This is a genomic window from Bacteroidota bacterium, from assembly GCA_039714315.1.
GTDB lineage: Bacteria > Bacteroidota > Bacteroidia > Flavobacteriales > JADGDT01 > JADGDT01.
This window is the reverse complement of record JBDLJM010000008.1, coordinates 1-49,490: the sequence shown is the minus strand read 5'-3', so window position 1 is coordinate 49,490 and position 49,490 is coordinate 1. Positions and strand designations below refer to the sequence as shown.

Sequence of the window (49,490 nt, the reverse complement as noted above, 5' to 3'; positions counted from 1 at the left end):
GTTCTATTTCTAATAATACCTACTTAATATCTATCTAATCCCCATTTAATATCCACTTAATATCCATCTAATACCACTTAATATCTACCTAATACCCACCTAATATCTTCTTATAAATCTCTTTTGCCTCAACTATATTATCAACAAAACAATACTCATCTATTTTGTGTGCCATTGAAGCCTCTCCAGGGCCTAATATAATTGTAGGAACTCCTTTGTAATATTTTTGCAATACCGAACCGTCGGTCATATATGGAAGTGCTTTTCGTCGATCTGCATCATCGGCATTAATTCCACAAACTTTATAAACAAGCTTTTCGAAATCAGATTCTACTTCATTATAAACACTACTATTATTAACCATAACATTAAGTTCAATTTCATCTGTTAATAATTTTATGTTTTGGTCAGATGGAACTCGCATATTATCATCCCCCTGTGTGAGAAACTTTTTGCTCATGCTCGTTTCATCGCCTAGAGTTTTTTGTAATAATTCTAAAACAGCGTCATTTTCAAGTTTAGACGTTGATCGCACATCGATAGTAAAACTCGCTCTATCTGGAACTGAGTTCAGGTTCATTCCTCCTTCAACAACACCTACATTAATGCTTGGATATCCTAACAGTTTATCTTCCTCGGCATTAAATTCCAGATTTTCTATCTTCGAAATTGCTCTCGCTACTTTATAAATAGCATTATCGCCAAGATGTGGCATAGACGAATGTGCTGTTTTACCTTTCGCTATTGCTGTAATGTACAATGCCGATTTATGAGCTATTGCCGGAATATTAGATGTTGGTTCTGCTACAATTATAGCACAGGCATCTCCCAATAATTCGGCATATTCTGAAGCTACTAAATCGTTAGCTCCAACGCATCCGGGCTCTTCGTTTGCTGTAAGAACAAATTTTACTCCATAAGCATTATTATCTTCTTCAAAAGCCTCAATTGCAGCTCCAATAAATGCCGCTATTCCAGCTTTCATATCGGTTGAACCTCGTCCATAAAGTTTATCGCCTATAATAGTGGCTTCCAAAGGATTTACCGACCACTCTTCCTTCCCAATGGGAACAGTATCGAAATGTCCGGTAAATACTATAGGTGCTTTGCCGGGTTTCAACCCTTTTTCTGCAATAATATTAAGTCTAGTCTCGTCATTATTAAACGGGACATACTTTACATCAAAGCCATTATCCATTAGAATTTTGCCTACAAACTTAGCTGTTTCGGCTTCGTTTCCATTTACAGTGTTTATAGCAACAAGTTCTTGCGTTAATTTTACAACATCAACCATTATCTTATGATACTTTTACCATGGTTTTTCTCAATACAACCGAAATTACCGATGTAACAAACAAAACTGCCATTAGTACAATGTCAAGGCGTAAACCAAACATTTTCTCGGGAACTACATTCACTAGAGATAAAGTAAATAATACTAAAGCTATTGCCGAAAGAATAATGATTTCTACACCGGGCTTTTGTTTCGAAAATACACCTACCAAAACTATTGGCGTTATCATAGCTGTACCTGCAAAACTCATTCGAGCAAGTAAAACAAGCTCATCACCAATAGAAATTGATGTTACAAATACAATTACTCCAAAAAATATCATTGCTATTTTTGCCAATCTAAAGTTTGCCAGCTCAGTATCGTGTAAAAGTGATCTAAACTCCGATCCAAGAGCAAATACCTGAGCATTTGATGTAGATAATACTGCAGCAAATAATCCTACTACTGCAAGTGCAGCAAGGAAATTACTTTGATCGAACAATAAGGCATTCTGTACAAATTCCTGTGTTGACGAATCGGGGTAAACAACACTACCATACATTCCAATTAATGCTGTAGATGCGAAAACAAAAAACGCTACAATTCCAACTCCTGTTGCCATTTTATAAGTTTCGGTCATGTTTTTCATAATTGCTATTCGCGATGAAAACTGAGGCTGTGATACCGGCAGTAAAACGATAGCTAAAAACGATGTAAACAAAAACTGAGGAGTAAACAAACCCTTAGGGCCAGGGGCCGACAATAACTTAGGGTCTGTTTGCTTTACCTGAACAAACATTTCTTTTATATCACCAAAATGTTGAACAGAATTGTATCCAATAATTACCAAAACAGTCAATAACAACACTGCCTGAATAGCATCACTGTATACAATCGATTTTAATCCTCCAACCTGACTATAAACAAGCATCATGGAAATTATTATCAAAGCCCACCCCCATAGAGGAAGTGCATTCGGGAATATCGCTATAAAGAACATCGATATACCTCTAATCTGAATCGACACATAAGGAATCAGAAATAAAAATGCTGCTGCAAATACAACATATCCCGCCCATTTATTTCCGAAGATATCCGACATCATTCCGGCGGTACCTTTATATCCAATTTCTTTTACTTTCTTTCGTAAGTGATAGCCGAACCAAAATATCATAAAAAACATAATACCATCGGCTACGGGCAAAAATATCCATGCTCCTACTCCATGAACCCTGAAAAAATCGGGCACTCCAATAAATATAAATGCACTAAAAAGAGCGGCGGCATAAGTCAGTGTTCCCAACAAACCACCAACACTCGATCCTGCCAACATAAAATCGTCAACATCTTTACTGGTTTTTATAGCCTTAGTAGAAACAAGTACTAACACTCCAATAAATACTGCACTCAGTATCCAAAACCAACTAATCATTCCCATCGCTATATACTTTTGAGTGAATAAATGCTCCAATAAAATTTAAAGCTACCAGAAACAAATAAGCTATAATTCCGGTCCATAAAGTGTATGGCATTCCAAATAGCTCGGGCGAACTAACATTTGCAGGTATCACCAAGGGCGAAAACACTAAGGCCGTTACCAAAACAACAGTCAGCTGGATAACAATCCATATTTTTTTATTCATCATTACAATTTTATTCTAAAATTAAATTAGAACAACAATTATAACGATAAACAGGGGGAGAATCAATGAACTAAATGACACATAAGCTATATTATTTGACACTTCAAATAAAAAAAACTCAAGAGATATCTTGAGTTTTTTTATGATCAAATATTTTCTTAAATACTACTCTACCAACAATCGTTGACTGATATTTATATCATTTCCTTTTACTTTAAGAACATAAACCCCCTGAGGTAATTTACCCATTCCTGATACTTCGATTGACTTAGAAGCAACATTTACTATTCTTGAGTAAACTAATGATCCAGTTAAACTATAAATCTCTACAGAAAGTTCTTTTTCATCAGAAGATGACAATGAAACCGTGAAACTATTACCTTTTACAGGTTGAGGATATACTTTAACACCTTCAGGTTTTATATTGTTTTTAGGTAATCCGAGTGTATTTCTTTTTCCATTACTATAAATATCACCCTCATCATATCTTCTCCATACATCTCCAAAACTTTCTCTGTGATGCTTCCATGATTTATACAGACTATAGCTCCATTTGAATTCAGGATTTTCCGGTCGTAAAGGAAGACGTCCTTTTACATTATCAATCTTCAGCTCCGATTTAAGATCAGGATGATATTCGGTGTATTCCACACTATTATCATCCGCCATAGAAAAAGAACCTTTTGCTTCTGTTACCTCTGCAATCTGAAGCTCTACTGACATAAATCTGTCTACGTAATCAAACAATGCCTGGTGCCCCCATACTTCTTTCAGACCCATAGCGTGTACAGCTAATACTATACCCTGCATCGATGAATGTGTACAACATCTACGATAAGCTGTATTCCAATATTTGTGCGATACAAAAGGTTTGAATGTGTACGTAATTCCATACTCAGGTAAACCTATATCCTCCTGAGTATATGGCATCCCATAATACTCTCCCCCCAGTGGCAATCCTTTTGACACTGCATAAGGCTCCCAATCATAACTCCAGTCTCTATAATCGTAATTCCAACCGCTTGGCGATGTAGAACTAGGTCCTTCTGTTTTAGGTTCTGCCGAGTATTCAGTATCATACTGATTAACATACCTTGTTTGTCCATCTTCACTAAACACTATTGATGGGTGCTCAGTTGCGATATTCAACATTTTATTGGCAATAACAGCAGCCTCGCCTGTAGTATTATTCAAAAGTGTTTTACCTGCAAGTAATATTGGAAATTTACGTCCGGTAAGGTGTCCTCCATTTTCGCGGAATACTGTTTGAGAATCGTGTAAATCTGTAGCCGGATTATCAGGTCCGGTTACTACTCCGTAATAATCAATACCAAGCTGTACCATACGCATTAGCAACTTCGATTTATCGTTGTATGTTTCTCCATCGGCAGGAGTCCCTCCATTGTATGATGTAGTAAAATCGGTATTTAAAGCAATAGCTCCCGCTCCAATCATCGATGCTACGGCTGCACCGTATGAACCTTGCATATTATCAACAGGATGAGAAAACTCACCACTCCACTCAGGAATATAGTCTAACCACACTCTTTCAAAATAACCCTCAATACTTGTCAATGGCATTAATGAATCGGAACGAGACATATTTCCCAGTGAAGAATAATCTAAATCAGAAATATTGAAATAAGATTTTTTATCGGCACTAGAATAAGCAGGGCGAAAATCTCCAACATTTGGACGATTATCTTCGGAAACAATAGTTAATACTGCCGCAGCTTTAAGATTTGGACGAGCAGGTAAATCTAACGACTCAGTTGACATCAACGAATTGTTCGCTTCAATAACTAAAGGTTTCCCCGGATTAATTGGCTCATAAACACCATCTCCTCTATCGGCACGGGCTACATTTAGCTCCTCTTTATAATTATCTGAATTGCCAGGATAAACTCTTTGTCCTTTTTTCCACACGGTAAACTCACTTTCCCAACCGTGATTCAGCGCTCTGTCAGCAACAGGATTCAGCATCGATCCGTGTACTATTCTATATTCTCCCGGAGTAGGTTGATATGTATAAGGATCATCTCCAAAATCGTAACCAATTGCAGGAAGTTCTACACCACTTGCACTGGTTGTCATTTCGTATTTAAACGACTCAGGCGAAATATTAATAACTGTTACCGGTCCAACAACCCAGTTATCGCCATTTGCATAAGTACCTTGCTCAACATCGCCAAGCAAAGTCCAGGTAATTCCATTTTGCTCTATTTCTGTTACAGTACCTACGGGCGATACTTCTAATACAAAACTTTCAGTCGAAGACAATACGTCTGCACTATTATCAGTAGCAGTAACTATAATATTATAAGAATCTTCATCTGCCGGTACTGTTGTATTTGCTATAGATATTTGGGCAGTACCATCTCCATTATCTGATAATGTTACAAATCCCGAAGCACTTCCTGCATCTAAGCTAAACGCTATATGGTCTTCTTTATTAACATCAGATGCAGTTACCATAATTTTCTTTCCATAACCGGTAAATACTGTTGCATCGTCGATAGTCTCAATAACTGGTGCTGTAGGGTCGGGAGGTGTACCTACTGTTAAAGTCAATGTTGGTGTTCCCGTTGCATATATCTTTACATACTTATCGGCAGGTGCATAATCACCTAACTTTAACTCCAAAACAATATAATCGCCTTCTACAACATTACCACTTGCAATTTGTTGTGATATTGCAAGCGAAATATCTTCAGATATACTTACTCCATGTCCATCAATAAAATGAGTTTGAGCATTAGCTCCAGTACCCATATCTGCACTGCTAATTGTAGTTGTTTTATTTGGTAAAACATCAATATCCAAAGCTCTGAATGAAGTAGCCTGACTACCCGTAGTTATCTCTAATTGTAATCGCGCATCTAATATTGATTCTTCTGCCGAAATAGCAGGAAGCTGAAATGCTAATATCAGCGATGTTTCAACATTATTTAAACGTCCAAAAGTAGTATTTGCTGTTACTCCGGCATCATCATATGCCTTAAAATGAGAAGTATTAATAATGGTTTGTGCCATCATCTGCCCCGAAGCAAATAAAAACATTGTTAAAACAAAAATTGAATTAACAATTTTAGACTTGAAATTTATTACAGAGTTTTTCAGATTCATAGCACTATATTTTTTATTGATTTTACAAAATACAATCGTTTGTACGAATGTACAACCTAAGTAATTATAAAAGCAATAAATGAAATGGCATACTTATGACACTAAATGATACTTTTGGTTTAATAAGCTCAGTTCGAAGATAGGATTGAGGTTAATAATACCGTCTACAACTTAATTCTGAATAAAAACCAAGTCTTTCTTCTCTGCCAAATTGCGCAACTCTATCAGCCTTTTAGTAGTTCGGCGTAAATCGCTTATATATGATTGGTTTTCTCTGTTTAGAGAATCATTCATTTCGAAATCTATCAAGAAGGCATGTAACTTATATATCGACTCGCGTGCATCATCGCTTATATTGCTATCACCTTCGATATGACCAATTATATTTTCGATTGCCTGGTTAAATGCTTCCTTAACAAAATTAAAGGGTAGTTTTACACCAGCTTTCTTTGTTAGTACGGCATAAATAAACCTACTATAATTTAAACTAAACCTTTCGTGAGCTACCAAAAACTGAGTACCCATCGAGCTATTTAACTGCTTCGATTTAGGCTCTGATCGCATTACTGTGTACAGCTCTTTTATCTGTTTTCGTCCCTGATAAGAGTTAAGCATACTTAAGCGGATATCGTTCTTTGATACCGGTTTTCGATTAGCTTTATCAATAATCATATTAAGAGCATTCAAATCGTTTTTCAATACAGCAACCATCTTATTCTTAATCTCGAATTTACTCCAATTAGGTAGTAAGAAATAATTTGAAAGTAACACTACTGCTCCGGCAGAACTCGTGGTTATCAAACGCGACAAGAATACATCAGTAGCATCAAAATCGATTGCCATCAATAATACGGCACTCATAGTAATAAATATTACGGCGAAACTATACTCTGTTTTAATTACCGAAATAGAGATAAATACAGCAAGAATTACTATTGGTGCAATTACCTCCTGTGGAGCATATACTATTATTCCTAACGATAAAATCAATCCCAATACAGTTCCGGCAATTCTTTTTACTGCCAATGTTTGTGTACCTCCGTGATTTGGTTTCAGAATAAGCAAAATGGTCATAGGAACCCAAAAACCTTCGAACACATCGAAATATCCTATAAGAACTAAACTTAAAGTCAATAATAAACTCATGTGAAAAGCAAAGCGTACCGAAGGCTGACTAAAACTTAAACTTTTAACAATATTATTTCTAAAATTATCGAATCTAAAAAGAAAATCTAATTTATCTTCCGATTTATATTCAGACTCATGATTGAACAAAATCAATCGCTTAGCAAAATCGATAAGAGTTATTACCTGATATTTTATTTCAGACAATCTCACTCTCAATTTATCGACATCATTTTCCTCGCTCCACCCAATTATCTTATTTGTCATCTCTATAAATGCACGAAACTTATCTTCTAACTCAAGTAATGCGTGTTTATCTTCCTTAACTGCTTTCTCGAACAGTTTTATTAATTCGATAAACCCCAACCTCCACTCATCTGTTAATCCCGGATATTTAGAATCGACACTATGGCTTAGTTCATAGTCGCCCGATTTTATTAAACCATGCAAAGAGCTGTTTAATATCTGGATATTTACAGCTATTTTAAACAAGAACTTCCCTTTGGTTGTAGAAAAGACATCGCCATATTTCAAACCGTAAAGCAAATCCATAATTTCGGCAAAAAGCTTTTCGCGATCTACTTTAATCACATCCGATTTTTGAATATACTCTTCAGTTTCACACTCCAGTATTTGCCGGGTTATCCGAAGGTAACTACTTAATTTCCCCTCTATAATTTTATGTGTTTTTGTTGGCCAAAGCACAAGCAAACCAAAACCTGCCACAGCTATACCTATAATAATAGATAATATTCGATAAGGCAAGAATTCATATTCGATTGGAGCAGTTAAAGACAACAGATAAAAAAACTGTATCGAAACTAAAGTAACCGCATTGGGGCTATCAAAATAATTATAATAATTGAGTGAGAAAAAAAGTATGAAGTGAAATGGAATAGCTAAAAAGATATGTTGACTGAAAAATACTGAGACTATTACCAACAATATAATTTGAAAACCAACTATTGCCAGCGACTGGGCTATTCTACGTCTGAATCCGAATCGCTTATGCTCCATAAACATAAATACCGATACCGATGCAGCCATCAGAGCTTCTTCATGTGTGCCAAGGAAATACAGTGCAACAAAGTATGCCCCCATAATACTAATCACGCCCTGCAGTCCCAACAAATAATCTCCTTTGCGGAAATTTAAGATGTAATTTATTATGTTTTTAGATACGCTTTCCATTACTGTTCGTTTTTCACCTCTCGCTAAGGCTCTAAGAAACAAAGTTTATTATTGGCTACTTTAGGAGAAATAATTTATTATCATCAACTCTAGGATCAAAATTAAAATATTACCTCACAATAAGCTTCTTCGTAAACGTTTTATAATCATCAGTCGAAACTTTAACCAAATACATACCTGCATTCAAGTTTAATGTTGAAATTACGGACACATCGTTTTGCATATCGTTAGCATAAACAATTTGTCCGTTTAGATTTAATATCTGCACGCTGAAGTTACTATGAGCAAATTTAATTTCGAAACGACCATTACTAACAGGATTTGGATACATACTTAGCTCTACTGTTAATTCATCACCAATACCTAATACTCCATCAATTGCATGCTTAATAACATAACCGGAATTAAACTCATGTTTTTCATCAGAAGGATTATAATCATTATAAGAAAAAGTCATAGCGTATAGATCGTTCGGTGAATTTGAGTTTAAAGAAAGCCCTTTAATCCCGTAACGTTCAATGAACACACCACTTGTAGCACTTGGTTCTGTTCCATTATCTATAACAGCAAAATCCTCCAACATAACATAATCCTGAGTTTTACTGTAATCGACTATTTCATCTGTATTTATATCCAAAGTATAAACATGACCGCCTCTAGTAGTACTACTGGGTTCATAATCGTCTGATGCAAAATATATTTTACCATCACTGTTTTCCAGAAGGAAAGTATGTACTTTATGCTGACTCTCGTCGCCTATCCAGTTGTTAACAGATTCTGAAACAGATTTAATATCATTTATAAAACTCATTTTATCTGCAACCGGATCGTACTTATAAATTGCAACATTTCCGTGAATTCCATTTCCATCCGAAGTTTGATAATGGTTACTCGAAGCTATATAAATATTTCCAAGTGAAGAAGCCCCAATCCCCGACCAACAGGAGTGATTTCTAAAACCCGGTAACAAAGGAGCTCCATCCTCTTGTCCGTTATCGGTAAAGTAAATTTTTTCTGCACTATAGGTGTCTCCCTCAACATGTACTTTAAGAACTTTTAAAGTATTATCATTTTCAGGTATATAATCCGGCCATTCAGGGTTAGCATATCGCCAAACCGGAACATAGAAGTTGTGATCGTTATCCCAAACATTTACACCTCCAAAACACAGATTTTCGGATCCTAACAACTCACTCAAAGACAACACTTTATTTGTTATACCTGTTTCTATATCAACCTTGTAAACTCCTTTATTATCGTAACTTGCATTATTATTAACTATAAATATCGACTTCTCATCTTCGCTTAAAGTCATATTAAATATTCTCCATCCTGCAGGAAACCCCATAAAAGGATCTTCTACAAATACTTTTACAACAGAAACATAAGTATCACTTAATACATCCAATTTAAATATCTCGGGATTACGGCCGTCAGTTGTCATACAATAAACTGTATTTCCATCGGCTGTAGGAGCAATTGAACCGATTCCTTCATTTCTTTCTATACCCTGATCATTAAACCTGTAGGCAAAATTCTCTGCGATAACTACAGTTTCTCCTGAACTTTTTTCGTACTTCAACATATCAAGATAATCGGCTTCATCAATATCTACATAGTACAAATCTCCATTATTGGCTGTATACATTACATAGCTGGTACGAGATGATTCTCCAATCTTTTCCATGTATTCAGAATATTCCTGAGAGAATGAAACCATTGGGAGTAGTACTAAAATATAAAGTATTTTTTTAACCATATATAAGAATTTATTTGGTAAAACAAACCCCACTTAACAAAGCTTTATCTTTTTATCAAGTGGGGTCTATAATTCATTTTTAAATGATATTTATTTCACACTAACTTTTGCTGTTTTAACACCTTTGTTACTATATATCTTTAACAGTAACATCTGATTTCTTGCAAAAGAAAGATCTATATTATCCTGATTACTTACTACCTTTATAAGTTGCCCCTGCATAGAGTAAACTTCAATTTTATTAACATTATCCGAAGTATCTTCTCCTACATAAACTTGTCCTGTAGTTGGGTTAGGATATATTTCTATATTTCTCTCGATTACCTTATCGTTCTCCGACAAGTTTACTCCACTCGGCAATAATTTATATAAATGAGTATCATATGCTTCAAAAGTATCTTTAAACTTACCGTCAACTACTTCAATTGTTCTATCTTCATTTATAACTTCTACAGAAGTTACTCCTGAAGGAACAAAGAATTCTACTTTTTTCTTTTTATTACTCATTTCAACCGCAAATACGTAGTGATCGTCTTCAAACGACTTACATACATAATCAATAGTTCCATAAAAATCGGGATTATAAACAAGCTTAGCTTGAACAAACGACTCGTTAGGGCTATTAATCACAGAAGCCAAAGAAGTAATTTCGGCATTTATATCTTTAATTCCATTTGCTATTTCAGTATTATCCAATAAAGCATCCTCATTAGTTGTTCCTCCTACCCAACTATGTGAAAAATAAACTACTCCTCTTGCTCCATGAATAATAGACATCCATATTTCTGTACGAATTTCACTTGGTGTTGGTTCTCCATATTCATCCTTTATCTGTGAAGCTTCAATCGCTACAAAAATCGGTTTTCCTGGCTTTGACCAGCTTACCAGACTATCAACACCTTTTGGTACCCACTCCAATTTTCTATCCATATAATTTGCAGGATATATATCATAATGAACTATATCTCCTCCTTTACAGAATCCTATTGCAGGTGTACTTTCATCATTTATCCATGAACCACTTTCGGTTACATAACCATATGTTTCTTCAGCATACATTTCCCATTTTCCGGTATTTGCGCCTCTTCCTACCCAGTTTATATCAGAAACTCCACGTCCTATACCTAAATACACTGGTTTTCCATCATTAGTTATTTCCTTTATATGCTCGTACATTGCATAAGTTGAATCGGGAGAAACATAAATATCATATTTTCCTGTTTCAGGATTTTTCTTTGGATTATCAGGTTCATCAGTTGGGCTAAGCCAAGCTTTAATAAACTTTCTATCTTCTTCCGACAAAGTTAATGCATAATCATTTGTTTCTCCTGTACTATGTATATATCCAACAGGATCAACTATTAAAGGCATTCCTGCTGCTTTTAAATCAGCTTCTTTTTGAGCTGTTAAACCTTCCCACAAAGCAGTATAATTATTTATTCCAATTGCTTTATAATCTTCTACTTTACTAGTTTGTTGCATCCAAACACCTAGAGGAAAATAATCTTGTTCACCATCAAAAGCCATATCTGCACTTGTTGGTTGCATAGGAGCAACATCATAATTTTGTGCATTCACAAAATTGAACACTAACACAAAAACTGTTATTATTTTAATTCGCTTATTCATATTCTCTATAAAAATTTATTATGCAATATAACAAAGATCAAATCACAATAGCAATGCACTAAATGACAATCCTACACAATTAAATGATCCATTTACTACTGCAAATCAACATCGATAAATTCACTAATCAACCACAAATATCTCGATGTGGTATGAGTCCAAATTTCCTTATAATTATAACAAGCTGCTGCAGGCCAATTAGGGATATCTCTATTAGCAAAAGTTTGAATACCGCAGGCTAAAGCTCCTACTAAAGGACCAGATGATGCAAAATACATTGGAGGAAAATCATATCCTTCGCCATAAACAGTACTCTGCGCAAATGGGTTACGCCCCACTATCCACTGCAACTGTTTTACTGCTAATTCCTGCCCGGCTTTATCGCCTACTAGCTTCGATGCCACAGAAAGTCCTTTTGCCTGAGAAAGCTGAATTCCTGCACTTCCACGGTGCGAATACCAAACCGGAAAGGTTTTTAAATAATTCCCATCCCCGAGTATTAATCCATTTTCTACCTGTTTTACATACATTGGCTCTTTATCCTCGTACTTTTTATATTTTGCCAAAGTTGACTGGTTAAATCCGTAAACACTAGGTTTATGAACTTCATTTACATTGTATATCGATTGAGGAATCATCTCAAATGGATTAGACAATTTCGAAGTTTCTTTAATATACTCCACATAAAGTTTTAGGGAGTTATACCATTTTTTTGCATCATGATTTTCAGGAAAAGCTTTATATAAATTATTTAATGCAATAATCGGAGCCTGATCCATCCCTATTGGATTATATCGTAAAATTTGCTCGTGTTTTGGCGACTTATAAAAGAATCCTGATAAAGGAACACTCCAGTTTGTTTTCTCTTTTTGTTGACTTTCAACCAATACATCACCCCACTCTATTGCTTTTGCTTTATACTTACCGTTATTAGTAAGATTGAATAAGTTAATAGAGGCTATTGTTGCATTTCCACAAAGCTCTACATTTAGCTCTGTAATTCCTTCTGTAGCAAATTTCCAGTCTTCAATTGCAGCTTCTTTGCATCGCTGTGCTAAAACCGGATTACTTTCTTGAAAAAACAATGCTGAATTTGACAATACCATTGCACTTAAAAAATTATCGTAAGGAAGGTTTTTAGCTTCAAAAACAATATCGTCACTTGTACCCATAACTCCATCAGTATATTTCGACATTCCTCCGAAAGTATGACGATAACCATCTTCAAAACGGGTTTTCAACATCCAGTCTAATCCCCATTTTGCTTCATCTACAAAAGCATTATACATTTTAGGATTCAACTTTTCTACCTTTGATGCCAACTCCAACATTGCTACAACTGCATCGCCAGTATTGTAAATCATCTGAGTTAAATCGCCGGCATCGTGCCAACCTCCATTTACAACAATCTTATTTCCGTTATGTTCACAAACCACATCGGCGTGACAATTACCGTGAATACCATCTACAGTTTGACCACAGCGTTCGGCTTTCCAAAAATTAAGGTTATTCCAAATACTTTGTTCCCAAATATTTTTTCCAATTGCAAAAGATTTACTCTCTAAACCTCCAACCACAATCTTATATCTTCCTTCTTTTTTTAATTCCGAAAAATCTAATAGTTGAAACTTTCCAAAACGGGTGTTTTTTGCAGTTATTTTTTTGCTAAGAACCACTTTATGGCTTTTTACGTCAACAATCGAAAACTCCTTTGCTTTTACATTATTTACAAGTGCTGTTTTTTCGAATTCAGGTAGATATCCATTGTGGCTATAGGCAATTTTTCCGGGTGCAACCTTCCAGCTCTCATCTATATCAGCATCTACTTTTTGAAGTTCAAAATCATCTACATAAATAGAAACTTCATCTCCTACTCCTCTAAATGACTTCCCTTTTATAGTATATACAAATGCTATTGCTTTTACTTTATCGCGGGGCATAGAAGGTATTTCCCAATAAACTCTATTCCATTTTCCCGTTTCTAGTTTTACATAATTTTTACCGGCTTTACGAACTCTTTGCGGAACTTTTTCTTTTCCATCGTTTTTAAACTCTATAGACACATAAAAGAAATCAGCATTTTTATGTTCGGCATAAATCCAAACAGCAATACGATTGTACTTTTCTATATTAGCGCCATTCATAAATCGCTCCATATAGGCTATAGGATATTCCGAACCGTCTTTATACTCAGCAGGCGAAGTAAGTTTTATTGATGTTTTTCCACTTTTAAAATATCTACTTGATAATTCTGCCTTTCCCAAAGCTCCATAATCCCATCCTTCCAATGATTCACAATCATCGATAATTTTAGAATCTTTCACTTCTTTTTTATCCCAAATAGCCTCGAGCGACTTTGAATAATCGGCTTGTAAATACTTATTGTTTTGTTGTGCAAATGCAGTAGTTGTCATTACAAAAACAACAGCAAAAGCAACTACTTTTTGGAGTTTAAACACCTTAAGATTAGTGTACATAGCTTACATTAAATTTTTATTCCAAAGTACAATTTATCTTAATTAGGCTACAATACACAAATTGACAATTACGTATAACTATTTGTCAATTTGTGGTAGTAGGCTATGTCGTTAAGTATAATAGCCTTGATATCGTGCAATTTACATCGTGTGGTTAGTTCCAGTTTATATTTTTATTAATATTTGATATCAAACTATCAGCAATAATCTGCTGCTCTTCAATTCGTGGATGTCCCGGCGTATTTTTATACGGCACAAAAACAGTGCTGATTTTTTCGTCCTTCAAAGAGTTTACTGCCTTAGCAACAATTGTCGGCCATTTAGATCCTTCTTGAGTTATTGTCATATTCCCCAACAAACAAACAATTTCGGCATTAGGGTACTTGCCTCGTATTGTTGAAATAAAATCGGCATAAGCATTCGACAAAAATTCATCTGTTGGAGCTGTTTCACCAAAACGCTCTTTAAACTGGTTATTGTTTGGTTTTACAACTAAAAAAGCATCATTTTGAAGAAGGTTAACCACCACTACATCGGGAGTTGATTTTGTGAAATCCCATTTACTATTAGCATCATCCGGATTTAATCTATCGTACATTTCGGACATTCTCATAGGGTACCAACTTACTGTAACACCAATTCCTCCACGAGATATACATGTATAATCAGCATCGAAATGACGAGCCGTTACTGCTGCATAGCTATACCAATTATTTGTGTTTGTTCCTTTAGCATTATCTTTTCCTGAATAGTCTTCAACAGCCCAACCACTTGTAATAGAATTCCCGTAAAATTCGATGTTTTTTTGTTTTTTAGCTATCGCCAAAACTTCTGTGGCTTCATCGAAACTAAAACCATAAAAACTTGTTTTACCATAAGTCCATTCTGTACGGCGGAATAACTTAACAGAATGTTTTCCTTCACCTAAACTTTCGACAAGCTTATATTTCTTTTTCCCTTTTTCTAAATCGAGAGTGTAGATACTGTCGTTATCAATAATAACATTGTAGTAATTTTTACCACCGTCCTTAAGTGTTGCAGAAAGTTCTGTTCCTTCAAATACTATTTCAACTGATGTTCCGGACCAATACAATTCGGAAGTAGAATCGCTTTGAGCAATACGCCCCATAAATTGGAGTTTTGCATTATCGTGATTTACTTTTGTAACTAAATCAGTATCACATCCAATAAATGTTAAAAAAAATATCCCCAATACAGTAATATGGTTTTTCATAATAATTTTCAGTAAATAATCCCCGTAGCAAGCCCACAGTGTGTTAGTTTAATTTTAAAAATAGATTACCTTTCATTTTTTTCTGGATTATTTTCTAGAAAGTCGTAAGATACATACAATATGCTTTGTATATGCAGGCTCCTCTACATCTAAACTACTCATACTTTTTTAAGTTTTTTGTTGGAAAAATATAAACGTAAATTTTCGACTAATACTGTAGATATAATAATAACACCACCTATAATTGTGGTTGACTTTGGAAATTCATGCAGAAAAATCATTCCCAAAACAATTCCATATACAGGCTGTGTGCTACTTATTATACTAGCTGTTGATGTTGAAAAATATTTTAGACTGGAAACAAATAATGTATGTCCGATTGATGTAGTTAACAATGCTAGAACAATTGTTGCCGGAATAAATTCTACAATTTTTGAAGTATCTAAAACAAAGAAAAATGGCAATAACACAATTGCTATTACAAACATTTGATAGGTCATCAATACCGAACCATTGTATTTATTGACCTTAGTTTTCATCAAGATATTTCGCAAAGAGTAACTAAATGCCGAAAACACCCCAAAAGCAACTGCTTTTAAATTATCACTCTGAATATCGAACTCAGGTACTAGAAAATAAATACCAACCAAAACTATTAAACTAAGTACAATATGAGTCTTCAATATTCTGGTTTTCATAACAAGCCCTTCCAGAATAGAAGTAATAGCAGGATATGTAAATAACGACAACATACCTATAGCCACATTCGACAATTGTAATGCATAAAAGTAAGTTACCCAATGTAAACCAAGTAGTAATCCACCAAATACAACTCTTCCTCGGTCTTCTGATTTTATTTTCAGATTGTATTTTTTCAGTTTAATAAAAAACAAAAGAATAATACCTGCAAATAAAGCCCTTAACCCTATTGTTACAGGAGTTGGCATATCTATATAACGTCCAAGCATACCGGAGGTGCTCATAAACAACATTGCTAAATTAAGCTCTATTAAACCTCCTGATAAACTCTTTTCTTTCATTCTTTTCTATTTAAAAAAAATCACGACATCTCCCAAAGCGACACCGTGACTAAATGTGTGTACAAAATATAGTTGGAGTGCGACTTTGAGTTGCACCCCTACTATTTGCGTTATCCTAAAACCTCATCAACAGCTTCTTCGAAAACTTCGATTGGCTTAAGCTCAGATATATAATAAACCAAATCAACATAGTAACATCCTACAGATACAAAAAGATCTGTTTTATCAATTGTAAACCAGTTTAGGAAGTTTGACGATAGTAATAAGGCTCAAATTATCACAAGCAAACGTTTGAGTAGTGCATTCTGAAATTCATTTGGTATAATAAACATACAGTTAAAACTGTAAATAGTATTAGTATATTTTTTAATCTCTATCACAATGCATAACAAATAAAGGTGAGCATCTTTTTATTTTTCGTCTAACGAACGCTCAACACCAATTTCCAGCCCGCGAATTTCAGCTAAGCCTCTCATTCGTCCGTATAAAGAATAACCCGGATTTGTTTTCTGTTTTTTAATATCGTCGAACATAAGGTGTCCATGATCAGGACGAACAGGCATTTGCCAATCAGCTCTTCCTTCGGATTTTCTTCGTCGCTCTTCAATAAGCAACTCTTTCATTACACCGTACATATCAACATCACCTACCATGTGGTTATCTTCCATAAAATATCCGCTTTCATCACGCGATACGTTACGCAGGTGTATAAAGTGAATTTTGTCGGCTAACTCACGAGTCATTTCTACCAAGTCGTTTTCAACACCAACACCGTACGAACCTGTACATAAAGTAACTCCGTTTGAAGGCGAATCAACAGCAGCACAAAGTGCTTTTGCATCGTTGATATTACTTACAATACGTGGCAAACCTAACAATGGTTTTGGAGGATCATCAGGGTGAATAGCCATACGAACTCCTGCACTTTCAGCAACCGGAATTACTTCTCTCAAGAAATAATAAAGGTGCTCGCGAAGTTTATCAGCATCAATATGGGCATAAGCATCAAGTACAGTTTGGAAATCCTCTATACTGAACGACTCTTCCGATCCGGGTAAACCTCCTAGAATTGATTTAGTAAGTTCGAATTTAGCCGAATCGTCAAGTTTTTCGTAATAGTCTTTAGCAGCTTTCTTCTCTTCTTCTGAATACTCTGCCTCTACACCTTTACGCTTAAGAATATGCAATTCGAAAGCAGCAAAAGCCGTTGGGTTAAACATCAAAGCGAAAGAACCATCTTCGAATTGGTGCATTAAATCTGTACGCGACCAATCCAACACAGGCATGAAGTTATAACAAACCGTTTCTATACCACATTTACCAACGTTGATTAACGATTGCTTGTAGTTTTCGATGTGCTGCTTATAATCGCCACTTTGCTTTTTAATATCTTCCGATACAGGAATACTTTCAATTACCGACCAAGTTAAACCTGCCTCCGCAATAATTTCCTGACGTTTTTTTATTTCTTCAAACGTCCAAACTTCCCCGTTAGGAATATGCGATAAAGCAGAAACAATACCTGTTGCTCCTGTTTGCTTTACCTCTGCTAAAGTGATAGGGTCGTTCGGGCCGTACCATCTCCATGTTTGTTCTAATGCCATTTTTTTTCTTGTTTAGACATGCCGTCTATATTGTTGAGACGCACGGCTGTGCGTCTATATCTGTATCTGTTACACCCCGCTATATGCGCTAAATCCACCATCAACAGGAACTACAGTACCTGTAATAAACTTAGCTGCATCTGATACTAAAAATAATGCTGCTCCTACAGTTTCGCTCAAATCACCGAAACGTCCCATTGGGGTATTCGAAATAATTTGATTTCCTCTTTCGGTTAACGAACCATCTTCGTTTAGCATTAAAGCACGGTTTTGCTCTCCTACAAAAAATCCGGGTGCTATAGCGTTAACTCTGATATTTCCTTCGAATTTCTGAGCCATTTCAACCGACATCCATTTTGTAAAGTTTGTTATTGCAGCTTTTGAAGCAGAATATCCAACTACACGAGTAAGTACTCTATCGGCAGCCATCGATGAAATATTTATAATGTTACCTGTTCCTTGTTTAGCCATTTGTTCTCCAAATATCAAAGATGGAAGTACAGAACCATCAAGGTTTAGTGTAGTAACTTTTGAGAAAGCTTCCATATCTAAATCAAAAATAGTTTGATCAGGACCAATAGTTGCTCCAGGCATATTTCCTCCGGCGGCATTAATAAGTACATCAACCTTTCCGAACTCTTCGATAATTTCAGCTAAAACTGATTTTAACACCCCCTCTTCAAGTACGTTAACTGCTTTTCCTACTACAGTTCCAAATTCTGAAAGTTTAGCAACTACTTCGTCAGTAGCTTCTTTTCTAAGGTCAAGAAGTACAACTTTTGCACCTGATTTCACAAATCCTTCGGCCATATTACTAGCAATGGCACCACCACCACCTGTAATTACAGCTACTCTACCTTCGAGGTTGAATAATTTATCTAAATATGACATTTTTATATGCTTTTGGCTTTTGGCTTAGGTATATTACCTAAAGCTGTAAGCCGGTTAATCTAATTTTCCGTCATTCCGAGCGGAGCTTTAGCCTAATATAAGAATCTTTTGCTTGTAGCTCCGAACATGAGACAATTAATGAATCATCCGCCATCCGTAAAGACGATTCATAAATTGTCTCTGCAGAATAACAACAATGACCTACTTCTTAATTTTATAGATATGATGTTGGAATCCAGTTTTCTGAGTAAAGTTATCAACAAAAATACCACCTCCAATTTCAATAGTTCTATCTTCAAAAAGAACCTCAGCTTTCTTTCCTCTTATCGATTTATCAAGTTCGAAAACTGCCGATAATTGCTCTCCATTATTTTCGATTGCAAAAATATAGTAGTAACCATCATACTCCTTTACCATAGTATCAACCTGCATATCGTATGGCATATCTTGTACTTTAACCAAACCCTTTACAGTTGGAGAGTTTAATACCGGTGCCAATGACATAATCTGACCATTCATTACTTTTACAGCTTCGGTTACAGGAGTGTTTGTAAGTAATCCAATCTCATTTAATTTTGGATAAAAACCGTGAGAAAAATAAACAATACCTTTTGCTCCATGAATTAATGCCATCCAAACTGCTGCCTGTACATCGTCACCTGTTGGCATTAATCCTGTTTTACGAATACGAGTAGTACCAATAGCCATCCAGGTATCTTTACCGTGAGCCCAACGCCCCATGTTATCCATACCGTAGCCTATGTATCCGAAGTCACCGGCTGCACGTGGCTGTGGTGGTCCTGCAACAGGATATACATCCCATCCAAAAATATCTCCTGCTTTTGTGTAGTGAGGGTAAGAAGTTGTATCACCGCCACACTCACTACCTCTACCACGGTATGGGTGGTAAGCAATACCTACTCCTAATCCTAAATATACAGGACGAGTATCATCAATTGCTTTTATAGCATCATAAGTCATTTTTGTTTCATCCGGTCCCTGGCAAGGTCCATACCCGTGTCCTTCTTTTGCAGGCTGGGCATTATCCGGCTCATCAGGTAACATATGCCACCCGACAATTGTTGGATTATCTATATGTTTTTTAGTTACCTCATCTAATCCACAAATAGTTTTCATATCTGCTTCTTTTAATTTCGCAAGGTAATCCTCGGTCACAGGACCCCACTTAGCAACATAAAGATTAATCCCTATTTCTTTGTATTGCTTTGCATACTTAGCATCCTGTAGCCATACTGCTAATGGAAAATAATTTGGATCTTGAGACAATCCGTTTTTCCATTTTGCAGATTCTGATTTATGAGCATCTCTAATTTCTTTTTCTTCCTTAGCCGAAATTACATCGTAATTTCCATTAGCCTCAGCAGCAACCTTAACAATCTCTTGTTTTTTATCTGCTTGTTGAGAACATGAAGCTCCTCCTAAAATTGCAAACATTAAAGCAAACTTTAACGCTATTTCTTTGATAGATTTTATATTCATTTTGAATTACTTAATAGATATTTATTTACTACTTATTATTTTCTATTGTACTTAAGTTTTATGTTGCGAAATTTCCCAAAATCATCAAACGACCCAACTCCAACACTTCCATGAGTTAATGTTTTGTCAATTATATTCTGAATTGGATTTTTCATATCGTCTACATAAACCTTAATTGAACCTTTAGCTAGGTTACGTACAACTTTTACTTTATGCCAGTTGTAATCGAAGAAACGCTTTTTACTATCATCATTAAACTTTTCGGTAATAGGCAAACGATCTTTTCCATCAACTATTCCGATTATATTATGATACTTGTGATTATCGTTAGAAAGGTGAACATAGTAAAAATGCATCGGATCCTGAAAAGCAAAATAGATTATAGCATCACGTCCAACTATAGTAGAATCGGATAATACTTTTGCGTCGAGAGTAAGTTCAAAATCTGTTACATCAAGTCCTTTAATAGCAGCAAAAGAAGATGGTTTACGTACTTTCCCAAATTCTCCTTTTCGCAATAAACTCAATTCTCTTACTCCATTTTCTTCTGTAATCTTCCAGTTGGCATCATCGTTTGTCAACCATTTTGACAATGCATTCTGCTCTTCAAAATTCACCTCCAAAGAATTAGAATATACTTCTTCTTCAGTCTTGCTATTACACGACACTATTATCAGTGAAAATAATATTAAGGAAATTAGTTTTAAAATTAAATTCATACAACTATTAGTTGCTTGTTATTAAGGGTAATTACCTTTCGCTTTTTACTAATACAATAATACTCAGAATTAAAGTTCCTCAGAATACACTAAATGATAATAGTAATTAACAAATTGGCAAAAAAAAGGGAAGACCATTGGCCTCCCTTTAATGTATATATTAAGTTCTATAAAGTTATAGTCTCCATCTAAGACCTAAATCTACAGTCATACCGTAGTTTGAGATAGCTTTATCATAACCGGTAGCTCTAATAACCGTAACATCTTTCGCACTTGTAATGTTATTCACGTTTGTAAATATTTCAAATCCATGTCCCAGTTTTTGACGAGCAGTAAAATCCCAACGTAAATACTCCTTATTATAAGAAGACAGCTCCCTCCATTGATTAGAACCTTTAAATATTCTAGACTGATAAAGCATAGATACACGGGCAGAGAAGCCTTTATAGTCGTACCCTAAACCAATGTTAACAATATGTTCAGGTTGATCAACTAATGGCGCCTCATAATAATCAACAAAATATTCTTTTAAAGGTGTTAAAATTCCTGTAAAAGGATTTTCCTCATACTCACCGTTCTCCTTCAGTTCGGTAAACGGATATTGTGCTGACGAGCTAATGAAAGTATAGTTAATATTCATAACCAGTCCCTTTAAAGCTCCTGGTAAAAAGTAGAAGTTAGATTGCCAATCGAACTCTAAACCTGACAGATATGCTATTTTATCGCTATTAATAGTTGTTCTAATAATCTTACCTTCATACGAAGCCGGCAGACCATAAACTGAAGGATCGCTTAGTGTTTGATATCCCGGATCGAAAATCATGTTCTCGATTGCCTTTGTAAAACCACCTACTGTCAACAATCCTAAGTTATTTGAGTGGAAAGAGAAATAAACATCCCAGTTTTTAGAATACTCCGGTACTAATTGATTGTTGTTGAAACTAACATTAATATCATCCACATCCATTCGAGGAGCAATTTGGTAATAACTCGGACGAGATAAAGTATGTGTATATGCAACACGTACATCAAACCAATCGATAGGTTTTACACGTAGATGAATACTCGGTAAAAAATATGCATTATTTCGTACTACAGTAGTATCTCTAACATTATTATAAACTTTCTCTCTAAATGCTATATCTGTCTCACCATAAACACCTGTATATTCGGTAGTATTATTTTCGTAACGAACACCGGGAATAACTTTAATTTTACTACCCAAATTCACCTCTGCCATAACATAACCAGCCTTATACTCTTCAGTACCGTGATAATCCCACGATTGAGAAGTCTTTGCATAAGTAAAAGTACTCGCTCCTTCTTTCTCGTAATCATACATAGCAGAGTGCATATCAGCTAATAAATCCAAATCAACTACTGACCCCATAGTATAATCCCCGTTCATATAATTTTCATGATCAAAATCAGGGTTATCAGCTAAATAATAAAAAATTAATCCATCTAAATTATTTATATCAGCATCAGGATTCTCTGCCATATATCTAGCTCTTAACTCATCAAATTCAGAGTTATTTACATCCCAGATTGGTGCAGTTGCAACGGCTGAGGATATTGACGTATTAGCACCCCAACCATTCTTATCTTTTGAACGTTGTTTTGTACGATACTTACCTCCAAATTTAATTAATCCATTTATCTGATCATTAATTTTGAAATCATAAGTTAAATCTAATGTCCCGGCTAACTGACGCTCGTTTGTTGTAACATCCTTAGAAACTACATCAGTTAAATAAGCCGTCTTTGGATCAATTATTGCACTATCCAAAACTACTGCTGGAGCAACTTGGTCATATAAGAAATCTGGATTATCAAACACTCCATTTCCTTGAAAATAACGTCCTTCTAATTGAAAAGGAGTTATATTCTCTGAGTAAGAATGAGATAGCTTAGACTCAACTTTCAACTTATTGAATTGCTGTTCGTAAGCCAAAATATTACTATAGTTCATTAATTCAGAAGATTCCCTTTGACCGGAAATAATATTATATAAATTACTACCTTCTAAATCAGAAGATACATTATCAGTATAAGTATCTTTACTTGTATTACTATTACTGAAAAAGTTCATAAACTTAATAGAACCTTCATTTATTCTATAATCCAAAACCATAGTAGCTCCCTGACGTTTCTTTTCTCTGATAACATCAGAAAGAGAAGCTCCTTTTGTTCTAACCTTATTATATTCTCCTCCTGCAGCAGTAGTCCAAACATCGTAATCACCTTTCATTGTGTTGGCACTACGATTACGTTTTTCAATATTACCCTGAAAATACACTCCAAATTTATCATCAAAAAACCTGTTACTAATACTTGCATTTACCAAGTAATCATCATAAGTTCCTTTTAAGTCATTGTAGCCCATTTGTCCAACAACATCAGCGTTAAAACCTGAACGGGCTTCTCTTAATTTAAACTCGATCATACCACCTACAAATTCTCCGTCTTTATCGGCAGTTGCAGCTTTATAAACCTCAATACCATCAAGAGAATATGGCGATATCATAGAAATATCTGCACTACGATCATCTCCGGAAGCTGCCATAGATACACCTTCCATCGTTACTTTGTTATATTTAGGAGATAATCCACGTACAACAACTTTACTACCTTCACCTCCCGAACGATTTACTGAAACCCCGGGTAAACGACCAAGAGTTTCGGCTGCGTTTGCATCCGGTAATTCCTGAATTTTCTCGGCAGAAACAACATTCTTGATAGACTTTGAATTCAACTGACGATTTATGGCATTAACCTGACCTTTGGCCTGAGCAGTAATAACTACCTCATCCAGACCAACTGCGCCACCATACGAAAGTGAAACATCCTTTTTTAGCTTTTCACCAGCCGCAACAGAAATAGGAATTTTAGCATCTGCATAACCAATGTAAGACACCCATAATATATAATCACCCGGAGTAACACCAGTTATAGTATAGCTTCCATCTAAATCGGCAGCTACACCTATAGATGTTCCCTCTACAACTACGTTAGCACCAATTAGGGTCTCTCCGGTTGCTTTATCAGTAATCACACCACTTATGTACGCATCCTGAGCATGTAAATCAGTAAATAAGAATGATAACAAGAACAGGAGGAATGTAAATAAACTTCTGAGTTTTATTAATTTCATAATATATATTTTTAAATAAGATTATTACCGTCATTAAAACAACTAATAAACTTATTATTAAAGTTACTTTTGGATTATCATTCTATTAACCTGAGTACCGTTTTCTGTTTCCAGAACATATAAATACAAGCCTACAGAATATGAGCTTAAGTCGATATTTAATTCATGGTGCCCTTTACTTAACTCATCCTGAGCAACTACTTCCACTTCTTGTCCCAACAAATTATAAATAGATATTTTAACCTCTCGTTTTGTAGGAAGATTAAACGATATTGTAGTAAAATTATTAGCAGGGTTTGGATAATTAGAAAGGCTATACTGCTCAGCAGTTTTTACAAAATCACCTATACCTAATCCTTGCATACCTCCAATTCCATCAGGCAGTACGTATTCTTTACGCAAAGCTGAATCCCAATTAAGATTTCCTACCGGAAGTCCATCATGTCCAGCAGATAGTAAGTTAGGGTTTGTTATTTCATGATTTCCTTCAACCAATGGCCATTGAATTCTAAGAATATCATATTCGCCTACAAGATCTTCATCTATATTTCTTCGAGACGAACATGCTCCCCATCCCTTTGTTGGATCGTCCATAGTTTCACGATATTCTACACAGGCATAAGCAAGTTCATCAACAACCCAATCATTAACATCCTTACCTCCGGCCATCACTGACTTAAATCCCGGATCGGCATTATAATTATCACTATCATCAAAATAAGGATAAGCTGTACTATTGTCAAACATTGCCTGTACCTTTTCGTTCATCCAAACAGTTCCTGTAACTTCTGTAACACCACCTGTTGCATCGGTATAAGATTTACCATTATAGTCTTCTATAGCCTGAGGAGTAAAATAGGCATTGTTTGTCACTGAAATTTTCCTATCTTTTTCTCTCATTCGCTTTAACGAAAACAATTGGTTACCGGATACCTCTGTAAAATACATTGTACTCAGTGCCGATTCTCCATCATTAACATACCAGTTACCACTTCTCGATAATTCAGTATCCCCATAAGCAGCAATACCGTAAAATATATTACTTCTGATTTTAAGATTAATCATCTCGCGTAATTCCAATACCGGAACCAAAGATGTATAGAATGTATTATGCTCAACAACTGCATAATCAATCAACCCTGACCCTGTACCATGCAATAAGCTATATCCATGATTATTAAAGAAAGTATTATTTGTAACGACCAAAGTATCCATTGGAAATACTCCATAAGTACCTTGCTGACCTACAAAAGGATGATACTTTGCATTTCCGTTTCGCCAAACATTATCGCTTAAGTAAACTGTATTATCTTTTCCTGTCATCCTTATAGCACCGGACTGAAAACCATTAAATACACAAGCTTTTACTTCTAAGCGAGTATTATCACCTGCGAAAGATAAACCTGAATGATAGTATTTATCATATTCACCTTTATCATTAACTGCATTAAAAATTATATCCTGAAAAGCATAGCTATTTCCATGACCTACAAAAGAGAAAAATTTATTAAGAGCTATACCATTAGCATCATATCCTTTATATACTATTGGCGGACGCTCAGTACCAGGGCTGGCTATTATTTTTAATGAGTAATTTGCCGTAACAATAGCATCCATTAAATAAATACCACCCCGCTGTAATTGATAAATCCTATTGAGATCTTTTCGCTCACCGGTACTGGTAGTATCACCCGAAATAACTTTATCTAATGTAATGTTTGTACCATCGTATGGGGCAACTACTAAAACATGCTCATCCTGAGAATAAGCAGTTATACTACTCCAAAGAAAGGCCATCAATAGTAAAGATTTCACTTTCATAATTTATAACTTTAAAATTTTAATTAATCATATCATTGTTGCTTAGATTGTTATATGTTTGAGTTTATATCAATAAACTTCTACTATCTAAACTATTCATCCATTAAAACAACATTACAAATATTAACTTATAAAGCAATGTAAACAATACACTATTTGGCATAATTTAATCACTTTTTGACATTTCAAATTCACTTAACGATATCATCTAAATGCAAAAAAGGCTGTCTAATTAAAGACAGCCTTTTGCTATTTTATAAATAATTATTCTTATCGAACAATTAATTTTCTTTGAGCTCTAAACTCAGAGTTTGAAATTTTCACAATATAAACTCCTGTACTTAAATTTACATTTGATTTAAACTCTTTACCATTTTCGATAGAAGAACTAATCATTCTACCATTAATATCAATAACTTCTACTAATACATTTTTAGAAGCCTCAGGTAGTCTAACTGTAAACTCTCCGTTAACAACAGGGTTTGGATAAACATCGAAGTTTATTGTAGCAAGATCATCTAATCCAAGAGTAAATTCAGTTATCAAATAAGGTTTAAGGTTATCTGCAACCTCAACTCTTCCGTCTGCAATATGTCCACCATCTGTAGCTACTAAACCATCAGCTGTGTAATATTTAATAAATAACCATGCTGCAGGCTCAGCTACCATATTCGGTCCTGATACAACACTAAAGAAAACGTAATCACCAGGTTTTGCACCAGCAGCAATTTGCTGATTAATAAAGGCTGCAATACTAGCATCGTTACTAGAGTATGCTTCTTCCAATCCATTACCGTATACTTCGTCAGCTATAAACTCTTCAACTAACAAAGTCATATTTTCAACATCAGATTCAAGAACTTCAGGAGTAGAACGGAAACCGTCAACACCATAAAGAGAAGCATCAGGTATAGTAGTAGCATTTGCTACTTTTCTGAATGCAGTAATATTAAATGAAGCACTTTCAACAGAACCACTAGAAGGTATTTGGAAAGGAATTACATTTGCACCAACTAAATTTGTTTCAGCTGCATGACCAATAAATCCACTAAAAGATTCTTCAGGTGTACCATGTATATAACCATCACCTACGGTATAGAAAGCAGCAAAACTACCTGCTGGAGCATTAAGTGTCACAGCAACATCTTCTCTACTAGCTAATACAACTCCTGAATATTCGCGAATATCAAGTTCTACACTATGTATAACTGGATCGTTAACTCCATCAGAAACAGAAATATTAAACTGACCGGCATCAACAACAGCAGCATCAGCAGCTACATTGATATACCAAATCTCTTCTCCTAAATCAGTTAATTCACCAGAATCTTCAACAGTAACACCTGCAGGAGCTCCTTCAAGAGTAACAGTAATATCATCATCAATTTGCCATTCGAAAACAGCAACAGTATATTTTGCAGGAACTCCAACATATGACTCTACTGCGTGAGGAGCAACATGTATTTCAGGTAAATCTCCAATAACCGGAGCACCAGTTACAACAACAGTCATAATTTCTCTATCGAAAACACCTTGCTCATCAGTAACAATCAAATCGAAAGTATATGTACCAGGTTGTGCAGCAGATGCATCAATAGTATATAATCCAGTGTACAATGCATTACCATATACAGGATCACCAATTGCCCAAGGCTGTCCAGTACCATCAACAACAGATGTAATAACTAAACCTGTAGTTGCATCAACATTACTAGACCAAGCTAAAGCCTCAGCAACCTCATCAGTATCCCAAGCCCAAGCCTTTAATTCTTCAATTTTAGTTCCGGCTTTTACATAAATAGTATTTCCATCTACACCTACACCGTCAACTACAGACTGTGCAACTCCAGGGAAAACAGGTGTTTCTAAAATAGGAGCTGTATTACCTGCAACACCTCCAGTAACTGTAACCTCAACTGTTTGAGTAACTTTAGCACCTTTATCATCAATAAAAACAACATCGAACATATAAACACCCGCATCAACACCTGAAGCTTCTATTGTATATAATCCGGTATATAGTGTACTACCATAAACAGGATCATTAACTGCCCAAGGACCTCCTTCTGTAGCAACACTCTTTACAAGTCCTGCTATATCATTTTCTACAGAGAAAGTAAGATTTCCAAGCCATGCATAACCATTATTTTCATCATAATCCAACACCGCATCTTCATCCCAAGCCAAAGCAGTTAAACTTAATGATTCACCTACAGCAATTTCGAAATCTGTATATTCTGCTTTATCATTAGGCTTGTCAACGAATAAAGGGTCATTAAGTGTAGGAGCGTTATTACCGGCAACCTCATTAACATTAACTGTAATAGTTTCAGAATCCTTAGACCCTTTTTCATCTGTTGCAACTACATCAAATGTATATGTTCCAACAGCAAGACCTTTAGTATTTATAACATAAAATCCAGTGTACAAGGCGTTGTCATAAGCAGCAACCGCCCAAGGTCCACCATCTTTATTAACTCCTTCAACTATGCCACTTGCATCATTTTCAACAGTAAACACAACGTGATCAGGATACTGTCCATTTGTAACACCATTTTCTCCAACTATATAATCTGTATCAACTGCATATGCTTTCAACGTTACAGACTCTCCACCATCAATTTCGATAGTGTTATCATCCTCACCTTCAAATACTACATCCGGTATAGTAGGAATACCAACCGCAGGAGAGAACTGTATTAACTTAGAAGCAATATTTCCAATTCTGGCATCAGTGTACCACGCAGATGCACCATCCCAACCTTTAAAAAATATTCTATAATATGAATCTTCTTTAATTGTTACTTCTAAACCTTTTCTATTAGTAAAAACATCACCTACGTTAATAGTGTAGGGTGCAGAAATCTGAGTGCCAGTTAGCAAACCTGAAATACTCAAGCTAAACTCATCTTTAGAAACAGATCCATTACCATCGGCATCAACCAAGTTTCCATCAACATCAACCTCTTCCATATAAACAGTAGCTGCAACTGTTGGTTGGTCATAAGCAAATAACTGTCCTTCAATAGTAAATTCGATTCCTGATTCAATTATCGCACCATTAGCAGGAGCTGTAACTTCGTTTGCTACTGTTCCGTCTGCAACAACAATATTTACATCCTGCGTTGTAGTCTCTCCACCTGCTTCTAACTGAATAGTTACTGCATAAGTTCCCGCAGGACAAGTATTCAACACCTGAATAAATGCAGGATCTCCATCTACCCAAAACTGAGTATCAACCAAAATCTGGCCATCTGCAACACCTGTACCGGTTTTATCAATAACACTCCAAGTAAGAGCGTCACCATCCGCATCACTTCCCGGTGTCATAAACGTACGCCCATGTCCGGTATATAGGCTTATATCAGCGACAGTCTCTATCACTGGAGCATCTGCAAAAGCAGCCCCACCTGCCAGAAGCATTGCTGCAAAAGCAAACTTGCTAAGTGTTTTTTGTAAAAATCTTTTTTTCATAAGAAATTATTTTAAGTTTAGTTCAACTACATACAGTACGCCAATACACATATGTATCAAATATCAAAAGTCAATATTATGGTGATTTCTTTTTAGAGGCAATGCACTAAATGGCACTAGTCATTAACTATCTGGCAAAAAGAGGGAAACCACAATAATTTCGCAAAAAAAAGCCTGATAAAACTGTTGTTACGTTTTATCAGACTTTTTTTATTTATAACAAAATACAATTCACTGGCTCTTAATATTCCTCCAAATTTACTTCCGACTTCCATTCTTTTAACCCCAGATCAATCTTAACTTCATTACCCGGAAATATTTCATCATATAACATCAATGCCGCTCCCAAAGCTTCGGGGCTGTCAATTTCGGATGTAAAAACCCTTTTATCCATAAAATACCCCGACAAAAGTTTCATATAAATATCATTATACGAGAATCGTCCTGTAACATATATTTTATTTGAGTGATCACTCTCAGGAATCACCAATTCGATAGACTCAATATTAATACGTGTTAAATCGATCATTAACTGATGATATGCTTCTTTATAATTCTTAAAAAGAGATATATCAACATATGTATCTATGTAATTTTCGGGAATACCATCAACAAAAAACATTCTTTCTTCACTAACATTATCGGCCAGTTCTTCTAAAACGTCTTCATTTAGGTTAACTTTTTCAATTTCATCAACTGAAACATTAAACTGTTCTGCAATTTTCTCAACATGTACATCATGAATATGTGCTAAATAAAACCGTGATGATTTTACCTGATCATTATTATAGCTAAGGTAGCATGAACACTCATTTTCCACTTCTTTTGGTGTAAGCGGTTCACGGTTAAAAGGGTTCATTGCCACACACCATCTCTTAGTGTATAACATCAAAAACTCATCCGTATCAGTACTTAAATATGGGAGTAAGTCGGCCATAGCATCCATAATACCAACACCTACCTTAAATTCATGCCCCTTATAATTTACAGTGTGATTTTGTTTAGTTTCTACGGGCTCAGGTATATTTATATCAATATCATTTAGCCAATTATGATATTTGTTTTCTTCAAAATCCCACATTGCGGTATGACAACCTATCGTTGTAAACTCACTTACAATTTTACCTGTAAATAAATAGCTCAGATACTGTGGAAAATGCAATACATGTTTAGCTTGCTTATATGTATCGGGGCGCTCCTCCTTTAGCCATTTCAACTGCAAGCCTGAATTTTGAAACCCCAGTAGAGAAGAAGACGTTTTTCTGGCAAACTCAAATACTCCTCCGTGTTTGTCGTATAACTCTCTACCAAAGCTATAAGGTAATGACATCATATTATTATACAAATAACCAAGCTTTTTTCCTTCATCGTTTAGATATATCAAAGAAGCTCCGTAAGTAGAAAAGTTAACTCCTTTTATAGTATAAACATTTTTTGATATTGTTGAATCAATTACATTATAAACCCAATCTACAACACCTTCAACATCATCAATTAAGATTCCGTTTTCGTTTAACTTTTCTTTAATCTTTATTTCATCCTTATACACAACCTCAAGGCTATTATTAAAAAATAACACCTTTCGTTTAACCTTGCCTATATCAAAAACAACAATAATATCCATATACACTACAAAATTTACATCTACAACTATCTATATTTGTGAGGATAACATTCTTAAACCAGAATAATCAATTTAATTTTAACTGGTAAAATCGATTAATATTTATATTTTAGCATCGAATTTACTGTCGTATCCATATTACAAATATTGTATTAATATTAACTAATTTCAATGCACATATTGACAATAATAGGATACTTTATGATAATAAAGTAGGGGATTTTTGGATGTTGAACGAAAACTTATTCAATAAAACTACTAACAACATAGTCCATGAATAATTTTAAGAAATATCTTACCATCAGTGAAGAGGAAAAAAAATGGGGAATATACATCGACTCAATAGGAAAGTCGCATGTTAAACCTCACGAAATTTACCCTTCGAAAGACCATCCTACAGAATACTATTTTAGCTGGGAAGAAGGTCGTATTCTTGATGAATATCAGATTATATACATAACTAAGGGAAAAGGCATATTTGAAAATAAATTTGCTACTTTAGAAATAGATGAGGGTAGTTTTGTTATTGTTTATCCTGGACAATGGCACAGATACAAACCCTCGGAAGAAACCGGGTGGATGACTAATTACATCGGTTTTAAGGGTAATATTGCTGATCATTTTATTTCTCAACTTCTTGTAAACAAAAACAAACCTGTTGTTCATGTAGGAATTAATGAGCAGTTTTTGGAATGTTACGATAAAATTTTCGAGATAATTAAAAAAGAATCTCATAGTTACCAGTCTATTTCAACTGCTATTATTATAAAACTTATAGGCCATATTAATGCAAATATTAAAAATGATGACTTTAACAACAACAGGTTGTCAGAGGCTATAAATAAAATTCGATATTCGCTAAGAGAAAATATAGATAAAGACCTGAATATGCAGGATCTTGCTGATGAATACAATATTGGATATTCTTATTTTAGAAAAATGTTTAAAAAATATACGGGAATGTCTCCTAAGCAATACCACTTGCAGTTAAAAGTTATTAGAGCAAAAGAATTATTGCTTACTTCTGATAAAAGTGTAAAAGAAATATGTTTTGAACTAGGGTTTCAATCATCTTCATACTTTTCTAGAATGTTTAAACAAAAAATAGGCGTTACACCTGCGCACTTTAAAGAACATAAACATTTTGTTGAACCTCAATAATAATTAGAAAGAAATTAGAAGAAAAATGTCCGATCTTAAATTTTAATCGGACACTAATTGTACTTTATCTAAAAATTGAATGCATCAATCTGTTTTTATCGTTGATAGATTCCTCCATACTGATCATGCTCTCGGTTCTTGCAACTCCATCAATGTCGTCAATTTGAAAGATGATGTCTTTTGCATGAGATGTGTCTTTTGCTCTAACTTTACAGAAAATATTAAACTTACCTGTTGTTATATGCGCTACTGTTATATATGGAATTGCCTTAAGTTTCTCAATGACTGTTTGAGTTTCAGATGTTCTTGACAGATACAGACCTACATAGGCAATAAAAGAATATCCCATTTTTCCATAATCTATGCTCAGGGACGTTCCTTTTATAATACCGGCGTCTTCCATCTTTTTCACTCTAACATGTACTGTCCCCGCAGAAATTATTAATTTCTTTGCAATTTCTGTGTAAGGCATTCTTGTATTTTCGATCAATAACTCTAAAATTTGATTATCTATTTCGTCTAATTGATATGTTGAAGCCATAATTTATTTCTTTTTAAGTGTAAATAGTACACTTTGTTTAATGCAAATATATAAGATATTATCAAATTACCGATATTTTATTTGATTTGTTGCGTAATTTACATAAATTATTCCTTTTTCACGAAGAAAAACAATATATTCTCGGTTTTCATAATTTAATTCTATTAACACTTTAAATAAAAAAAGTGAATTAATGGCATTAGTTGATTTTTAATACAATTATAGTTTGGATTAGCTACCCCCCTATTTTTTAATGAACAATTCTTAAAAAAACATCTATTTTTTAACTGCCCCCCTATTTTTTAGTGCAAATATTTATATTTCACATAAATAATTGTTTATTTGTGTTTTTTTACTTGCATCCCCCCTATTTTTTAAGATATATTTGTCGAAACAGTTAAATTTTAACAACACCCCCCTAATTATTGGTGAGCTTAGTCAATAATTATGAAAAAAAATAATTTTATGAGTAAAACTAAAAAAATCATTCTACTGGTATTATCATTACTTACGATGAGCCTGTTTTTATTTCCAACAAATGTTGCCGAAAATGAATTACCGATTAATGCTGCTGATACTGTCTGGATGTTAACTGCCACCGGACTTGTATTTTTTATGACTCCGGGACTATCATTTTTTTATGGAGGAATGGTATCAAAAGAAAACATTATTTCAACTATGCTCCAGAGTTTTATTTCTCTTGGAGTTGTAAGTATAATTTGGGTAATAGTTGGATTTAGTCTTTCATTTGGAGAAGATATAGGAGGAATAATCGGAAACCCATTTACTTATTTCATGTTTAAAAATGTTGGGCTTTCTCCGAATTTAGATTTTGCACCTACTTTTCCGTTTTTACTATTTGCATTGTTTCAATTGAAATTTGCAATTATTACACCGGCTATTATTACCGGTAGTTTTGCAGAAAGGATCAAGTTTGACAGTTATTTAATATTCATTGTATTATTCTCAATATTCATATACACTCCACTGGCCCACATGACATGGCATCCCGAAGGAATTCTAAGAAAATTAGGAGTATTAGATTTTGCGGGTGGAACTGTTGTACATATGTCGGCTGGTTTTGCCGCACTGGCGGGAGCAATTATATTAGGTAAAAGAAGTTCTGTAAAAAGTAATAACGAAGAACACAAGCCTGTTAATATTCCTTTTGTATTACTGGGAACAGGAATGTTATGGTTTGGTTGGTTTGGTTTTAATGCCGGATCGGCACTAGGGGCAAACAAAGATGCAGCACTTGCATTTGGAACAACTGCCTTAGCCTCTGCTGCAGCAATGATTTCCTGGGTTTTATACGACAGAATAATGGGTAGAAAAACTTCTGCTTTAGGGGCTGCTATCGGTGCAGTTGTTGGATTGGTGGCTATTACTCCGGGAGCTGCTTTCGTTACACTTGGTCAAAGTATATTTATTGGTTTTGCCAGTTCGATGATTAGTAATATTGCATTGTATTATAAAAACAAAAAAGAGCTTGATGATACTCTTGATGTCTTCCCGTGTCATGGCATCGGAGGTATTTCGGGTATGATCTTTACTGCTGTGTTTGCCAAAGATATAGGCTTAATATATGGAGACTATCATTCATTCTTTATTCACATGGGAGCACTTGTAGGCGTTAGCATATTTACATTTGGCGGGGCTTATGTTTTATATAAAATAACAGACTTTATTTCTCCGTTAAGAGTTAATGAAGAGGAAGAAAAACTAGGCTTGGATATTAGTCAGCACGGCGAATCATACATAGCCAATAATGAATTTTATGATATTGAAGCAACTGAAGCACCTATTGTCAGAGGCAACTATTAGGATTAGGTATCGTAATTAAGAATAAAGAAAGGGTGTTTTTTTATAGCATCCTCTCTGCTTTTACGCTACCAACAGCTATCATCCATTGACCTAAAGTGTAAGTACTCATTATCCATAAACCGGACAAATCTACTTCAAATGCAAATTTATTTATTGCTATAATTGAGTCAGACAGCATAAACAGTATTGCTCCAACCATAATCATTTTTGTAGCAATACCCTCAACATTATTAGATAGCGATATTGAAAATAACACCATTAATGTTATCACTGAAGCATAAATAACAACTGCAACTAAGAGAAATGTTTCGGTATTGGAATCAATCATTTTATTTACCAGAAAAGCTACTAAAAACACATATGCCAGAAATATTATTGATGAATACAGTTTACCTTTTATCAATCCAAGTACAAAACTACTATTCATTTTTGCAAACGCTATAATATATAACACATGGGCAAGCAAAAAACTTGCCAGTCCGAAAATGAAATTGTCGAAAAGTGGCATTAAGAAAATATCTCCAAGGAGTGAAAAACCCAGTGCCATAAAAATTAACCTGGAATATATTGAAGATAACTTATTGCTATGAGTATATAAAATAATCATCAAAACCGGCATTAACATTGGTTTAAAAATATTTTCCAACTCATCATTACCTGTTAGTCGAACCGAAATTGTGATTATTGAAATAAGAAGAAACAGAGTAGAAAGAAGATTAAGTGTTTTTGGGGTTTTATTTGGCGCATTCATATATCTGCAGTTAGTTTAACATTTATTTATATATTTCGATATAGCAGAAAATATATATTAGCAAATTAAGAAAAACAATCAAAGCTTTATCAAATGCGTAAAATATTAATAAGTTTAGTTGCAGCATCAGTATTTATTGCATGTTCAATCGAAAAGAAACACGAACCTGCTGCTGTTGTTAGTGGTAAAATAGAAAATATCGGAGATAAAAGTGTATTACTTGTGTCAAAAACAAAAACAGACACTTTACAAACTGATTCCCTTGGAAACTTTCGTTTAGAACAAAAAGCGGGTTTACCTACTTTTTCAAAATTAGTTCTAGGAAGAAAAAGTATCTCTTTATATTTAAAAGACGGATTTGATTTAAATTTAATTACCAGCAAAGAAAATTTTATCAGGGATACAAAATTTGAAGGTATAGGATCGAAGGAAAATAACTTATTATCGGAAAAAGAAAGACTTGCTAAAGATTTAGCCTACTATCCGGACATATTTAAGTTAAATCCCGAAAAATTTATTGCGAAAAGCGATTCTGTAAAAGAAGTATATAAAAAGCTGTTAAAAGAATATTCTAAGGGACCTGAAGTTGATTCTTTATTTTTAACAAGCTTTAATGCAGACGTTAAATACGAGCAGTTTTATTTCTATACTATATATACTCCTTACCACAACTATTTCATGAAAGAAAAACTGGAATTGGGTGAAGGTATATCTAATGAGATAGATAAAGCCATTGTTGACACTGATGATTTTGTATACTCTTCGAAGTTTATAAAATTCATGTCGGAGGTGAAAAAAGAAAAATACAGAGAGTATCTAAATGATGAAGAAAAGAATGATATAAATATTGCTAAATATTTAGAATGGCTTGATGGCGACTTAAACTCTCCAAAACTAAAAAATGAGTTATTTTATGAAGCCACTAAATACAATATCACTTATGCAGGCGAGAAAGAAAGGGATACCTTATATAGTATCTATTCAAAAGTAAATACTGATATTGAATATCAAAAGAGTATAGATGATACATATGCTTCGTTCGAAAAGCTTAGAGCCGGAAAAACTGCAGTACAATGGTCTTACCCTGATATTGATGGTAAAACACATTCTTTATCAGATTATAAAGGGAAATTAGTATATATAGATGTTTGGGCTACCTGGTGTGGACCGTGTAAACAGGAAATTCCATCACTGGCAAAACTTTCAAAAGAATATGAAGGAAAAGATATTGTATTCGTGAGTGTATCGGTTGATGATAACAGATCTGCATGGAAAAAAATGCTGGAAAAAGAAAACTTTGAATGGATACAACTTCACGCTGAAAAAGCGTGGAAGTCAGAAATAATACAGCAAAATGAAATTAGAGGTATTCCGAGATTTATGATGGTAGACAAAGAGGGAAAAATAATCTCTGTGAATGCTCCGAGACCGTCATCGGAAGGGATTAATGCATATTTTGACGAATTGTTGAGTAAATAAATTAGCAAAAAAGAATCGTCATCCTGGCCAGGATGACGATTCTTTTTAATTCTATTAATAGTTAATCAGCTTCAGCAGCCAATACTTTTATTTCGAATTCATCAAAAACAATAACTTCCCCTGCTTTAATTTTAGCACGTTTTCTGGTTTCTACTTCTCCATTTCGGAAAGCTTCACCATCTTCAATTCTTATTTTCGCTTCGCCACCGGACCCCACCAGTTTCATCATCTTCAATAACTTAATGAGTTCAATGTACTCGCTACTCAGTGTAAACGTTAACTTTTCCATCTTATAATGAGTTTTTTTCTTTTATGCTCTTACTCTTTATCCACGAATTTATCAATACTGTTGAAATAATAACAAAGGTACCAATATAGAATTTGGGAGACATGGTTTCAGATTCTCCAAAAATAAAATAAGCCATTATTATCCCGTAAACAGGTTCCAGATTAACTGTTAATACAACTGTAAATGCCGAAAGTGTTCTCATAATCCTAACGGCAGCTATAAAGGTGTATGCAGTACAAACAGTAGCTAATATAATAAGATACACCAAATCCATTCCCGTTGGAATTGAAAAATCCACCATATCCTTACTCATAAATGGAATAACTAAACTCAATGTCAGCACCCCCCCTATCATCTGATAGAATGTAATTACAGTAGGATCCCACTTATGGGCTAACCTTGCGTTAAAAACAGAAAAAAGAGAAGCTAAAGCCGCAGAAAGTAAAGCTATTAGAACTCCAACTTTTAGATCGCCCTCTACATCTAGTATTAATAAAATTCCGCCAACTACAACAATACCCAACAACATCTCGTGTATAACAGGTCTTTTCCTGTATATTATTGGCTCAAGAATAGAAACAAAAAAAGCTCCTGTTGATAAGCCGGCTAAGGTAACCGATACATTTGCAATTTTAATAGCATAGTAGAAGGTAGTCCAATGGAATGCTATTATTACACCTATTCCCAATAATTGCAGTATTGCCTTTTTGGGCAGTCTAATATCAATTTTAGCAATTTTTATAAAAGCGAAAATAGATATTACAGTAAAAAATATCCTGTACCAAACTAAAGTAACAGCATCCAGAGAAATAAGCTTTCCTAAAATAGCTGTAAATCCCCATATAAACACTATTAAATGCAGGTGCAAATATTCATTTTTACTTTTTGGCATTATTGTATAAGACTAATGATAATAAACCGAAAATTATATTTGGTATCCAAACTGCCAGTAATGGAGGAAAATCATCTTTTATTGCAAAAGTATCTGCTATTCGCATAAAGAAAATATAGAGAACCATAAGCAACAGACCTACGGCAATGTTCATCCCCATTCCTCCCCTCTTTTTCCTATATGCTAGCGAAACAGCAATCAGAGTCAAAATGTAAGTTGATGCGGGCATAGAGGTTCTCCTGTGATTTTCAACCAGATAAGCACTTAAATTTTCAGACCCTCTAAACTCCTGTTCTTCAATAAAATCATTCAGCTGGTGATAAGTCATAGTCTCAGCTATATATTCCTTTGGTGTTAAATCTTTTGGAAGAAAAGTAAATGTAGTATCCATTTGATAGCCACTGGATATTTCATCATTGGTTCCGGATAAAACTCTAACTTTCCAGTTACGTAATTTATATATCGAGTCTTCAGGATTAAAATTAATATAATCGCTTGAGAGCTTATATTGGAGCATAGTACCTTCAAACTTCTCTAATGAAAAGTTAAAGCCCTGATTACGGTCTGTATTAAAAGATTTTATATATATATATTCATTAGGTTTTATTTGTCGGTGGATATTTTCGAACCTCTTGCTTTTTTTCTTTTCAATATACTTCGATTCGAATTCCTTTCGCACCAGATTGGCCTTTGGCAATACCTGATGATTTAGTACAAGTGATAAAAATGCCAATATAGTAGCACTGACAAAATATGGAAAAAGCAAACGATTAAAACTTATTCCTCCGGCTAAATATGCTACAATTTCAGTCTGCTCAGCCATTTTAGATGTAAACAGAATTGCGGCCAAAAAAACTACCAATGGCATAAACATATTACCATAGAACAATGCGAAGTTTACATAATAATCAGAAATTATTTCGGATGTAGATACCCCTGCTTTTATAAAATCATCTACTTTCTCTGAAATATCAATAACTATTGCTATTGCCAGCAACATGATTATTGTAAATAAAAATGTTCCTAAAAACTTATTAATTATGTATAAATCGAGTTTCTTCATTTACTGTAAATTGGTGATATAATGAATTATCAGTACAAAAATTAAAAAAAATACTCTTTACTATAATCTTTGACCTAACTTTTTGACCATGATGTTTTTCCACTCCGTAAAATCTCCTGCCTGAATATGTTTTCTAGCCTCTTTTACAAGCCATAAATAAAATCCTAAGTTATGAATAGAGGCAATTTGTTTCGCCAGGAATTCATTGGCTGCAAACAAATGTCGTACATATGCCTTTGTGTAAAACGTATCAACATAAGTGTTGCCCGCGGGATCTAAAGGTGAAAAATCATCAGCCCATTTTCTGTTTTTTATGTTGATAGTACCCTCTGAAGTAAACAACATTCCATTTCGTGCATTTCTGGTAGGCATCACACAGTCGAACATATCAACACCTAAAGCTATATTTTCCAATATATTAATCGGGGTTCCAACCCCCATAAGATATCTTGGTTTATCTTCAGGTAAAATTCCACATACAATTTCAGTAGTTTTATACATTTCCTCAGCAGGCTCTCCTACCGATAAGCCTCCGATAGCATTACCATCTGCCTCAAATGAAGCTATAGTTTCGGCCGACTGCGTTCGAAGATCTTTATAAGTACTACCCTGAACAATAGGAAAAAGGCTTTGTTCGAATCCATGCATTGGAGGAACCTTTTCAAGGTGTGTAAAACATCTTCCTAACCAACGGTGGGTCATTTCCATTGAACGTTTAGCATAGGCATAATCTGCAGGATATGGAGTACATTCATCAAATGCCATTATAATATCAGCTCCAATTGTTCTCTGTACTTCCATTACACTTTCAGGCGAAAAGAAATGAGAAGAACCGTCAATATGAGATTTAAATTTAACTCCTTCTTCTGTAATTTTTCGGTTATCAGCCAGCGAATACACCTGAAACCCTCCTGAATCGGTTAGAATAGGCTTATCCCAGTTCATGAATTTATGTAAGCCTCCGGCTTTTTCCATAATTTCCATTCCGGGACGTAAATATAAATGATATGTATTCCCTAGTATTATTTGAGCTTCAATATCCTCTTTCAACTCACGTTGATGTACAGCTTTAACTGTACCTACAGTACCTACAGGCATGAAAATTGGTGTTTCAATCTTTCCATGTGCAGTTTCAACCACTCCCGTACGTGCCTTCGATAATTTATCTTTTACCTCTAATGTAAACTTCATATTCCTTAACGTATTTTATCAAATAAATCAGTGACAATATTAAAAATAATCATTATTGTCTACTTGATTTTTGAAATCTAGCAAAGATAACAGGAATTTTGTTAAATAAAATTTGTATTTGTTTAATTATTGCTCTGTTTTTATAATGTCGCAAGCAAAGTGCACTGTAATATCTTTATCCTTTCATTTATTTTCGAAATTTAATGCTATCATTGTGTTTCATAAAACTGACATGACAAAATTTATACAAATTAAAACTTCAGGATTCCTTGTTCTCATACTGTTAATTACAACCGTGTTTGATGTAAATGCACAATATAAATATAAAAAAGACAGTATTTTGTCCGGTAACCTTTTAAAGAAAAGCATATTACCAACAACTCTTATCGGAGCAGGATTACTTATAAATAATAGCCATTTTGAGAAAAACCTTCAAACAAAATTGAGAAATAAAGTTGGTAATGAATTCGAATACCATATTGATGATGTAACCCAGTACATACCAATAGTAGAATTGTACCTTGCTGATGCTTTAAAAATCGAAGCCAAAAATCACTGGTTCGATCAAACTAAATACCTTCTGATTTCAAATACAATTACAGCAGCTATTACACATGGCTTAAAACACTCTATTTCAAAAGTAAGACCAAATGGGTCTGCCGATAATTCATTTCCTTCGGGACATACGTCATTTGCCTTTACCAATGCAACTGTTCTGTACAATGAATTTAGCAGTACATCTCCCCTTTTGGCATATAGCGGATATGCTTTTGCCACAACAACGGGTGTTTTCAGAATGATTAATAACAAACACTGGTTCTCTGATGTTTTGGTCGGAGCAGGAATTGGAATATTAGTGACTAATCTAGTGTATTATTTTGAGCCTCTTAAAAGTTTTAACCCCTTTAAGAACAAGGAAAATATCAGCCTAATACCACAGATAAAAGGAGATAAATACGGGGTTTATTTTGCATATGATTTTTGAAGTACAAGTAATCACATAGCTTAAATCATTGCTTTAAGTTATCGTTTGGAACATCAAATATTGCAGGTATTTATAGATGACAGGCAAAAATTACTTACTTCATGTCAATTATATATACAACAATAATCGAGTCACTAACCATGCAATTTCATAACTGGTTAACACCAGTTTTATAAATCATAGCTTCCTACTTTATTTTATAATCAAATAAATGTTTTCAAAAGAATTTCTATATCATTTACCAGCGACCAATTCTCTAAATACTCTCTGTTTACCCTTACTTTTTCGGGCCAGATAATTTCATCGTTATACTTCTTTTTATCCTCCTGAAGCATAAGTAAATGTTCTTCATCGCGAAATATTAAAGTAGCCGGTCCGGTAATTCCGGGCTTTACAGATAATATAATTTCATCTTTACCTTTAAGCTGATCGGCATAACCCGGAACATCAGGCCTCGGACCAACAAAAGACATATCACCCTTTAATATATTTATTAACTGGGTTAACTCATCAAGCTTTGTTTTTCTGATAAAATGTCCAAAATTCGTTATTCGGGGGTCGTTTTCGGCGGTGATTACATCTCCTCTTTGAACAACCATCGACCTAATTTTATATATATTGAAAAGACGTCCGTGTTTACCTACCCTCAACTGCGAAAAAATACCAAATTTCCCTGTAGATACTGTTGCCACAATAATTAGAACTATAAGCACAGGAAATACAAACAGCAACAAAATTAACGCTGTGAGGTAGTCGAATATTCTTTTAATCATTCTCTCCATAAAACTGCTACCTAACTCTTTTATAAAAAACAAAACCATTTTTCTCTCCGATAATTTTGAGATTTGAGTATTTGATTAATACTTTATCTTTTTGTGTAATTCTCGACACAAAATATGCCGGTTTATCTATTTCTCCATTCAACAGCCAGCTTACGTTATTGTGATTAGGATTTTTTTGAGCTTTTTTCTCTGTATAAAACAAGTGAGCATACGATTTATACATCACAGGAGCAACATATGCAGAATCGTCTTTAAATTTTTTAAAAAACTCAATAGCTGCACCCTGAGAATACTCTTCTACCTTGGGAATGTTGACCGAAGTAAACAAAAACATTGTAATTATAACGGTCACGTTTAATGCTATCATCCTTACTCCTGAATTATATGATTTATTAAAAAGTGAAAACAGTACACCACTTAAGAGGAATACTCCAATAACACCTTCATATCCGGTCCAGTTTACAACAGCATCCATATTAGCTTTCGCAAATTCATCGCTAATCAATGCTGAATTCTTCAGCTTATCGATATTAATACCAATAACTGGAAGGAATATCATTAATAAACTCCAAAACAATCCGACACTACCCAATATCAAGGACATCCACCTGCTCCATCTTATCCTTTCGCTCATTAAATAGAAAATAGTATGAGCAGCCAGAAAAGTTAAAGGAAAGTATGCCATCGATGAATAGTGAACAATTTTGGTTTTCACCATTGAAAAAACTGCCAGAACCACCCAAAACAATATTTTCATAAATAAGCTTAAGTGCTTTTGCCTTAAATTATCCGCCTCATTTCTTCCGAGTGATTTCAATGCCAAAATGGAAGCTGGAAAAACACCTATCAATAATACTATTGAATGATAATACCAAGGCTCTTCATGATCTGCTACATTCTTAGAAAGAAGTTCAATTTGTACGTGTACAAATTCATATATTACCTTTTCATTCCCTCTAAAGAATTCAACTATAAACCACGATCCTCCAAAAATGAACATAACACCAAAGAATATCAAAAAATCGAGGATTGAAGGAAAGCCTTTAAACATTTTAATCAGGAAATAAACTCCAAGTGTCAGCAGCAAAATCATCAAAGCCACCGGACCTTTCGTAAGAATCCCCAAGCCAATTGCTGCGCCTGATATAACAAGGTTCCATTTATTTCGGTAAGCACTCTCATCCAGATATTTAACAGCATAATAAAGACCTGAAAAAATAAAGAAATTAAACCATGGATCAATTACTCCTGATTTGAAATAAAAAAATGGTAATATTGATCCGGCATAGCTTAATACCCATATTAAAGCAAACCTTGAATCGTAATATTTCTTTCCTATATTGAAGATTAGAAGAAGTGAAAAAACACCGACCAGTGCATTAGGAAACCTTGCTGCAAACTCATTAATACCAAAAATATGCATCGAAACAGCCTGTATCCAAAAGAATAAAGGAGGTTTTTCGAAAAATGGCTGATAGTCGATTTGAACAATAGAATAGTTGCCGGTAATGAGCATTTCGCGAGTAGCCTCAGCAAAATTAATTTCATCCCAGTCGAAGAGATGAACCTGCCCCAAATATGGAGTAAAAAGCAAGAGAGATACAATTATTATCCCCAAACGTATTCTATTATCTTTGCTTAACATCTTTAATTCACCGGATTTAGCAATGACTTATCCAGCTTTTTATTTTTTCCGGTTTTTTTATTCATATAATAATAAACTAACAATGCCGTAATAAAACCTACAATTGCACCGGCTTCAATATCTTTAACAAAGTGTTGACTTAAATACACTCTTGACAAACCAGCAATTACAGCCAGAAAGAACAAACTTAATTTAGCAACATTACGTTTACAAAATAAGGCCAATAAAGTATATAAAGCAAAAGCAGTTGTAGTATGTCCTGAAGGGAAAGAAGAAATCATGTGCATCTTTACTCCTTTTACATAGTGTAATTGAATATCTAAATTTCGGAAGACATTGGCAGGACGCGGATAATCATGAAATAACAACTCCTTACTTATATAGCTTATCAAAAACAGAGTAAGTAAACCGGTAATTGCAGCATATAACGAAATTCTATACCTGATAAAAAGCCCCAGTACTATAGCAATACCAAACACTATTCCATCTCCCAGGTAAGTGGCATATTTAAAAAATGAATCAAAAAAATCATTATGGTATTTGTTTAATAACAAATGCCCCTCTTCAAGGGGATAAATAGCCAAAAAAAATGCCCCTCCCAAAATAAAAATCAGGAACGGCATTACAAATATTTTATTATTGTCTAAAATCTGCTTAATCGTCATAGTGAATTTTTTGTGCAAATATAGACCAATTAATATCTAATTAAACATATTATTATGAACCTATAACATGCTTTAATTCACCAATCTGGTTATCCCAAAACATTTTTGACTCTTCTACTTCATCTTCATCTTCGGCAAAATCAGTTACTATTAACGAAACATCCTTCGTTAGCTCGTCAACCTGAATCTTCATTTCCCAAAATGTATCATTATCTCTTTCATCCCAACGAAAACGTACTAAACGATCTTGTTTTTTAGCTATAAGGAATGCTATTTCTTCTGATCCTTCCCAAATAAAGCTATATTTGTCTGATCTGGAATTAACATTATCAGCAAACCACTCGGCAAGACCACTTGGAGTTGATATATAGTTATATAACAAACTTGGGGAAGAGTTAATCACAAACTCTATTTGGAACTTAGTATCACTCATATTAAGTTAAGTATTTTTTTCAATAGTTTTTTCTCTGACCGCAATATATGTAATCAAAATTTAAATGAAAAATAATTCTTTATAAAAAGAAAACAAACATAATTACTTTTACCTATCGAATTATTACACAAAGTGTTATAATACCTATGTTTTTAGTGAAAAATAAACACCAGAAAAATATATATTTTTTGTGTAAAATTTATTTGCAGCAACAGATATTGTTTATATATTTGCACCCGCAAAAGCAAAAAGGCGAGGTAGCTCAGCTGGTTAGAGCGTCGGATTCATAACCCGGAGGCCGTGAGTTCAAGTCTCACTCTCGCTACATTTATTGTTTGAAGTTATTAGGTTTGATGTTTGTCGTTGAACCTCGAACAACAAACACTTTAACATCAATCATATTTAGGCGAGGTAGCTCAGCTGGTTAGAGCGTCGGATTCATAACCCGGAGGCCGTGAGTTCAAGTCTCACTCTCGCTACTAAACAAAAATCCTCATTAACATTGTTTTTGAGGATTTTTTTTGTTTAATATATTTGCAAAAAACATTCTATAATGAGAATTGACATTATAACAGCCGTTCCAAGCTTATTTGATGGACCAATGAGTGCTTCTATTGTAAAAAGAGCTATAGACAAAGGTTTTGTAGAAATTGTAATACACGATCTTAGAGACTACTCTACAAACAAGTATAGACAAATTGACGATTATCAGTTTGGAGGAGGTGCAGGAATGGTTATGATGATAGAACCAATATCTAAATGTATTGATAAGCTTCAGTCTGAAAGGGCTTACGAAGAAATTATTTACGTTACTCCCGACGGTAAAACATACAATCAGCAAGAAGCAAATACGCTTTCTCTAAAGGAAAATTTAATAATATTGGCAGGACATTATAAAGGTGTTGATCAAAGGGTAAGAGATCTTTACGTTACAAAAGAGATTTCTATTGGCGATTTTGTGCTTTCGGGTGGAGAAATGCCCGCAGCAATTATTGCAGATTCAATTATCAGACTAATTCCGGGGGTATTGGGGGATGAAACTTCTGCCCTATCCGATTCTTTTCAGGATAAACTGCTGGCCCCACCGGTATATACACGGCCGGCCGACTTCAGGGGAAGGAAGGTTCCTGAAATATTAATGAGCGGACATCACGATAATATTGAAGACTGGCGTCATGAAGAAGCCATAAAAAGAACAAAAGACAGAAGGCCTGATTTATTAAACGATCATTAAAATAATGAAAAAAAAGCATCCGATTTTATACATCCTTGTACTTGTATTAATATTAATCCCTTCTATTCTTGCTACAGAATTTGGTTCACAGAAATTATTAAATCTGTTTTACCCATACAATACCAACGAACAAATTCCGGTTAACTCTATTGTATATTTAACCGTTAGTATGATTTCAGCATTTATTCTGATTGGTATTTACAGAAAATTTATCGACAAGAAAGACTTTTTCTCAATGGGTTTTTCTATAAAGGACAGGATGTTTGACTTTTTTCTAGGATTTTCATTAGGTATATTTCTATTGTTTATTGGATTTTTCATCCTGATCGTATCAGGAAACACAGAAGTTACTTCGATCGAGTTTAAACCTGAATGGTTATTGGGGTACACTGTGTTTTTTATACTGGTTTCATTACATGAAGAAGTTCTTGTTCGTGGATATCTGTTAAATTCTTTGATGAGTGTTTCCAATAAATATTTTGCATTATTATTGTCTTCATTAATATTTTCGGCATTACACCTTATGAATCCGGGAATAAGTACTGTTTCTTTTATAAATATTGTTTTGGCCGGACTATTGCTGGGAAGTTCATATATACACAGTAAAAACCTTTGGTTTCCTCTTGCATTTCACTTTTCATGGAACTTTTTCCAGGGACCAATATTAGGTTTTGAAGTTAGCGGACATGATATTAATTCATTTATTTCGCAGAATATCAGCAATAACGATTTAATCACAGGAGGTATATTTGGTTTTGAAGGTTCAGTTATAACTACAGTACTTCTGGCTTTAAGTATTGTTGCCGTAAACTGGTTTTTCGAAAAAAAGGAAGCATTAAAACAGAAAATAAGTATAGGTTTTCGAAATAACGAATTGACTATAGAAAATCTGGATTAGGTAAGGAAATAAAAAAACAATTCCGTAACTTTATAAAGTGCCCTCGGTATTTTGTTCGTTTAAACATGTTAAGCACTTAAAATTATGGAATATATACTCGTACCTACCGATTTTTCAAAATCCGCATTTAATGCTTTAGAATACGCTATTGAAGTGGCTAAAGTATTTAAAAGTAAAGTATTGGTTTTAAACACCTTTGAAAAACCAGCTTCAGGGTCAAGTTCTATGATGAGAATTGTTGACAAAATGGAATCTTTAGCCGATGATGAACTATTTAGTCTTCAGAGGGCTATCAGAGAAAAAGAACTGGACAAAGAAGTTGAAATAGAATATAAGCATTTACACGGATCAATATACAGCGGGGTAAAGTATGAGGTAAAAAGAAGAGATATAGGATTAATCATAATGGGGTCTACAGGGGCTTCAGGCTTGAAAGATATATTTTTAGGCTCTAATGCTTTTGATGTAATAAGTAAAACTGATTATCCTGTGATGGCTATTCCTCCAAAGGCAAAATTCAAAAGAATAAAAAATATCATTTTTGCCACAGATTTCGATTTAAAATGTGAAAACGATAACCTGCCTGTCATTTTTGAGTTGACGAAAAATCTGGGAGCAAAACTGACTTTGGTAAATATCCAAACAGACAATACTAACTTTAAAAAGACAAGAGACAACGCTGATAAATTCTTTAATATATGTAAAGATCAGTTAAAAGGTATAGACTACGAATATCATTATATACTAGAAAACGATATAGCAGAGGGAATAAATAAAGCTTACCAAAACAATGATGCTGATCTCCTGGTTATGATAAAGAAATCGCGTAGTTTAATTGATTATATTTTCAGAAAAAGTATTACTAAATGTCTGGTAAAAGAGGCAAAATTACCTCTGCTTACTTTATCTAAGTAAAATTTAAATCTTATCACTAATTAATAGAATGATTTTGACCTCGGTTTTAATTATGATTTTGTTAATTTTGCACAAAATCTAAAATAAAACAATGGTTCATACTGTTTATATCTCAATAATTGCAATATATATTCTATCATATATTTTCGAAAGTTTTCTGGACTTCTCAAATGCGAAATGGTTTCACAAAAAGCCCAATCCGCTGGTAAATGATATTTACAACGAAGAAGAATACCTAAAGCAGCAGGATTATAAAGTAGCTAATTATAATTTTTCGAAACTCTCAGGATTATTCAGCTTTATCATAACTTCTTTGGTGTTAATAATTGGCGGTTTTGGAAAGCTGGATATTTATATTTCTCAATACACAACTTCTCCATTATTACAGACACTTGCTTTTTTTGCGATTGTTGGTATTTTGAGTACAATTATTTCTATACCTTTTTCTTATTATCAAACTTTTACAATCGAAGATAGTTTTGGTTTTAATAAAAGCAATAAACTTACTTTTTGGACTGATATTTTAAAATCATTATTACTGGGAGCCGTTTTAGGAGGTCTGATATTGAGTATTATTGTTTGGATATACAATTATATTCAAGAAGATTTTTGGTGGATTACATGGATAGTTGTCAGTGTATTTTCGCTGGGGTTAAACTTCTTCTACTCAACAGTAATAGTACCTATTTTCAATAAACAAACACCTTTGGAAGACGGTGAGCTGAAGCAGGCAATTGATAATTTCGGAAAAACAGCTGGATTTGAAATAGATAATATATATGTGATAGACGGGTCGAAAAGATCGAGCAAGGCCAATGCATATTTTGCAGGGTTTGGAAAGAAAAAACGCATTGTTCTTTACGATACACTTATTAAGCAGCTGAGCACAGAAGAAATAGTAGCTGTATTGGCACACGAAATAGGACACTACAAGCATAAACACACTATTGCTAATATGCTTATGGGAGTTGTTCAAACAGGGGTAATGCTCTTTATATTATCTTTATTTTTAAACAGTAATGAACTGAGTTTAGCATTGGGAGGAAATGATAATAAGTTTCATCTGGCCATAATTGCTTTTGGAATACTATATTCTCCAATTTCTGAGTTTATCGGTATTTTTATGAATGTTATTTCACGAAAATTTGAATATCAGGCCGATAATTTTGCAAAAGGATACGGACTTAGCGATGGTCTTATAAACGGGTTGAAAAACTTATCTAAAAACTCATATTCTAACCTTACACCACATCCGTGGTATGTATTTGCCAACTACTCCCACCCTCCTATTAAGGAAAGGATAGAGAATCTTAGGAAAAATTAATTGCAGGTTGCTCCCTTCGACTCCGCTCAGGGCAAGGGTTGCTGGTTGCTGGTTACTGGTTACTGGTTACTGGTTACTGGTTACTGGTTACTGGTTACTGGTTACTGGTTACTGGTTACTGGTTACTGGTTGCT

General features: G+C 34.3%; 36 protein-coding genes and 2 tRNA genes. 10 read left to right on the top strand and 28 right to left on the bottom strand.

The window, feature by feature from the left end:
• Positions 1-88: 88 nt before the first annotated feature.
• From ABFR62_02160 to ABFR62_02075, 18 genes are all read right to left on the bottom strand, one after another.
• Positions 89-1,294: a M20 family metallopeptidase gene (locus tag ABFR62_02160; GenBank protein ID MEN8137212.1), complete on the bottom strand. Its 1,206-nt coding sequence runs from the start codon at positions 1,292-1,294 to the stop codon at positions 89-91.
• Positions 1,295-1,298: 4 nt separating this feature from the next.
• Positions 1,299-2,711, bottom strand: coding sequence for a sodium:solute symporter family protein (locus ABFR62_02155; protein MEN8137211.1), 1,413 nt, complete (start codon positions 2,709-2,711; stop codon positions 1,299-1,301).
• Positions 2,698-2,916 carry a hypothetical protein gene (locus ABFR62_02150; GenBank protein MEN8137210.1) on the bottom strand — a complete coding sequence of 73 codons (219 nt, stop codon included), beginning with the start codon at positions 2,914-2,916 and terminating at the stop codon, positions 2,698-2,700. The genes ABFR62_02155 and ABFR62_02150 overlap by 14 nt, the downstream gene beginning before the upstream one ends.
• 165 nt (positions 2,917-3,081) lie before the next feature.
• Entirely contained in the window at positions 3,082-6,042 is a 2,961-nt protein-coding gene (locus tag ABFR62_02145; GenBank protein MEN8137209.1) for a T9SS type A sorting domain-containing protein, read from the bottom strand.
• Between the two features lie 171 nt (positions 6,043-6,213).
• On the bottom strand, positions 6,214-8,358 hold the full coding sequence (locus ABFR62_02140) for an FUSC family protein (protein ID MEN8137208.1): 2,145 nt from the start codon (positions 8,356-8,358) through the stop codon (positions 6,214-6,216).
• Positions 8,359-8,467: 109 nt separating this feature from the next.
• Positions 8,468-10,117, bottom strand: coding sequence for a T9SS type A sorting domain-containing protein (locus ABFR62_02135; GenBank protein ID MEN8137207.1), 1,650 nt, complete (start codon positions 10,115-10,117; stop codon positions 8,468-8,470).
• Positions 10,118-10,207: 90 nt separating this feature from the next.
• Positions 10,208-11,746 carry a T9SS type A sorting domain-containing protein gene (locus ABFR62_02130; protein ID MEN8137206.1) on the bottom strand — a complete coding sequence of 513 codons (1,539 nt, stop codon included), beginning with the start codon at positions 11,744-11,746 and terminating at the stop codon, positions 10,208-10,210.
• 95 nt (positions 11,747-11,841) lie between these two features.
• Positions 11,842-14,223, bottom strand: coding sequence for a glycoside hydrolase family 9 protein (locus tag ABFR62_02125; protein ID MEN8137205.1), 2,382 nt, complete (start codon positions 14,221-14,223; stop codon positions 11,842-11,844).
• Between the two features lie 154 nt (positions 14,224-14,377).
• Entirely contained in the window at positions 14,378-15,457 is a 1,080-nt protein-coding gene (locus ABFR62_02120) for a GDSL-type esterase/lipase family protein (GenBank protein MEN8137204.1), read from the bottom strand.
• Positions 15,458-15,615: 158 nt separating this feature from the next.
• Positions 15,616-16,497: a DMT family transporter gene (locus ABFR62_02115; protein MEN8137203.1), complete on the bottom strand. Its 882-nt coding sequence runs from the start codon at positions 16,495-16,497 to the stop codon at positions 15,616-15,618.
• A 410-nt stretch (positions 16,498-16,907) separates the two neighbouring features.
• The gene (uxuA, locus tag ABFR62_02110; GenBank protein MEN8137202.1) at positions 16,908-18,101 is read right to left on the bottom strand and encodes a mannonate dehydratase; all 1,194 of its coding nucleotides are present in this window, start codon (positions 18,099-18,101) and stop codon (positions 16,908-16,910) included.
• Between the two features lie 69 nt (positions 18,102-18,170).
• Positions 18,171-18,992, bottom strand: a complete 822-nt coding sequence (locus ABFR62_02105; GenBank protein ID MEN8137201.1) for an SDR family oxidoreductase — start codon at positions 18,990-18,992, stop codon at positions 18,171-18,173.
• Positions 18,993-19,193: 201 nt separating this feature from the next.
• Entirely contained in the window at positions 19,194-20,492 is a 1,299-nt protein-coding gene (locus ABFR62_02100; GenBank protein MEN8137200.1) for a hypothetical protein, read from the bottom strand.
• Between the two features lie 35 nt (positions 20,493-20,527).
• Positions 20,528-21,211, bottom strand: a complete 684-nt coding sequence (locus tag ABFR62_02095) for a family 16 glycoside hydrolase (GenBank protein ID MEN8137199.1) — start codon at positions 21,209-21,211, stop codon at positions 20,528-20,530.
• A gap of 175 nt (positions 21,212-21,386) precedes the next feature.
• Complete coding sequence (locus ABFR62_02090; protein MEN8137198.1) at positions 21,387-24,365, bottom strand: TonB-dependent receptor; 2,979 nt, start codon at positions 24,363-24,365, stop codon at positions 21,387-21,389.
• A 63-nt stretch (positions 24,366-24,428) separates the two neighbouring features.
• A complete protein-coding gene (locus ABFR62_02085; protein MEN8137197.1) occupies positions 24,429-26,186 on the bottom strand; it encodes a T9SS type A sorting domain-containing protein in 1,758 nt (585 codons plus the stop codon).
• Positions 26,187-26,456: 270 nt separating this feature from the next.
• A complete protein-coding gene (locus ABFR62_02080) occupies positions 26,457-29,660 on the bottom strand; it encodes a T9SS type A sorting domain-containing protein (GenBank protein MEN8137196.1) in 3,204 nt (1,067 codons plus the stop codon).
• Positions 29,661-29,901: 241 nt separating this feature from the next.
• Positions 29,902-31,284, bottom strand: coding sequence for an FGGY family carbohydrate kinase (locus tag ABFR62_02075; protein ID MEN8137195.1), 1,383 nt, complete (start codon positions 31,282-31,284; stop codon positions 29,902-29,904).
• 273 nt (positions 31,285-31,557) lie between these two features.
• Here ABFR62_02075 and ABFR62_02070 point away from each other — a divergent pair, with 273 nt between their 5' ends.
• Complete coding sequence (locus ABFR62_02070) at positions 31,558-32,445, top strand: AraC family transcriptional regulator (protein MEN8137194.1); 888 nt, start codon at positions 31,558-31,560, stop codon at positions 32,443-32,445.
• 64 nt (positions 32,446-32,509) lie between these two features.
• Here ABFR62_02070 and ABFR62_02065 read toward each other — a convergent pair whose 3' ends face one another.
• Positions 32,510-32,986, bottom strand: a complete 477-nt coding sequence (locus tag ABFR62_02065; GenBank protein MEN8137193.1) for a winged helix-turn-helix transcriptional regulator — start codon at positions 32,984-32,986, stop codon at positions 32,510-32,512.
• Positions 32,987-33,499: 513 nt separating this feature from the next.
• Between ABFR62_02065 and ABFR62_02060 the strand changes: the two genes are divergently transcribed.
• The gene (locus ABFR62_02060; protein ID MEN8137192.1) at positions 33,500-34,810 is read left to right on the top strand and encodes an ammonium transporter; all 1,311 of its coding nucleotides are present in this window, start codon (positions 33,500-33,502) and stop codon (positions 34,808-34,810) included.
• A 40-nt stretch (positions 34,811-34,850) separates the two neighbouring features.
• Here the strand turns inward: ABFR62_02060 and ABFR62_02055 are convergent, their stop codons facing one another.
• Complete coding sequence (locus ABFR62_02055) at positions 34,851-35,561, bottom strand: lysoplasmalogenase (GenBank protein MEN8137191.1); 711 nt, start codon at positions 35,559-35,561, stop codon at positions 34,851-34,853.
• Positions 35,562-35,654: 93 nt separating this feature from the next.
• Between ABFR62_02055 and ABFR62_02050 the strand changes: the two genes are divergently transcribed.
• On the top strand, positions 35,655-37,040 hold the full coding sequence (locus tag ABFR62_02050) for a TlpA disulfide reductase family protein (GenBank protein MEN8137190.1): 1,386 nt from the start codon (positions 35,655-35,657) through the stop codon (positions 37,038-37,040).
• A gap of 61 nt (positions 37,041-37,101) precedes the next feature.
• Here ABFR62_02050 and ABFR62_02045 read toward each other — a convergent pair whose 3' ends face one another.
• Genes ABFR62_02045 through tgt form a run of 4 tightly spaced genes read right to left on the bottom strand, consistent with a single transcriptional unit; the run spans position 37,102 to position 40,475 of the window.
• Positions 37,102-37,329, bottom strand: coding sequence for an RNA-binding S4 domain-containing protein (locus ABFR62_02045; GenBank protein ID MEN8137189.1), 228 nt, complete (start codon positions 37,327-37,329; stop codon positions 37,102-37,104).
• A 1-nt stretch (position 37,330) separates the two neighbouring features.
• Positions 37,331-38,221 carry an EamA family transporter gene (locus ABFR62_02040; GenBank protein MEN8137188.1) on the bottom strand — a complete coding sequence of 297 codons (891 nt, stop codon included), beginning with the start codon at positions 38,219-38,221 and terminating at the stop codon, positions 37,331-37,333.
• Complete coding sequence (locus ABFR62_02035) at positions 38,208-39,284, bottom strand: LptF/LptG family permease (protein ID MEN8137187.1); 1,077 nt, start codon at positions 39,282-39,284, stop codon at positions 38,208-38,210. The genes ABFR62_02040 and ABFR62_02035 overlap by 14 nt, the downstream gene beginning before the upstream one ends.
• Positions 39,285-39,344: 60 nt before the next feature.
• The gene (gene tgt, locus ABFR62_02030; protein MEN8137186.1) at positions 39,345-40,475 is read right to left on the bottom strand and encodes a tRNA guanosine(34) transglycosylase Tgt; all 1,131 of its coding nucleotides are present in this window, start codon (positions 40,473-40,475) and stop codon (positions 39,345-39,347) included.
• Between the two features lie 232 nt (positions 40,476-40,707).
• Here tgt and ABFR62_02025 point away from each other — a divergent pair, with 232 nt between their 5' ends.
• The gene (locus tag ABFR62_02025; GenBank protein MEN8137185.1) at positions 40,708-41,460 is read left to right on the top strand and encodes a phosphatase PAP2 family protein; all 753 of its coding nucleotides are present in this window, start codon (positions 40,708-40,710) and stop codon (positions 41,458-41,460) included.
• Between the two features lie 203 nt (positions 41,461-41,663).
• Here ABFR62_02025 and ABFR62_02020 read toward each other — a convergent pair whose 3' ends face one another.
• From ABFR62_02020 to ABFR62_02005, 4 genes are read right to left on the bottom strand one after another with little or no spacing between them, the layout of a single operon-like run.
• On the bottom strand, positions 41,664-42,242 hold the full coding sequence (locus ABFR62_02020; protein ID MEN8137184.1) for a sugar transferase: 579 nt from the start codon (positions 42,240-42,242) through the stop codon (positions 41,664-41,666).
• A 7-nt stretch (positions 42,243-42,249) separates the two neighbouring features.
• Positions 42,250-43,887 (bottom strand): glycosyltransferase family 39 protein, encoded by a 1,638-nt coding sequence (locus tag ABFR62_02015; GenBank protein ID MEN8137183.1) that lies wholly within the window; start codon positions 43,885-43,887, stop codon positions 42,250-42,252.
• 2 nt (positions 43,888-43,889) lie between these two features.
• On the bottom strand, positions 43,890-44,552 hold the full coding sequence (locus ABFR62_02010; GenBank protein MEN8137182.1) for a phosphatase PAP2 family protein: 663 nt from the start codon (positions 44,550-44,552) through the stop codon (positions 43,890-43,892).
• Between the two features lie 52 nt (positions 44,553-44,604).
• Entirely contained in the window at positions 44,605-44,985 is a 381-nt protein-coding gene (locus ABFR62_02005) for an START-like domain-containing protein (protein ID MEN8137181.1), read from the bottom strand.
• Positions 44,986-45,236: 251 nt separating this feature from the next.
• Here ABFR62_02005 and ABFR62_02000 point away from each other — a divergent pair.
• The 6 genes from ABFR62_02000 to ABFR62_01975 all read left to right on the top strand — a co-directional run bounded on the left by ABFR62_02000 (position 45,237) and on the right by ABFR62_01975 (position 49,356).
• Positions 45,237-45,310: transfer RNA gene (locus tag ABFR62_02000), tRNA-Met, on the top strand.
• An 80-nt stretch (positions 45,311-45,390) separates the two neighbouring features.
• Positions 45,391-45,464 (top strand) — tRNA-Met (locus ABFR62_01995).
• Positions 45,465-45,538: 74 nt separating this feature from the next.
• Positions 45,539-46,219 carry a tRNA (guanosine(37)-N1)-methyltransferase TrmD gene (gene trmD / locus ABFR62_01990; GenBank protein MEN8137180.1) on the top strand — a complete coding sequence of 227 codons (681 nt, stop codon included), beginning with the start codon at positions 45,539-45,541 and terminating at the stop codon, positions 46,217-46,219.
• Between the two features lie 4 nt (positions 46,220-46,223).
• Entirely contained in the window at positions 46,224-47,117 is an 894-nt protein-coding gene (locus ABFR62_01985; protein MEN8137179.1) for a CPBP family intramembrane glutamic endopeptidase, read from the top strand.
• Positions 47,118-47,201: 84 nt separating this feature from the next.
• The gene (locus tag ABFR62_01980; protein ID MEN8137178.1) at positions 47,202-48,032 is read left to right on the top strand and encodes a universal stress protein; all 831 of its coding nucleotides are present in this window, start codon (positions 47,202-47,204) and stop codon (positions 48,030-48,032) included.
• Positions 48,033-48,123: 91 nt separating this feature from the next.
• On the top strand, positions 48,124-49,356 hold the full coding sequence (locus ABFR62_01975; protein MEN8137177.1) for a M48 family metallopeptidase: 1,233 nt from the start codon (positions 48,124-48,126) through the stop codon (positions 49,354-49,356).
• Positions 49,357-49,490 lie beyond the last annotated feature (134 nt).

What these genes read in the sequence shown, in the direction of transcription:
- tgt (MEN8137186.1), bottom strand. Translation starts at nt 40,475, where the DNA reads ATGAAGTTTACATTAGAGGTAAAAGATAAATTATCGAAGGCACGTACG.
- ABFR62_02065 (MEN8137193.1), bottom strand. Translation starts at nt 32,986, where the DNA reads ATGGCTTCAACATATCAATTAGACGAAATAGATAATCAAATTTTAGAG.
- ABFR62_02140 (MEN8137208.1), bottom strand. Translation starts at nt 8,358, where the DNA reads ATGGAAAGCGTATCTAAAAACATAATAAATTACATCTTAAATTTCCGC.
- ABFR62_02005 (MEN8137181.1), bottom strand. Translation starts at nt 44,985, where the DNA reads ATGAGTGATACTAAGTTCCAAATAGAGTTTGTGATTAACTCTTCCCCA.
- ABFR62_02150 (MEN8137210.1), bottom strand. Translation starts at nt 2,916, where the DNA reads ATGAATAAAAAAATATGGATTGTTATCCAGCTGACTGTTGTTTTGGTA.
- ABFR62_01980 (MEN8137178.1), top strand. Translation starts at nt 47,202, where the DNA reads ATGGAATATATACTCGTACCTACCGATTTTTCAAAATCCGCATTTAAT.
- ABFR62_02095 (MEN8137199.1), bottom strand. Translation starts at nt 21,211, where the DNA reads ATGAATTTAATTTTAAAACTAATTTCCTTAATATTATTTTCACTGATA.
- ABFR62_02145 (MEN8137209.1), bottom strand. Translation starts at nt 6,042, where the DNA reads ATGAATCTGAAAAACTCTGTAATAAATTTCAAGTCTAAAATTGTTAAT.
- ABFR62_02090 (MEN8137198.1), bottom strand. Translation starts at nt 24,365, where the DNA reads ATGAAATTAATAAAACTCAGAAGTTTATTTACATTCCTCCTGTTCTTG.
- ABFR62_02085 (MEN8137197.1), bottom strand. Translation starts at nt 26,186, where the DNA reads ATGAAAGTGAAATCTTTACTATTGATGGCCTTTCTTTGGAGTAGTATA.
- ABFR62_02115 (MEN8137203.1), bottom strand. Translation starts at nt 16,497, where the DNA reads ATGAAAGAAAAGAGTTTATCAGGAGGTTTAATAGAGCTTAATTTAGCA.
- ABFR62_02100 (MEN8137200.1), bottom strand. Translation starts at nt 20,492, where the DNA reads ATGAATATAAAATCTATCAAAGAAATAGCGTTAAAGTTTGCTTTAATG.
- ABFR62_02050 (MEN8137190.1), top strand. Translation starts at nt 35,655, where the DNA reads ATGCGTAAAATATTAATAAGTTTAGTTGCAGCATCAGTATTTATTGCA.
- ABFR62_01975 (MEN8137177.1), top strand. Translation starts at nt 48,124, where the DNA reads ATGGTTCATACTGTTTATATCTCAATAATTGCAATATATATTCTATCA.
- ABFR62_02125 (MEN8137205.1), bottom strand. Translation starts at nt 14,223, where the DNA reads ATGTACACTAATCTTAAGGTGTTTAAACTCCAAAAAGTAGTTGCTTTT.
- ABFR62_01985 (MEN8137179.1), top strand. Translation starts at nt 46,224, where the DNA reads ATGAAAAAAAAGCATCCGATTTTATACATCCTTGTACTTGTATTAATA.
- ABFR62_02130 (MEN8137206.1), bottom strand. Translation starts at nt 11,746, where the DNA reads ATGAATAAGCGAATTAAAATAATAACAGTTTTTGTGTTAGTGTTCAAT.
- ABFR62_02020 (MEN8137184.1), bottom strand. Translation starts at nt 42,242, where the DNA reads ATGGAGAGAATGATTAAAAGAATATTCGACTACCTCACAGCGTTAATT.
- ABFR62_02075 (MEN8137195.1), bottom strand. Translation starts at nt 31,284, where the DNA reads ATGGATATTATTGTTGTTTTTGATATAGGCAAGGTTAAACGAAAGGTG.
- ABFR62_02055 (MEN8137191.1), bottom strand. Translation starts at nt 35,561, where the DNA reads ATGAATGCGCCAAATAAAACCCCAAAAACACTTAATCTTCTTTCTACT.
- ABFR62_02035 (MEN8137187.1), bottom strand. Translation starts at nt 39,284, where the DNA reads ATGAAGAAACTCGATTTATACATAATTAATAAGTTTTTAGGAACATTT.
- trmD (MEN8137180.1), top strand. Translation starts at nt 45,539, where the DNA reads ATGAGAATTGACATTATAACAGCCGTTCCAAGCTTATTTGATGGACCA.
- ABFR62_02025 (MEN8137185.1), top strand. Translation starts at nt 40,708, where the DNA reads ATGACAAAATTTATACAAATTAAAACTTCAGGATTCCTTGTTCTCATA.
- ABFR62_02015 (MEN8137183.1), bottom strand. Translation starts at nt 43,887, where the DNA reads ATGTTAAGCAAAGATAATAGAATACGTTTGGGGATAATAATTGTATCT.
- ABFR62_02040 (MEN8137188.1), bottom strand. Translation starts at nt 38,221, where the DNA reads ATGCCAAAAAGTAAAAATGAATATTTGCACCTGCATTTAATAGTGTTT.
- ABFR62_02135 (MEN8137207.1), bottom strand. Translation starts at nt 10,117, where the DNA reads ATGGTTAAAAAAATACTTTATATTTTAGTACTACTCCCAATGGTTTCA.
- ABFR62_02080 (MEN8137196.1), bottom strand. Translation starts at nt 29,660, where the DNA reads ATGAAAAAAAGATTTTTACAAAAAACACTTAGCAAGTTTGCTTTTGCA.
- ABFR62_02160 (MEN8137212.1), bottom strand. Translation starts at nt 1,294, where the DNA reads ATGGTTGATGTTGTAAAATTAACGCAAGAACTTGTTGCTATAAACACT.
- ABFR62_02010 (MEN8137182.1), bottom strand. Translation starts at nt 44,552, where the DNA reads ATGACGATTAAGCAGATTTTAGACAATAATAAAATATTTGTAATGCCG.
- ABFR62_02155 (MEN8137211.1), bottom strand. Translation starts at nt 2,711, where the DNA reads ATGGGAATGATTAGTTGGTTTTGGATACTGAGTGCAGTATTTATTGGA.
- ABFR62_02105 (MEN8137201.1), bottom strand. Translation starts at nt 18,992, where the DNA reads ATGTCATATTTAGATAAATTATTCAACCTCGAAGGTAGAGTAGCTGTA.
- ABFR62_02060 (MEN8137192.1), top strand. Translation starts at nt 33,500, where the DNA reads ATGAGCCTGTTTTTATTTCCAACAAATGTTGCCGAAAATGAATTACCG.
- uxuA (MEN8137202.1), bottom strand. Translation starts at nt 18,101, where the DNA reads ATGGCATTAGAACAAACATGGAGATGGTACGGCCCGAACGACCCTATC.
- ABFR62_02120 (MEN8137204.1), bottom strand. Translation starts at nt 15,457, where the DNA reads ATGAAAAACCATATTACTGTATTGGGGATATTTTTTTTAACATTTATT.
- ABFR62_02045 (MEN8137189.1), bottom strand. Translation starts at nt 37,329, where the DNA reads ATGGAAAAGTTAACGTTTACACTGAGTAGCGAGTACATTGAACTCATT.
- ABFR62_02070 (MEN8137194.1), top strand. Translation starts at nt 31,558, where the DNA reads ATGAATAATTTTAAGAAATATCTTACCATCAGTGAAGAGGAAAAAAAA.